This window comes from Ideonella sp. A 288, from assembly GCF_002198735.1.
GTDB lineage: Bacteria > Pseudomonadota > Gammaproteobacteria > Burkholderiales > Burkholderiaceae_C > Pseudaquabacterium.
This window is the reverse complement of the sequence record NZ_MWLO01000155.1, coordinates 101,288-158,958: the sequence shown is the minus strand read 5'-3', so window position 1 is coordinate 158,958 and position 57,671 is coordinate 101,288. Positions and strand designations below refer to the sequence as shown.

Annotated in this window: 44 protein-coding genes (1 of these 44 cut by a window edge); 16 read left to right on the top strand and 28 right to left on the bottom strand. The window is 71.7% G+C overall.

All coding sequences use genetic code 11. The features are described 5' to 3' along the window. The 7 genes from EOINJALH_RS27695 to EOINJALH_RS27665 all read right to left on the bottom strand — a co-directional run. Nucleotides 1–470, bottom strand: partial view of an MBL fold metallo-hydrolase gene (locus EOINJALH_RS27695; RefSeq protein ID WP_088286312.1) — the beginning only. It extends 493 nt beyond the left edge of the window; 470 of the gene's 963 nt are visible here — the first part of the coding sequence; its start codon is at nt 468–470; its stop codon lies off the left edge, out of view. Nucleotides 471–583: 113 nt separating this feature from the next. Then, on the bottom strand, nt 584–916 hold the full coding sequence (locus EOINJALH_RS27690) for a cytochrome c (RefSeq protein ID WP_088286310.1): 333 nt from the start codon (nt 914–916) through the stop codon (nt 584–586). Next, nucleotides 916–2,199: a sorbosone dehydrogenase family protein gene (locus EOINJALH_RS27685; protein ID WP_088286308.1), complete on the bottom strand. Its 1,284-nt coding sequence runs from the start codon at nt 2,197–2,199 to the stop codon at nt 916–918. Before EOINJALH_RS27685 ends, EOINJALH_RS27690 begins: the two co-directional genes overlap by 1 nt. Nucleotides 2,200–2,241: 42 nt before the next feature. After that, nucleotides 2,242–2,637, bottom strand: coding sequence for a VOC family protein (locus EOINJALH_RS27680; RefSeq protein ID WP_088286306.1), 396 nt, complete (start codon nt 2,635–2,637; stop codon nt 2,242–2,244). Nucleotides 2,638–2,672: 35 nt separating this feature from the next. Beyond that, entirely contained in the window at nt 2,673–3,065 is a 393-nt protein-coding gene (locus tag EOINJALH_RS27675; RefSeq protein WP_088286304.1) for a ribbon-helix-helix domain-containing protein, read from the bottom strand. An 11-nt stretch (nt 3,066–3,076) separates the two neighbouring features. Then, complete coding sequence (locus EOINJALH_RS27670) at nt 3,077–4,645, bottom strand: GMC family oxidoreductase (RefSeq protein WP_088286302.1); 1,569 nt, start codon at nt 4,643–4,645, stop codon at nt 3,077–3,079. Nucleotides 4,646–4,667: 22 nt separating this feature from the next. Further along, on the bottom strand, nt 4,668–5,297 hold the full coding sequence (locus EOINJALH_RS27665) for a tat (twin-arginine translocation) pathway signal sequence (RefSeq protein ID WP_234414074.1): 630 nt from the start codon (nt 5,295–5,297) through the stop codon (nt 4,668–4,670). A 480-nt stretch (nt 5,298–5,777) separates the two neighbouring features. Between EOINJALH_RS27665 and EOINJALH_RS27660 the strand changes: the two genes are divergently transcribed. After that, nucleotides 5,778–10,751, top strand: coding sequence for a PAS domain S-box protein (locus EOINJALH_RS27660; RefSeq protein WP_158219923.1), 4,974 nt, complete (start codon nt 5,778–5,780; stop codon nt 10,749–10,751). Between the two features lie 88 nt (nt 10,752–10,839). On the opposite strand, the gene EOINJALH_RS27655 is transcribed toward EOINJALH_RS27660, so the two are convergent. From EOINJALH_RS27655 to hutU, 6 genes are all read right to left on the bottom strand, one after another. Continuing rightward, complete coding sequence (locus EOINJALH_RS27655; RefSeq protein ID WP_088286298.1) at nt 10,840–11,616, bottom strand: ABC transporter ATP-binding protein; 777 nt, start codon at nt 11,614–11,616, stop codon at nt 10,840–10,842. 2 nt (nt 11,617–11,618) lie between these two features. After that, nucleotides 11,619–12,464, bottom strand: coding sequence for an SPFH domain-containing protein (locus EOINJALH_RS27650; RefSeq protein ID WP_158219922.1), 846 nt, complete (start codon nt 12,462–12,464; stop codon nt 11,619–11,621). Nucleotides 12,465–12,514: 50 nt separating this feature from the next. Beyond that, nucleotides 12,515–13,294 (bottom strand): ABC transporter permease, encoded by a 780-nt coding sequence (locus EOINJALH_RS27645; protein ID WP_088286294.1) that lies wholly within the window; start codon nt 13,292–13,294, stop codon nt 12,515–12,517. 91 nt (nt 13,295–13,385) lie between these two features. Further along, the gene (locus tag EOINJALH_RS27640; RefSeq protein WP_088286292.1) at nt 13,386–14,342 is read right to left on the bottom strand and encodes an ABC transporter substrate-binding protein; all 957 of its coding nucleotides are present in this window, start codon (nt 14,340–14,342) and stop codon (nt 13,386–13,388) included. Nucleotides 14,343–14,419: 77 nt separating this feature from the next. Beyond that, a complete protein-coding gene (gene hutH, locus EOINJALH_RS27635; RefSeq protein WP_088286290.1) occupies nt 14,420–15,958 on the bottom strand; it encodes a histidine ammonia-lyase in 1,539 nt (512 codons plus the stop codon). A 75-nt stretch (nt 15,959–16,033) separates the two neighbouring features. Then, nucleotides 16,034–17,821 (bottom strand): urocanate hydratase, encoded by a 1,788-nt coding sequence (hutU, locus tag EOINJALH_RS27630; protein WP_088286288.1) that lies wholly within the window; start codon nt 17,819–17,821, stop codon nt 16,034–16,036. Between the two features lie 82 nt (nt 17,822–17,903). Between hutU and hutC the strand changes: the two genes are divergently transcribed. The 6 genes from hutC to EOINJALH_RS27600 are packed head-to-tail and all read left to right on the top strand — an operon-like array spanning nt 17,904 to nt 23,507. Then, nucleotides 17,904–18,644 carry a histidine utilization repressor gene (gene hutC / locus EOINJALH_RS27625; RefSeq protein ID WP_088286286.1) on the top strand — a complete coding sequence of 247 codons (741 nt, stop codon included), beginning with the start codon at nt 17,904–17,906 and terminating at the stop codon, nt 18,642–18,644. Then, complete coding sequence (locus EOINJALH_RS27620) at nt 18,641–19,462, top strand: phytanoyl-CoA dioxygenase family protein (RefSeq protein ID WP_088286284.1); 822 nt, start codon at nt 18,641–18,643, stop codon at nt 19,460–19,462. Before hutC ends, EOINJALH_RS27620 begins: the two co-directional genes overlap by 4 nt. Then, complete coding sequence (locus tag EOINJALH_RS27615; RefSeq protein ID WP_144290202.1) at nt 19,459–20,046, top strand: HutD family protein; 588 nt, start codon at nt 19,459–19,461, stop codon at nt 20,044–20,046. Before EOINJALH_RS27620 ends, EOINJALH_RS27615 begins: the two co-directional genes overlap by 4 nt. Next, entirely contained in the window at nt 20,043–21,278 is a 1,236-nt protein-coding gene (gene hutI, locus EOINJALH_RS27610; protein WP_088286280.1) for an imidazolonepropionase, read from the top strand. Before EOINJALH_RS27615 ends, hutI begins: the two co-directional genes overlap by 4 nt. Beyond that, the gene (gene hutG / locus EOINJALH_RS27605) at nt 21,275–22,069 is read left to right on the top strand and encodes an N-formylglutamate deformylase (protein WP_088286278.1); all 795 of its coding nucleotides are present in this window, start codon (nt 21,275–21,277) and stop codon (nt 22,067–22,069) included. Before hutI ends, hutG begins: the two co-directional genes overlap by 4 nt. Nucleotides 22,070–22,121: 52 nt before the next feature. Next, a complete protein-coding gene (locus EOINJALH_RS27600) occupies nt 22,122–23,507 on the top strand; it encodes a formimidoylglutamate deiminase (RefSeq protein WP_088286276.1) in 1,386 nt (461 codons plus the stop codon). Between the two features lie 90 nt (nt 23,508–23,597). Here the strand turns inward: EOINJALH_RS27600 and EOINJALH_RS27595 are convergent, their stop codons facing one another. Both EOINJALH_RS27595 and EOINJALH_RS27590 read right to left on the bottom strand, forming a co-directional pair. Next, nucleotides 23,598–24,215: a thioredoxin family protein gene (locus tag EOINJALH_RS27595; protein ID WP_088286274.1), complete on the bottom strand. Its 618-nt coding sequence runs from the start codon at nt 24,213–24,215 to the stop codon at nt 23,598–23,600. Between the two features lie 34 nt (nt 24,216–24,249). Further along, a complete protein-coding gene (locus EOINJALH_RS27590; RefSeq protein ID WP_199873489.1) occupies nt 24,250–26,505 on the bottom strand; it encodes a protein-disulfide reductase DsbD in 2,256 nt (751 codons plus the stop codon). A 131-nt stretch (nt 26,506–26,636) separates the two neighbouring features. Between EOINJALH_RS27590 and EOINJALH_RS27585 the strand changes: the two genes are divergently transcribed. Next, nucleotides 26,637–27,320 (top strand): dienelactone hydrolase family protein, encoded by a 684-nt coding sequence (locus tag EOINJALH_RS27585; RefSeq protein WP_088286434.1) that lies wholly within the window; start codon nt 26,637–26,639, stop codon nt 27,318–27,320. A gap of 72 nt (nt 27,321–27,392) precedes the next feature. On the opposite strand, the gene EOINJALH_RS27580 is transcribed toward EOINJALH_RS27585, so the two are convergent. The 5 genes from EOINJALH_RS27580 to EOINJALH_RS27555 form a co-directional block, all read right to left on the bottom strand. Continuing rightward, complete coding sequence (locus EOINJALH_RS27580; protein ID WP_088286272.1) at nt 27,393–28,103, bottom strand: response regulator transcription factor; 711 nt, start codon at nt 28,101–28,103, stop codon at nt 27,393–27,395. Further along, nucleotides 28,103–29,113 carry a hypothetical protein gene (locus EOINJALH_RS27575; protein ID WP_088286270.1) on the bottom strand — a complete coding sequence of 337 codons (1,011 nt, stop codon included), beginning with the start codon at nt 29,111–29,113 and terminating at the stop codon, nt 28,103–28,105. The genes EOINJALH_RS27580 and EOINJALH_RS27575 overlap by 1 nt, the downstream gene beginning before the upstream one ends. Nucleotides 29,114–29,218: 105 nt before the next feature. Continuing rightward, on the bottom strand, nt 29,219–31,627 hold the full coding sequence (locus EOINJALH_RS27570; protein WP_158219921.1) for a CHASE2 domain-containing protein: 2,409 nt from the start codon (nt 31,625–31,627) through the stop codon (nt 29,219–29,221). Next, nucleotides 31,624–33,345, bottom strand: coding sequence for a FecR domain-containing protein (locus tag EOINJALH_RS31470; protein WP_144290201.1), 1,722 nt, complete (start codon nt 33,343–33,345; stop codon nt 31,624–31,626). Before EOINJALH_RS31470 ends, EOINJALH_RS27570 begins: the two co-directional genes overlap by 4 nt. A gap of 55 nt (nt 33,346–33,400) precedes the next feature. Next, nucleotides 33,401–34,045, bottom strand: coding sequence for a response regulator transcription factor (locus EOINJALH_RS27555; RefSeq protein WP_088286266.1), 645 nt, complete (start codon nt 34,043–34,045; stop codon nt 33,401–33,403). A gap of 302 nt (nt 34,046–34,347) precedes the next feature. Here EOINJALH_RS27555 and EOINJALH_RS27550 point away from each other — a divergent pair, with 302 nt between their 5' ends. After that, a complete protein-coding gene (locus tag EOINJALH_RS27550; RefSeq protein ID WP_158219920.1) occupies nt 34,348–35,874 on the top strand; it encodes a sensor histidine kinase KdpD in 1,527 nt (508 codons plus the stop codon). On the opposite strand, the gene EOINJALH_RS27545 is transcribed toward EOINJALH_RS27550, so the two are convergent. Next, complete coding sequence (locus EOINJALH_RS27545) at nt 35,841–36,542, bottom strand: response regulator transcription factor (protein ID WP_088286262.1); 702 nt, start codon at nt 36,540–36,542, stop codon at nt 35,841–35,843. The genes EOINJALH_RS27550 and EOINJALH_RS27545 overlap by 34 nt on opposite strands. Nucleotides 36,543–36,750: 208 nt before the next feature. Between EOINJALH_RS27545 and EOINJALH_RS27540 the strand changes: the two genes are divergently transcribed. Next, nucleotides 36,751–38,637: a hypothetical protein gene (locus EOINJALH_RS27540; RefSeq protein WP_088286260.1), complete on the top strand. Its 1,887-nt coding sequence runs from the start codon at nt 36,751–36,753 to the stop codon at nt 38,635–38,637. A gap of 49 nt (nt 38,638–38,686) precedes the next feature. On the opposite strand, the gene EOINJALH_RS27535 is transcribed toward EOINJALH_RS27540, so the two are convergent. Genes EOINJALH_RS27535 through EOINJALH_RS27525 form a run of 3 tightly spaced genes read right to left on the bottom strand, consistent with a single transcriptional unit; the run spans nt 38,687 to nt 43,894 of the window. Beyond that, nucleotides 38,687–40,795, bottom strand: coding sequence for a S8 family serine peptidase (locus EOINJALH_RS27535; RefSeq protein WP_144290200.1), 2,109 nt, complete (start codon nt 40,793–40,795; stop codon nt 38,687–38,689). Next, a complete protein-coding gene (locus tag EOINJALH_RS27530) occupies nt 40,792–41,799 on the bottom strand; it encodes a hypothetical protein (RefSeq protein WP_088286256.1) in 1,008 nt (335 codons plus the stop codon). Before EOINJALH_RS27530 ends, EOINJALH_RS27535 begins: the two co-directional genes overlap by 4 nt. A 16-nt stretch (nt 41,800–41,815) precedes the next feature. Continuing rightward, nucleotides 41,816–43,894: a winged helix-turn-helix domain-containing tetratricopeptide repeat protein gene (locus EOINJALH_RS27525; RefSeq protein ID WP_158219919.1), complete on the bottom strand. Its 2,079-nt coding sequence runs from the start codon at nt 43,892–43,894 to the stop codon at nt 41,816–41,818. Between the two features lie 317 nt (nt 43,895–44,211). Between EOINJALH_RS27525 and EOINJALH_RS27520 the strand changes: the two genes are divergently transcribed. The 4 genes from EOINJALH_RS27520 (at nt 44,212) to EOINJALH_RS27505 (ending at nt 49,617) form a co-directional block, all read left to right on the top strand. After that, nucleotides 44,212–45,042 (top strand): helix-turn-helix transcriptional regulator, encoded by an 831-nt coding sequence (locus EOINJALH_RS27520; RefSeq protein WP_088286252.1) that lies wholly within the window; start codon nt 44,212–44,214, stop codon nt 45,040–45,042. Between the two features lie 106 nt (nt 45,043–45,148). Next, on the top strand, nt 45,149–45,784 hold the full coding sequence (locus EOINJALH_RS27515) for an OmpA family protein (RefSeq protein ID WP_088286250.1): 636 nt from the start codon (nt 45,149–45,151) through the stop codon (nt 45,782–45,784). Nucleotides 45,785–45,873: 89 nt separating this feature from the next. Further along, nucleotides 45,874–48,294, top strand: a complete 2,421-nt coding sequence (locus EOINJALH_RS27510) for a heavy metal translocating P-type ATPase (RefSeq protein WP_088286248.1) — start codon at nt 45,874–45,876, stop codon at nt 48,292–48,294. Nucleotides 48,295–48,465: 171 nt separating this feature from the next. Further along, on the top strand, nt 48,466–49,617 hold the full coding sequence (locus EOINJALH_RS27505; protein WP_088286246.1) for a tetratricopeptide repeat protein: 1,152 nt from the start codon (nt 48,466–48,468) through the stop codon (nt 49,615–49,617). A gap of 15 nt (nt 49,618–49,632) precedes the next feature. On the opposite strand, the gene EOINJALH_RS27500 is transcribed toward EOINJALH_RS27505, so the two are convergent. Further along, on the bottom strand, nt 49,633–52,062 hold the full coding sequence (locus tag EOINJALH_RS27500; protein ID WP_088286244.1) for an FAD-dependent oxidoreductase: 2,430 nt from the start codon (nt 52,060–52,062) through the stop codon (nt 49,633–49,635). A gap of 55 nt (nt 52,063–52,117) precedes the next feature. Between EOINJALH_RS27500 and EOINJALH_RS27495 the strand changes: the two genes are divergently transcribed. Further along, on the top strand, nt 52,118–52,561 hold the full coding sequence (locus EOINJALH_RS27495; RefSeq protein ID WP_088286242.1) for a GNAT family N-acetyltransferase: 444 nt from the start codon (nt 52,118–52,120) through the stop codon (nt 52,559–52,561). Between the two features lie 69 nt (nt 52,562–52,630). After that, nucleotides 52,631–53,830, top strand: coding sequence for an amidohydrolase family protein (locus tag EOINJALH_RS27490; RefSeq protein ID WP_088286240.1), 1,200 nt, complete (start codon nt 52,631–52,633; stop codon nt 53,828–53,830). Nucleotides 53,831–53,888: 58 nt separating this feature from the next. Here EOINJALH_RS27490 and EOINJALH_RS27485 read toward each other — a convergent pair whose 3' ends face one another. The 3 genes from EOINJALH_RS27485 to EOINJALH_RS27475 form a co-directional block, all read right to left on the bottom strand. Next, nucleotides 53,889–55,367, bottom strand: coding sequence for a sigma-54 dependent transcriptional regulator (locus EOINJALH_RS27485; RefSeq protein WP_234414072.1), 1,479 nt, complete (start codon nt 55,365–55,367; stop codon nt 53,889–53,891). 180 nt (nt 55,368–55,547) lie between these two features. Further along, on the bottom strand, nt 55,548–56,930 hold the full coding sequence (locus tag EOINJALH_RS27480) for a sensor histidine kinase (RefSeq protein ID WP_088286236.1): 1,383 nt from the start codon (nt 56,928–56,930) through the stop codon (nt 55,548–55,550). A 114-nt stretch (nt 56,931–57,044) separates the two neighbouring features. After that, the gene (locus EOINJALH_RS27475; RefSeq protein ID WP_088286234.1) at nt 57,045–57,410 is read right to left on the bottom strand and encodes a response regulator; all 366 of its coding nucleotides are present in this window, start codon (nt 57,408–57,410) and stop codon (nt 57,045–57,047) included. Between the last annotated feature and the right edge of the window lie 261 nt (nt 57,411–57,671).

Sequence of the window (57,671 nt, the reverse complement as noted above, 5' to 3'; positions counted from 1 at the left end):
ACCTTGGCGCCTTCGGGCGTGACGGCGCCATGCAGGTGGTCGCCATGCATGTGGGTGATGTAGACCTCGTCGACCTGCCCCGGGTCGATGCCCAGTTGCGCCAGCGCCTGCGGCATGCGACCGGCGGTGGGGCCGAGCATCTTGGCGCCGCCGCAATCGATCATCACCAGCCTGGCGCCGGTGTTGACGAGGAAGCAGTTGACGGCGGTGCGGATGGGGCCGCCGGCCAGGCCGCCAGCCTTCATCGTGCGCTCGAGCAGCGCCGGGTCGCCCTGCAGCACGGTGGGCGGCAGTTCGATGAAGCCGTCGAGCACGGAGGTCACCTCAAAGGCACCCAGCTTCATGCGATGCACGCTGAGCGCGGTGCCGCCGGCCATCGGCGCCGCGGCGAACAGCGGCGTGGCCGAGGCCAGGCCGGCGGCCGCCAGCGTGTGTTGGAGGAAGCGACGGCGGGGTTCGATCGACTTCATGGGGGATGTCTCCGGGCCAGAGGCGACGGACCGTGCCCCTGGCACGGCCCCGCCGCGCGCGAGTGTAGGCGGGGTCGGGCGCGCTGCAAACCGCGCGCCCTCCCGCAGCGAGCTCAGGGTGCGCGCACCTCGATCTTGACGCGGCTGTACCACTCGGCCAGTGCCGCAATGTCCTCGTCGGACAGCGAGCGCGCGATCACGTTCATCACCTCATGCTTGCGCGCGCCGCTGCGGAAGGCCTTGAGCTGCGCCACGAGGTAGATCTCGGGCTGGGCCGCGATGTGCGGCGTGTCGGGCGCCGCACCCATGCCCAGCTGGCCGTGGCAGGTGACGCACACCGCCGTGCGAGGCGGCGGCTGCGCCGCGGGCGCCGCCTGGGCACAGGCCACCCCGACGCTGCCCGCCAGCAGCAGCGTCGCACCCAGCCGTCGGGGCAGCGCGAGCATCACGGCGCGTAGGTGATGCGATAGATCGCACCTGCGTAGTCGTCGCTCACCAGCAGCGAGCCGTCCTTCATCACCGCCACGTCCACCGGCCGGCCGCGGTAGATGCCCGTGGCGTCATCGAGCCAGCCTTCGGCGAAGACCTCGCTCTTGTCGGCCGAGCCGTCGGCCTTCAACGAGACGAAGTTGATGAGGGCGCCGCTGGCCTTGACCCGGTTCCACGACCCGTGCGCCGCCACGAAGATGCCGCCCTGGTACTTGGCCGGGAACTGCTTGCCGGTGTAGAAGGTCATGCCCAGCTGCGCCTGGTGGGCCGGGAACTCGATCTGCGGCTTGGTCCAGGCCGAGGGAGGCGCCATGCCCTTGAGGTCGGGCGCCGCGGCAGTGCCGGCAATCTGCACGTTGTTGCCGTGGATGAACGGGTAGCCGAAGTGCTCGCCGCCGCCCTTGGTGATGCGGTTCAGCTCGCCCGGCGGCGTGTCGTCGCCCATGCCATCGGTCTGGTTGTCGGTGAACCAGGCGGTGCCGTCCTTCGGGTTGATGTCCATGCCCACCGAGTTGCGCACGCCGCGCGCCACCACCTCGCGCTTGGAGCCGTCGAAGGCGTTCAGCTTGATCATGCCGCCGATGCCCAGCCGCTCGTACAGCGCCACCTTGTCCTTGGGCTGCACGTTGTGCGGCTGGCCCAGCGTGACGTGGAGCATGCCGTTGTTGTCCACCCGGCAGGTGCGCGCGCCGTGGTTGTAGCTTTCCTCGTCTTCCGGGATCAGCTTGCCCTGCGGCACCACCTCGATCACCGCGACATCGGGGCCTTCGTAGAAGAACTCGGCCGCCGGGAAGTTGAGCACGCGGTTGTGTTCGGCGACGATGAGGAAGCCGTCCTTCGTCCAGCACACGCCGTTGGGGTTGCTGAACTTCAGGCTGGGCGCAAAGCTCTTCACCTCGTCGGCCACGCCGTCCGAATTGCGGTCGGTCACGGCCCACACGGTGGTCTTGCGGGTGCCCACGAACAGCATGTTGGTGCTGGGCGCCACGGCCATGTGGCGCGCATCGGGCACCACGGCGAACAGGTCGATCTTGAAGCCCGGGGGCATCTTGATGCGCTTGAGGTTCTCGCGCAGCGCGTTGGCGTTGCGGCCCTCCTGCGGCACGACGGGGATGTTCAGGTCGGTGGTGGCCACCTTCATCTGCTTGAGCTTCTCGATGTTCTGCTGGGCCTGCGCAGCGCTGGCAAGCCAGAGCGCAGAGGCCACGACGGTCATCGCGAATGCAGTGCGTTTCTTCATCTCTATCTCCTCGTTGTAGGGCGTCCGGTGTGGACACCAGGGTCACTGGTAATGGCCGTGCCGTTCCAGCATTTCGATCTTGTAGCCGTCCGGATCCTGGATGAAGAAGAAGCGCGCCAGCAACTCGTCGCCGCGCTTGAACTCCTTCACCGGGGCCGGGTCGTGGCCCTTGGCCACCAGGGCCTCGCGGGCCGCCGCCGCGTCGGGCACCACCACGGCGATGTGGCCGTAGCCGGTGCCGTGGGTGTAGGGCTCGGCGCGGCCCTTGTTGAGCGTGAGTTCCAGTTCGAAATCGTTCTCGTCGTTGCGCAGGTAGACGAGCGCGAAGTCGGGGAAGTCGAGCCGGTGCGCCTCGGACAGATTGAGCACGTCGGCGTAGAACCGGATCGACTTGTCCAGGTCGAGCACCCGGATCATGGTGTGGATGATTTTGGCCATGTGGATACGCCGGCGCGGCAGCGCCGGCATCAGGTTCAGGTGCGCCGGCCCATGGCGACGACCCGGGCCGATGGCAGCCCCTCGGTCGTCTGCGCCACCTGGGCCGGCGAGACGGCGTTTGGGCGCACGAGCGCCCCTTCACGGTCGACCGCGCGCTCGGCCTGCGTGAGCTTGCGTCGCAGGTAGCGCATGCAGGTCACCCGCAGGAAGGACGCGAAGTTGGGCACCTCGCCGCGGTGCGCCAGGATCTCGTCGTGGAACTGCACGATCAGGTTGTTGGTGGTGCGCCCCTCTTCCTCGGCCATCTCGGCCAGGGTGTCCCACACCATGTTCTCGAGGCGGATGCTGGTGAGCACGCCGTGGATGCGGATGGTGCGCGACCGCTGCTCGAACTGGATCGGATCGGCCTTGACGAAGTACTCGCACATGGGGTGTCTCCTCAGAGTTCGCGTCGGCTCATGCGCGCGGCGATGTGGTCGGCCTGGCGGATGGCCAGCGCCACGATCGTGAGCGTGGGGTTCTCGGCGCCGCCGGTGGTGAACTGGCTGCCGTCCGAGATGAACAGGTTGGGCACGTCGTGGGTCTGGCCGAAGCCGTTGCACACGCTGTCGGCGGCCGAGGCGCCCATGCGGCAGGTGCCCAGGTTGTGGGTGGACGGATAGGGTGGGGTGCGGAAGGTCTTGATGGCACCGGCGGCCTTGTACACCTTCTCGCCCTGGGCAAAAGCGTGGTTGCGCATGGCCACGTCGTTGTCGTGGTCGTCGAAGTGCACGTTGGGGGCGGGATTGCCCCACTGGTCTTTCACGTTGCTGTTCAGCGTGATGCGGTTGGTGGCGCGCGGCATGTCCTCGCCCACCAGCCACATGCCGGCGGTGTGGGTGTAGTGGTCCATCCACCAGGCGAAGTCGGCGCCCCAGTCGCCCGGGTTCAGGAAGGCGGCCATGAAGGGCACGCCCAGCGACAGCGTCTCCATCTCGTAGCCGCCGGCAAAGCCGCGGCGGGTGTCGTGGCGGGATTCGTCCTGGATGATGCCGGCCATGGTGGTACCGCGGTACATGTGCACCGGCTGCTTGAAGGCGGCGTAGACCGAGCCGGTCATGTGGCGCATGTAGTTGCGCCCCACCTGGCCCGACGAATTGGCCAGGCCATCGGGGTGCTTGGACGAGGCCGACAACAGCAGCAGCCGCGGTGTCTCGATCGAGTTGCCGGCCACGCACACCACGCGCGCCTTCTGGCGCTGCTCGGCCCCGGCGGCGTCGCGGTAGACCACGGCATTGGCCTTGCCGGCCTCGTCGTGCTCGATGCGCACCACGTGCGCCTGCGGCCGCAGGTCGAGGTGGCCGGTGGCCTCGGCCTTGGGGATCTCGGTGTACAGCGTCGACCACTTGGCGCCGCTCTTGCAGCCCTGGAAGCAGAAGCCCAGCTGCATGCAGCGCCCGCGGCCGTCGCGCGGCTGGCTGTTGATGGCCATGCGGCCGGTGTGCACCTCCTTGTAGCCCAGGCGAGTGGCGCCGGCGTGCATCACCTTGAAGTTGTTGTTGCCGGGCAGGCCGGGGATGCCGTTGGTGCGGGTGACGCCCATCTTGTCCTCGGCGCGGGCATACCAGGGCTCCATGTCGGCCAGCGTCACCGGCCAGTCCATCAGGCTGGCGCCGGCGATATCGCCGTAGGTGCTGCGCGCGCGGAACTCATGCGGCTGGAAGCGCAGCGAGGCGCCGGCCCAGTGGGTGGTGCTGCCGCCCACGGTCTTGCAGATCCAGGCCGGCAGGCCCGAGAAATCCTTCGCCACCCGCCAGTTGCCCGAGGTGGTGCGCGCATCCAGCCAGGCCAGTTGCCCGAAGGACTTCCACTCGTCGTTGATGAAGCTGTCCGGGCTCTGCCGGGCGCCCGCCTCGAGCACCACGACCTTCACGCCCTTCTGGCACAACTCGTTGGCCAGCGTGCCGCCGCCCGCGCCCGAGCCGATGATGACGACCGCGGTGTCGTCGCTGAGTTCGATCTTTGCCATGTGCTGTCTCCTCGACCGGGGGTCAGCCCATGTAGGGCTTGGGGCTGGCCGCTGCGCCGGGTTCGGGCAGCCACTTCAGGTCCTGGAAGCCACGGGTGATGTAGCCGCCCTTCTCCCAGGCCGAGCCTGGGTAGCCGAAGACCTTGTAGGCCATGTCGTTGTCGTACAGCGAGGTGATGCACTTGCCGCGCACCGCCGCGAAGAACGGGCTGCCCTCGATGGCCTTCACCGCAGCCAGCCGCCGGGCATCGCTGGCCTTGGCGAAGCTGCCGCCCACGGCCTGGTTCAGTCCGGCCACGCCGTCGCGCAGCAACTGCGCGGTCTTGGCGTCGGCGGTGGCCGCGGCGTCCATGTCCTTGGACAGCAGCGCATACACCGCATCGGGCAGGCGCTTGTGCGGAAACAGCGTGCGGCCCATCTTGAGGATGGCCTCGCCTTCGGACTGGGTGAGCGTCTTCAGCTCCACCGCCCACACGCGCGACGGCGCCAAGGCGAGCAGCGGACTGGTCAGCGCCAGGCGCCCGACCAGCACCCCGGTGCCCTTGAGGAACTCGCGCCGCACCAGCGGCAGGTTCAGCCGGGGCACCTCGCCCGACGGCTCGTCGCAGCCACCCGCCGATGCGGCGGCCCGGCGGATCTCGATCACGCGCATGGTTTGTCTCCTGTCGCTCGCGGTGGCTATTGGATTGCCCCGTCTCGGTCCAGTATTTCACCCCGTCCGTCATGCAAGGTGATAGGTGGCTACCTACGTGCGATCGGACGGTCGAACGACGGGCCCGTGCCGGGTACGGGCCAGGCAGGCGACCGACGCCGTGCCGCATGTCGCATGTCGCCCCAGGAACGTGATCACACATGACAACCGTCAAGCCAACGCACCCCGGGCCTGCCCGACACTTGCGCAGTTCTGCGCCCGTGCCGGCGCACACGGCCGGGACCACGGTCCATTGATCACGTGACAGATCCCCACGACCCCCTCACTGCCCCGTCCACCGCCCTGTCCAAAGACGACCCGCCGGCGCCGACGGCGGCATCGGAAGACGTCGGCCGATCGGCCACATCGGACGACGCCGCCCGGCAGGCGACGTGGCCGTGGTCCCGGGGCCAGCGGACCCTGGCCGGCTTGGTGATGTTGGTGGCCTTCGCAACGGCGGCCATCAGCCACTGGGACCATCTCGACAGCGCCACACGCCTGGTGGGCGTGGTGGGCGAACTGCGGGCGCGCGAGATCGACACCCAGTTGCGCGAGCACATGGCCCAGGCCCAAGCCGCGGCCTCGCACCAGGCCACCCTGCAGGGGTTCCAGCGCGTGCTGCTCTACCGCGATGCAGCCACCGCCGCAGCGCTGCGCGAACAGCTGCGCGCCTTCGCGGCCACCGTGGGCGCCAGCAGCGTGCTGCTGCTCGACCCAGAGGGTCAGGTCGTCCTGACCACCGGCCCTTCGACAGCCGCCGCCGAGGCGCCCCCCGAGGCCCTGCGCCGCGCTGTGCAGGGTGCGCTGCAGGATGCCAAACCGCACTACGCCATGGTGGCCGGCGCGGCCGGCAATGGCTCGGCGCACGAACTGCAGGTGGCGGTGCCGCTGACCACACCCGGGGGCGGACCGCGAGGCGCCCTCGCCCTGCGCCTGAATGCCAAGGCACTGGCGATGCCGCACCTCGTGGGCGCCTCGCTGCCGCCAGGGGTGGCCACGAGCCAGCTGGTCTGGCGCGTCGGCGACGATCTGCTCGACGCCGATGGCCGCCGCCTTCCGCAGGGGCTGGCCAAGCCGGACCTCATCGCCGCGCAGGGCCTGCGCGGCGAGGTGGCCCCCGGGCAGGCGACACGCGGCGCCGACACGGAAGGCCTGGCCGTGCTGGGCGTGGTGCACCGGCTGGCGCTCGCCGACGCCGTGCTCGTCACCCAGACCACGCACCGCAGCGTGCTGGCCGGCACTGCCATCGACGCCGCCTGGATCGGCCTGACCGCCGCGCTGGCGCTCACCGCGCTGGTGGTGGCCTCGCGGCTGCGCCGCAAGGCGCTGGCGCTCGACGATGCCCTGCAGCGCCAACGCCAGCAGGCCGAGCAATTGCGCTCTGCCGCCCTGGTGCAGGCGCTGGTGAGCGCTTCGCCCGACGTCATCTTTGCCAAAGACCTGGCCGGCCGCTACACGCTGTTCAACGCCGGGGCCGAACGCGCCACGGGCCTGCCGGCCCTTCAGGTCATCGGCCGCACCGAGCAGGCCATGAAGTTCGCCGGCATCGCCACCGACCACCGGGCGATCGACCGGCAGGTGCTGACCGACGGCGTCGTCCAGCAACACCGAGAAGTGCTGCCCACCGTGGACGGCCCGCGCGAGTTCGACATGACGATGGGGCCGCTGCGCGACACCACGGGCACGGTCGTCGGCCTGTTTGGCGTGGCCCGTGACATCACGCCCCTGGCCGATGCACAGGCCGCGCTGAAGGCCAGCAACGCGCGGCTCGAGATGGCGCTGGACGGCGCCGGCCTGGGTCTGTGGGAGTGGCATGTCCCCAGCGGTCGGGTCGATTTCAACGAGCGCTGGGCCAGCATGCTCGGATTCGAGCTCAAGGACCTCGAACCCCATGTGGCCACCTGGTCCGACCGCGTGCACCCGGACGACCTGCCAGGGGTGCAGGCGGCGCTTCAGCCACACCTCGATGGCACGACGCCCGACTATCGTTGCGAGCACCGCGTGCGCCACCGCGACGGCCACTGGGTCTGGGTGCTCGATGCTGGCAGGGTGATCGAGCGCGACTCAGCCGGGCAGCCCGTGCGCGCTGCCGGCATCCACCTCGACATCAGCGAGCGCAAGCGCGCCGAAGCCGCCCTGGCAGAGCAACGCGACATGCTGGTGGCGATGAGCGAATCCGCCCGCATCGGCGCCTGGACGCTCGATGCGCAGACGCGCCAGGCGTCCTGGACCGCCGAGATCGCGCGCATCCACGGATTCGCACCCGACGCGCTCCAGCCGCCGCATTCGTACCTCGAATTCTTCGAGGGCACCGACCGCCAGCGCCTGCGCGAGGCACTGGCCGGCGCGTTGGAGCACGCCCGGCCCTTCGACATCGAAGTCGACCTGCAACCGGCCGGGCTTCCCACCCGCCGCATCCGCATCGTCGGCCGGGCGCGGCAGGAGGACGGCCGGGTGACGATGCTGCAGGGCTACCTGCAGGACATCACCGAACAGCACGAACTTCGGCAGGCCTTGCAGGACCGCGAGCGGCTGTATGCCGCCGTCGTCGAGCAGGCTGCCGACAGCATCGCGCTGATCGACATCGACACCGGCCGATTCGTCGAGTTCAACGAGTCCGCCCACCGCAACCTCGGCTACTCGCGCGAGGAGTTCGCGCAGATGGGGGTCGCCGACATCGACCACCGGTTCCCCCGCGAAGCCATCGCCTCGGGCCTGAAGGCCATGCAGTACCCGAACAGCATGGTGCTCGACACCATGCACCGGCACCGCGACGGGTCGTCGCGCCACGCGCAGGTCTCCGGGCGCATCGTGTCGGTCGGCAGGCAGCGCTACCTGGCGGTGATCTGGATCGACATCACGGCCCGCAAGGCCGCCGAGACCGCGCTGCGCGACGAACGCGGGCTGCTGCAGCGCGTCATCGAGACCATGACCGAGGGGATGCTGATGCTCGACGCCGGGCGCCGCTACTCGCTGGCCAACCCGGCGGCCGCGGCGATCCTGGGCGTTCCGCGCGAACAGGTGCTGGGCCGGCACTATCTCGACGTGCCCTGGCAACGCCTGCAGGCCGATGGCACCCCGATGCCGGACGAGCGGAGCCCCTGGCTGCGGGCGCTGCAGGACAGCGAAACCTTGCGCAATGTCGAGATGGCCATCGTCCGCCCCGACGGTTCCATATGCCAGCTGATCACCAGCGTCACGCCATTGCACGACGAGTCGGGCGTCGTCACCGGTGCGGTGGCGGTGATCAGCGACGTCACCGAGCGCCAGCAGGCCCTGAAGGAACTGCACAAGCTCTCGCTGGCCGTGTCGCAAAGCCCGGAGTCGATCGTCATCACCGATCGCGAAGCCCGCATCGAGTACGTCAACGAGGCCTTCGAGAAGGTGTCTGGCTACCGTGCCGCCGAGGTGCTGGGGCGGAACCCCAGGCTGCTGCAGTCCGGCCGCACGCCGCCCGAGGCCGTGGCCGCGCTGTGGGACACGCTGGCACAGGGGCGCACCTGGAAGGGCCAGTTCTGGAACCGGCGCAAGGACGGCACCGAGTACACCGAGTTCGCCATCGTCTCGCCGCTGCGCGATGAGTCCGGTCAGATCACGCATTATGTGGGCGTCAAGGAAGACGTGACCGAGAAGCAGCGCATCGGCGCCGAACTGGAACACCACCGGCACCACCTCGAAGAGCTGGTGTCGCTGCGCACCGCCGAACTGGCCGAGGCGCGCCAGCGCGCCGAGGCGGCCAGCCAGGCCAAGAGCCGGTTCCTGGCCAACATGAGCCATGAGATCCGCACGCCGATGAACGCCATCCTGGGCCTGGTGCAGCTGGCCCGCCGCGACGGCAACCTGGCCGCCGTCGACGCCCGGCTCGAGCGCATCGGCCAGGCCGGCAAGCACCTGATGTCCATCCTCAACGACATCCTCGACATGTCCAAGATCGAGGCCGGCCGCATGCAGGTGGCCAGCGAGGACTTTTCACTGGCCACGCTGCTGGGCCATGTGCGCTCGCTGGTGTCGGCCTCGGTGCAGGCCAAGCAGTTGCGGTTGGACGTCGAGACGGGCGGCGTGCCCGATGCCCTGCGCGGTGACCCGGCGCGCCTGCGGCAGGCCCTGCTCAACTATGTGGCCAACGCGGTGAAGTTCACCGACGCGGGCACGGTGACGGTGCGGGTGACGGCCGCCGACACGGGCGTGCCCGGCGAGCACCGCGGCGTGAGCCCGGGCGAGCCCCTCCACGAGGACACGCCGGCCGCTGCGCGCGGCTCGATCCTGCTGCGCTTCGAGGTGCAGGACACCGGCGTGGGCATTGCGCCGGCGGCCCTGGCGCAGCTCTTCAACGAGTTCGAACAGGCCGATGCATCCACCACCCGCCACCACGGCGGCACGGGGCTGGGCCTGGCCATCACCCGGCGCATGGCGGCGCTGATGGGTGGCGAGGCGGGGGCGCACAGCGAGCGGGGACGGGGCAGCACCTTCTGGTTCACCGCGCAGGTGGACCTGGCCATGGCGCCGGGCGAGATGGACCACGGGGCCGAAGCCGATGCCGGCCACGACGAGCAGCGGCTGCGCCAACACCACGCCGGCGCCCGCATCCTGGTGGTCGAGGACCACCCGGTGAACCGCGAGATCGCGGTGGACATGCTCGATGCGGTCGGCATGCACGTGGACGTGGCGGTGGACGGCATGGAGGCGCTGGAATGGCTGCAGCAGCACCCCTGCGACCTGGTGCTGATGGACATGCAGATGCCGCGCATGGACGGCCTGCAGGCCACCCGCGCGATCCGACGGCTGCCGGGCCTGCAGTCGCTGCCGGTGCTGGCCATGACGGCCAATGCCTTCGACGCCGACCGGCAGGCCTGCCGCGATGCCTGCATGAACGACTTCATCGCCAAGCCGGTCGATCCGGCGCAGTTGTATGGGGCGGTACAGCGCTGGCTGGCCCGATCGGGCCATGTCGGATTGCCGCCCGCCGACGATCCGGACGACGCGCCGGCAAGCTCCAGGCCACCGGCCCGAGAACCCTCTCCAGCCAGCCTGGCGGACGACCGCTGCTTCGAACGCCTGCTCGACATCACCGGGTTGGACGCCCCGGCCGGCTTGCAACGGCTGGACGGCAAGCTCTCGGCCTACCTGCGCGTGCTGGGCAGCTTCCTGCGCCTGCATGGCGGCGACGCCGCGCTGCTGCAGCAGGCCTGGCAAACAGGCGACCAGCAAACCCTGGCCTTCCTGGCCCACCGCCTGCGCGGCGCAGCCGCCAGCCTGTGCGCCACCGCGGTGGCCGACGCCGCCGCAGCGCTGGACGAGGCACTGAAGCGCGCCGACAGCGGGCGCGGGGCCTCGCCGGACACCCGCGTCACCCAGCTGATCGACGAGATCGAGCACCTGATGGCGGCGCTGCGGGCGGTCGAGCTGCCCGGGTGATCTGCACCGGGCCGCGGCCACCGCGGGCCGCAGCTCACCTCGGCCCGCAGTCTCCTCGGGCCGCGGTCACCTCGGCCCACCACTCGCCTCAGATCGCGGAAACGGCGCGCTGCGCGGCCAGCACCTCCACACGCACCGCCTCGGTCAGCTCTGCCTTCAACGCCGAGAAGCCCGGCGTGGTCTTCATCGCATAGTGCCGCGGGTGCGGCAGCGGCACCGCGCGGTCGAGCTTGATGCGGCCGGGCCGCGCGCTCATCACCATCACGCGGCTGCCCATGAACACCGCCTCGTCGATGTCGTGGGTGACGAACAGCACCGTTGTGCGGTCGGCCTCCCAGATGCCGAGCAGCAGTTCCTGCATCAGCTCGCGGGTCTGGTGGTCGAGCGCGCCGAAGGGCTCGTCCATCAACAGCATGCGCGGCCGGTTGGCCAGCGCGCGGGCCAGCGCGGTGCGCTGCTGCATGCCGCCCGACAGCTGCTTGGGGAAGTGGTGCTCGAAGCCCTTCAGCCCCACCTTGAGCAGGTAGCCGTCGGCCACGGACAGCTGCTCGGCGCGCGGCAGGCCGCGCTCGCGCAGGCCGAAGCAGACGTTGTCGCGCACCGTGAGCCAGGGGAACAGCGTGTAGCTCTGGAACACCATGCCGCGGTCGGCGCCCGGCCCGGTGATGCGCAGGCCGTCGAGCAGCACCTCGCCCGCCGTTTGTCGGTCGAGCCCGGCCACGATGCGCAGCAGCGTGCTCTTGCCGCAGCCGCTGGGGCCGAGGATGGTGATGAAGTCGTTCTCGGCCACGTCGAGGTCGGTGGCCTGCAGCGCCAGGGTGTTGTCGAAGCGGCGCTCGACGCCGCGCACCGAGAGGAGGGGCATCGCTACTTGCCGATGTTGATGAGCGGCGCCGTCTGCATGTTGGCCGGCACGACCACGGTGGTGGTGCCGCCCTTCTCGGCGAACTTGTGCAGCGCCAGGTTGGATTCGTGTTGCAGGTACTCGCGCGTCAGGCTCTGGTTGATGATGAGGTTGGCCTTGGCCACGCCTTCGGCGCGCTTGACCTCGACCTGCGCCTCGGCTTCGGCGATGGCGATGCGCTGCTTGGTGGTCTCGAGCTGCTTCTGCGCCGCCACCGACTCCTGGATCGCCTTCTCGATGGCGGGGTCGGTGGTGAGCGAGCGCACGACCACCCGCGTCACCGTGAAGATGCCCTTGTCGTTGGCATCGAGCTCGGCCTGCAGGCTCTTGCGCACGGCGGCAGCCAGTTCGTCGCGCTGCGTGTGCATGACCAGGCTGTCGATGCGCGAGGCCTGCTCGTAGACCGAATTGCGCGCCAGCCGCAGCAGCATCGCATAGGCCGGCAGCGTGACACGGCTGCCTTCGTCGCGCGTGTGCTGGCCGGCGTACTTGATGTAGAGGTCGGCGATCGAGCCGGCCGCCGCGCGGTAGTAGATGGTCACGTCCAGGTCGCGCAGCGACAGGTTGTCGCGTGCCTTGGGCGTCAGGTCATTCAGGTCCAGGCCGATCTCCTTGCCGGAGAACTCCTGTACACGGCTGATGCCCGGCAGCCCGACGAAGATGCCCGGCTCGATCTCCTCAGGGTTGACCTTGCCCAGCGTGGTGCGCACGCCGACATTGCCCGACTCGATGGTGCCGCAACTGGTGACGGCGCCGAGGATGCCGACCATCGCCGCGATGCCGATGGCCAGACGGATGCCGATGCTCATGTTCTTCGCTCCCTGTCGTTGGATGACGGAACGCATTGTCGGACGCAAACTCAACGCCCGAGCTGGGCCCACGGGAACAGCCGGCGGTTGGCCCACTTGAACAGCAAGTCGCTGGCCAGTCCGATCAGGCCGATCACGATGATGCCGAAGATGATCTGGTCGGTGGCCAGCAGCGCCTGGCTGTCGGTGATCATGTGGCCGATGCCGCTGGACGCGCCGATCAGCTCGGCCACGATGACGTAGGTCCAGGCCCAGCCCAGCACCATGCGCAGGGTTTCGGCGATCTCGGGCGCCGCACCGGGCAGCAGCACGCGGCGGATTAGGCCGTGGTCGCTCACGCCCAGCGTGTAGGCCGCCTCGACCAGGTCGCGGCGCGTGTTGCCCACGATCACCGCCACCATCAGCACCAGGTTGAAGAAGCTGCCGATGAAGATGACGGCCAGCTTCTGCGCCTCGCCGATGCCGGCCCACAGGATGAGCAGCGGGATGAAGGCCGAGGCCGGCAGGTAACGCGCAAACGACACGAACGGCTCGAAGAAGGCCTCGACCGGCTTGTAGGCGCCCATTGCCACGCCCAGCGGCAACGCCAGGACCGCGGCGATGACGAAGCCGCCGAGCACGCGCCACACCGTCATGCCGGTGTCGCCGATGAAGCCCATCTCGGCCAGCAGCGTGTAGCCGCTGCGCACCATGGTCAGCGGATCGGCGAGGAAGGTCTTGCTGACGAAGCCGCTGAAGGTGGCCGCCGCCCAGACGGCGACGAAGACGACGAAGAAGGCCACGCCGAGCACGATGCGCGTGCCCGGCGCCACTGCAACCAGCGGCTTCATGACCACCCCCCGCCCGACGAAGCCGTCGGTCGACCCCCCGAGGGGGTGCGGGCCGGCTTGGGGCGGCCCGGCGCTCGGCCCGCTGTCCTGGTCACTTCAGGAATCGCGTGTCGGCCAGCTTGCCCATGTCGGGCAGCGCCTTGATGATGCCCACCTCGAGCAGCAGGTCGGCCGCCTCCTTGCTGAACTGGGCGTGCTCGCCGGCGAAGAACTTCTGGTTCGCCTCGCGGTCCTGCCAGCGCAGGTAGGCCTGGCTCTTCTCGAAGGCCTCGGCCGTCTGCTTGACGTCGGCACCCATGATCTCGAAGCTCTTCTTGGGCTCGGCCTTGATCATCGCCACGGCGTCGAAGTAGCCGTCGGCCAACGCCTTGGCGGCCTTGGGGTTCTCGGCCAGGAACTTCGGCGTGCAGCCGAAGGTGTCCATCACCATCGGGTAGTCCAGCGTGGTGGCGATGATCTTGCCGGCCTCGGGCTTGGCGCGCACGGCGCCCAGGTAGGGCTCGTAGGTCATGGCCGCGTCGATGCCGTCGGTGCCGGCGATCATCGCGTTGGCGGCGGGCTGCGGGCCCATGTTGACGACCTTCACGTCCTTCACGCTCATGCCGTTCTTCTTCAGGATCCAGGCCAGGCCGAAATAGCCCGCCGTGCCCGGCGCGTCGGCCGCCACGGTCTTGCCCTTCAGGTCGGTGATCTTGGTGATGTGCGGCTTGACCACCATGCCGTCGGCGCCGTAGCTCTTGTCGAGCTGGAAGATTTGCGTGGTGGCCACGCCGTTGGCGTTCCACACCACCCAGGTCTCGACCGTGGTGGCGGCGCACTGGATGTCGCCGGAGGCGATGGCCAGGTGGCGGTCCTTCTGCGGGATCTTCTTGATCGACACGTCCAGGCCGTGCTTCTTGAACAAGCCCGCCTCCTTGGCCAGCGTGAGCGGCGCGAAGCCGGTCCAGCCCGAGATGCCGATGGCGACCTTGGTGTCCTGCGCCTGCGCGGCAGGCGACAAGAGGGCCGCGGCGGCGGCAAGGGCGGCTACGAGGGTCGACGACGTCATGCAAGCTCCTGACAGTGGATGGAAAGGAAAGAACCCCGGGCGAGTGGGCCGCGCCGGAAAGAACCGATGGTGGCGGATCAACCCACCACCCACAACGCGGGCAAGCCCGCGAGCGTGCGGAACACGCCCGACAGCGCCCCGCCGGTGACCAGCGCGGTGGCCCGTTCGATGTCGGGCGCCAGGTAGCGGTCGCGCACCACCGACGGGCACTGCGCACGCAGCAGCGCATGGGCCTGCTCCAGCGCGGGGCTGCTGGCCAGGGGCCGCAGGAAATCGATGCCCTGCCCCGACGCCAACAGTTCGATGCCCAGGATGTAGGCCGTGTTGCGGATCATCGCTTGCAAGCGCCGTGCCGCGAAGGTGGCCATCGAGACGTGGTCTTCCTGGTTGGCCGAGGTGGGCAGCGAATCGACGCTGGCCGGGTGCGCCAGCGACTTGTTCTCGCTGGCCAGCGACGCGGCGGTGACATGGGCGATCATGAAGCCCGAGTTCAGGCCCGCATCGGCGGTGAGGAAGGGCGGCAGGCGCGACACGCCCGCGTCGATCAGCATCGCGATGCGTCGCTCGGCGATGGCGCCCACCTCGGCGATGGCGCAGGCCATCGCATCGGCGGCCAGGGCCACGGGTTCGGCGTGGAAGTTGCCGCCGCTGATCATCATGCCGTCTTCGGCGAACACCAGCGGGTTGTCGGTGACGGCATTGGCCTCGCACAGCAGCACCCGCGCGGCGTGGCGCAGCGAATCGAGGCAGGCGCCCACCACCTGCGGCTGGCAGCGCAGGCAGTACGGGTCTTGCACGCGGTCGTCGCCGTCCTGGTGGGACGCCCGGATGGCGCTGCCCGCCAGCAGCGCGCGGTAGTACTGCGCCACGTCGATCTGCCCCGGCTGGCCGCGCAGCATGTGGATGCGCGGGTCGAACGGGCCGTCGCTGCCTCGCGCGGCGTCCACCGTGAGCGCGCCGATCACCAGCGCCGATTCGAGCACCGGCTCGAACGACAGCAGCGCGTGCAGCGCCAGCGCGGTGGAGGTCTGCGTGCCGTTGATCAGCGCCAGGCCTTCCTTGGCGGCCAACTCCAGCGGCGCGATGCCGGCCTGCTGCAACGCAGGCGCCGCCGGCACCGGCTTGCCATCGACGACGAAATGGCCTTCGCCCATCAGCGCCAGGGTCATGTGGGCCAACGGCGCCAGGTCGCCCGAGGCACCGACCGAGCCCTGGCTGGGCACCTGCGGCACCAGGCCGGCGTTGTGCACCGCCAGCAGGGTGTCGATCACCACCGGCCGCACGCCGCTGTAGCCCCGCGCCAGGCTGGCGGCCTTCAGCGCCAGCATCAACCGCACCACGGGGGCCGACAGCGGCTCGCCCACGCCCACGCTGTGCGATCGGATCAGGTTGAGCTGCAGCGTGGCCAGGTCGGCCTCGCTGATGCGGGTGCTGGCCAGCTTGCCGAAGCCGGTGTTGACGCCGTAGACGGGCGCATCGCCTTCGGCCGCGCGCCGCACCACGGCCGCGCTGGCCAGGATGCCGGGCAGCGCCGACGGGTCCATCATCAGCGGCTGCCCGCCGGCGTGGATGGCTTGCAGTTCATCGAGCGTGAGGAGTCCGGGGCGCAGCAGCATGTCAGTGCACCTCCGGCCGCCCGAAGGGCACTGACGCCCCCACGGGGGGCCGCGAACGAAGTGAGCTGGGGGCCGTCATGCTTTCACCATCGGCAGGTTCAGCCCCTGCGCCTGGGCGCAGGCGATGGCTTCGTCGTAGCCGGCGTCGGCATGGCGCATCACGCCGGTGCCGGGGTCGTTCCAGAGCACGCGTTCGATGCGCTTCGCCGCAGCGTCGGTACCGTCGCAGACGATCACCACGCCGCTGTGCTGCGAGTAGCCCATGCCGACGCCGCCGCCGTGGTGCAGGCTGACCCAGGTGGCACCGCCCGCGGTGTTGAGCAGCGCGTTGAGCAGCGGCCAGTCGCTGACGGCATCGCTGCCGTCCTTCATGGCCTCGGTCTCGCGGTTGGGCGAGGCCACCGAGCCGCTGTCCAGGTGGTCGCGGCCGATCACGATGGGCGCCTTCAGCTCGCCCGACTTCACCATCTCGTTGAAGGCCAGGCCGGCGCGGTGGCGCTCGCCCAGGCCGATCCAGCAGATGCGCGCGGGCAGGCCCTGGAAGGCGATGCGCTCGCCGGCCATGTCCAGCCAGCGGTGCAGGTGCGCGTCCTCGGGGAACAGCTCCTTCATCTTGGCGTCGGTCTTGCGGATGTCCTCCGGGTCGCCGCTCAGCGCCACCCAGCGGAACGGCCCCTTGCCGCGGCAGAACAGCGGCCGGATGTAGGCCGGCACGAAGCCCGGGAAGGCGAAGGCGTTCTTCACGCCGGTGTCGAAGGCCACCTGGCGGATGTTGTTGCCGTAGTCCACGGTGGGCACGCCCATGGCCTGGAAATCGAGCATGGCCTGCACGTGGATGGCGCAGCCCTGGGCCGCGGCGGCGCGCAGTTCGGCGTGCTGGCCGCTGTCGGCGGCGGCCAGCTTCCAGCGCTCCACACTCCAGCCCGGTGGCAGGTAGCCGTTGACCAGGTCGTGCGCCGAGGTCTGGTCGGTCACCAGGTCAGGCCGCAGGCCGCCGACGCGGGCTCGTCGCACCAGCTCGGGCAACACCTCGGCCGCATTGCCCAACAGGCCGATCGACACCGCCCGGCCGGCCTCGGTGTAGCGCGCCAGCCGGGCCAGCGCGTCGTCAAGGTCAGTGGCCTGCTCGTCGAGGTAGCGCGAACGCAGCCGGAAGTCGATGCGCGACTGCTGGCACTCGATGTTGAGCGAGCAGGCGCCGGCGAAGGTGGCCGCCAGCGGCTGGGCGCCGCCCATGCCGCCCAGGCCGGCGGTGAGGATCCATTTGCCAATCCAGTGGGCCCCTCGGTCGACGAGTACGTCGTCCGATCCCCCGAGGGGATCGCGCCCGGCTTGGGGCGGCCCGGCGCTCGGGCGCGAGCGACCGCCATAGTGCTGCCGCCCCGCCTCGACGAAGGTTTCGTAGGTGCCCTGCACGATGCCCTGGCTGCCGATGTAGATCCAGCTGCCGGCGGTCATCTGGCCGTACATCATCAGGCCCTTGCGGTCGAGCTCGTCGAAGTGCTCCCAGGTGGCCCACTTGGGCACCAGGTTCGAGTTGGCCAGCAGCACGCGCGGCGCGTCGGCGTGGGTGCGGAACACGCCCACCGGCTTGCCCGACTGGATGAGCAGGGTCTCGTCTTCCTTCAGCTCGCACAGCGACTGCAGGATCTGCTCGTAGCAGTCCCAGTTGCGGGCGGCCTTGCCGATGCCGCCATAGACCACCAGCGCATCGGGGTTTTCGGCCACGGCCGGGTCGAGGTTGTTCTGCAGCATGCGGTACGCCGCCTCGATCAGCCAGTTGCGGCAGTGCAGCGTGGTGCCGGTGGGCGCCTTCACGGGGTGCGGCTGGGCCACGCGGTGCAACGGGGACAGGTCGGTCATGGCGGGTCTCCGGGTAGTCACTGATCTCGATGGGGTCGGACTGTACTTGTCTAGACAAGTCGATGCAAGTAGCATCGATGCCATGGTTTCCACCAAGGTTTCGCCGCGAACGTCAGCCAGGTCCGCCGGTCCGCCCTATGCCCGCGTCAAGCAGCACCTGCGCGACGAACTGGCGCGCGGCCGCTGGGCCGCCGGCGAGCTGATGCCGTCGGAAGCCGAGTTGGTGGCGCAGTTCGGCGTCAGCCGCATGACGGTGAACCGGGCCCTGCGCGAGCTGCAGGCCGACGGCATGGTGACCCGGGTGCAGGGCGCGGGCACCTACGCCGCGCCGCTGCACAAGGTGTCGTCCACGTTGACCATCCACGATCTGCACGACGAGATCGAATCGCGCGGCCACCACCACCGGGCCGAGGTGCACCTGTGCCGCGCCGAGCAGGCCGCCGCCGCCCTGGCCGGGCAGCTGGGCCTGGCGCCGGGCGCCGAGGTCTTCCACACCCTGATCGTGCACCACGAGGACGGCCTGCCGCTGCAGTGCGAAGACCGCTATGTGAACCCGGCCTGCGCGCCCGGCTACCTGGGCGTCGACTTCACCCAGACCACGCCGACGCACTACCTGTTCCAGGTGACCGAGCTGTGGCGCGCGCAGTACTCGATCGAGGCTGCGCGGCCCACGGCGCAAGAGGCACAGCTGCTGGGCATCGGCGCCGACGAGCCCTGCCTCGTCATCGTGCGGCGCACCTTCAGCCGCAACGAACCCATCACGCTGGCGCGGCTGGTGCAGCCCGGCAGCCGCTACACCTTGCAGGGGGAGTTCTCGCCGTGAGCCAGGCTTCCACCCTGCGCGTGTCGCCCGACGACGTGGCCGACTACGCCCGCGACGGCGCCGTGTGCCTGCGGCAATTGCTGTCGCCGGCCGAGGTGGCGCGGCTGCGCGAGGGCATCGACGCCAACCTCGCCGCGCCCAGCCCGCGCGCCATCGTCGCCAGCCGGCCCGACGACCCCGGCTTCTTCATCGAGGATTTCTGCTGCTGGGCCGACAACCCGGCCTACCGCGACGTGATCTTCGGCTCCGCCCTGGCCGAGGCCGCCGCGGCGCTGATGGGCAGCACCACCGTGCGCCTGTACCACGACCACATGCTGACCAAGGAGCCCGGCACCCGGCAGGCCACACCCTGGCACCAGGACCAGCCCTACTACAACGTCGACGGCCGCCAGAACGTGAGCTTCTGGATCCCGGTCGACCCGGTGCGGCGGCATTCCACGCTGGAGTTCGTCGCCGGCTCGCACCGCGGCCCGTGGCTAATGCCGCGCACCTTCATGACGAACGAGGCGCGCTGGTTCCCCGAGGGCAGCCTGGCCGAACTGCCCGACCTCGAGCGCCAGCGCGACACGCTGCCCATCCTGGGCTGGGCACTGGAACCCGGCGACGTGGTGGCCTTCCACATGCTGGCGCTGCACGCCGCCGGCGGGGTGGACGGCGACCGTCGCCGCCGCGTGTTCTCGCTGCGCGTGCTGGGCGACGACATGCGGCATGCGCCGCGGCGCTGGAAGACCTCGCCCGACTTCCCGGGGCTCACCGACGAGTTGCCGGCCGGCGCCGCACTCGACCATCCACTCTTCCCGAGGCTGTGGCCACGATGACGAACGCACTGCAACTCATCGCCGTGTCGGCCGTGCCGCCACAGGCCTGGCGCAACGGCCTCGGCGCCACCCGCGAATTGCTGGCCTGGCCATCGACCGAGCACTGGCAATGCCGCATCAGCGTGGCCGACATCGCCGAGGACGGCCCGTTCTCGGCCTACCCCGGCGTGGACCGCTGGTTTGCCGTGGCCCAGGGCGCTGGGGTTGTGCTGCGCATCGGCCAAGAGCGCCACGTGCTCGACACCGACAGCCCACCGCTGCACTTCGACGGCGGCCAGGCCCCGGGCTGCAGCCTGCAGGGCGGGGCCACGCGCGATCTCAACCTGATGGCCCGGCGCGACGCCGGGCGGGCGACCCTGCAGCGCGTCCGGGCTATCGACGAGTGGTTCTCCACCGCACCGCTGCGCGCCCTGTTCACCACCGAGCCGCTGACGCTGCAGATCGACGACGCCGACGCCGCCCGCGTGCCCGCGTGGACGTTGGCCGTCAGCACCCATGGCGGCCGCCAGCGCTGGCGTGCCGTCGCCGACAGCGACACGCCACTGGCCTGGTGGATGGACTTCGCCCCGGGAGCGTCGGCATGACCAAGGCGCTGACGCTGTGGCGCGACGCACGCCTGGCCACGATGGACGGCGCTGCGGCCTGGGGCTGGATCGAGCGCGGCGCGATGCTGGTCCGCGGCGACACCCTGCAGTGGGTGGGCGACGAGGCCGACTTGCCCGCCGCGCTGGCCACCGAAAAGGCCCACGAAGCCGTGCACGAGCACTCGCTCGGCGGTGCGCTGGTCACCCCCGGGCTGATCGACTGCCACACCCACCTCGTCTACGGCGGCCACCGCGCCGGCGAGTTCGAGCAGCGGCTCGAAGGCGCCAGCTACGACCAGATCGCCCGCGCGGGCGGCGGCATCCGCTCCACCGTGGCCGCCACGCGGGCGGCCGACGAAGACACGCTGTTCGCGCTGGCCCGCCCACGGGCCCTGGCATTGCGCGCCGAGGGCGTGACCACGGTCGAAATCAAGTCCGGCTACGGCCTGGACGCCGACACCGAGGCACGCTGCCTGCGCGTGGCCCGCCGCCTGGGCCGCGAGCTGCCGATCGGCGTGCGCTGCACCAGCCTGGCTGCGCATGCGCTGCCACCCGAATTCAGCGGCCAGCCCGACGCCTACCTCGACGCCGCCTGCGCCTGGCTGCCGCGCCTGCACGCCGAAGGGCTGGTCGACGCGGTCGACGCCTTCTGCGACGAGATCGCCTTCACGCCGGCTCAAACCCGGCGCATGTTCGACGCCGCCCGCGCGCTGGGCCTGCCGGTCAAGCTGCACGCCGAGCAGTTGACCAACCAGCATGGCGCGGCGCTGGCCGCCGGCTACGGCGCGTTGTCGTGCGACCACCTCGAGCACCTCGACGACGAGGGCATCCGGGCGATGGCCGCGTCCGGCACGGTGGCGGTGCTGCTGCCCGGCGCCTACTACTTCCTGCGCGAGACGAAGCTGCCGCCCGTGGCCGCCTTGCGCGCGGCCGGCGTGCCCATCGCCATCGCCAGCGACCACAACCCCGGATCGTCGCCGGGGCTGTCGCTGCTGCTGATGCTCAACATGGCCTGCACGCTGTTCCGCCTGACGCCAGAGGAGGCGCTGCGCGGCGTCACCGTGCACGCCGCCCGCGCGCTGGGCCTGGCCGCCACGCACGGCCGCCTGGCCGCCGGCTGCCGTGCCGACTTTGCCGTGCACGACGTCGACCACCCGCGCGAACTGGCCTACTGGTTCGGCCGCAACCCCTGCCGGCGCGTGGTGCTCGGCGGGCAGGAGATCACCCCATGACCGACGCCGTGTTCACCCTGCACCGCGGCCGCACGCCGCTGCTGCTGAGTCTGCCGCATGTCGGCACCCACATCCCCGACGCGCTGCGCCCGCGCTATGTCGATCGGGCCCTGCAGGTGGAAGACACCGACTGGCACCTCGAGCGGCTCTACGCCTTCGCGCTCGACCTGGGCGTCAGCGTGCTGGTGCCCCAGATCAGCCGTTATGTGGTCGACCTGAACCGGCCGCCCGAGAACGCGCCGATGTACCCCGGCGCCAACAACACCGAGCTGTGCCCCAGCCGCTTCTTCACCGGCGAACCGCTGTACCGGCCGGGCCAGGGGCCAGACGACGCCGAGGTGGCCCGCCGTGTGCAGCAATGGTGGTGCCCGTACCACGACGCCCTGCAGGGCGAACTGCAGCGCCTGCGCGCCGAGCACGGCCACGCGGTGCTGTTCGATGGCCACAGCATCAAGAGCGAGCTGCCCTGGCTGTTCGAGGGCCAGTTGTGGGACCTGAACCTGGGCACGGTGGACGGGCGCAGTTGCGCACCGTCGCTGCGCGAGGCGCTGTCGCAGGTGCTGGCCGGCCAGCACCGGTACACCCACGTCGTCGATGGCCGCTTCAAGGGCGGGCACATCACCCGCCGATACGGCCGGCCGGACGAGGGCATCCACGCGGTGCAGCTCGAGATGTGCTGGCGCTGCTACATGCACGAGGCGCCGCCCTTCGACTGGGACGAGCCGCGCGCCAGTGCCGCGCAGCCGCTGCTGCGGCAGTTGGTGCAGGCCATGCTGGCCTTCCGCCCATGACGCCCGGCCGCCATGCCTGCGGTGGCCACGCCACCGGGCCGGGAACAGTGAAATGAGCCGGGCACGCCTGCTGTGGGCCGCCCGGGCCTGGCTGGCCGATGGCTGGCACGACGGCGTGCTGCTGCATGTCGGCGCCGATGGCCGCTTCGTGTCGGTGCAATCGGGTGTGCCCGCCCCGCCCGACGCCACGGTGTTGCCCGGCCCGGCGCTGCCGGCGATGGTGAACGCGCACAGCCATGCCTTCCAGCGCGCCTTTGCCGGCATGGCCGAACGGCGCGAGTCGGCGCAGGACGATTTCTGGGGTTGGCGCGACCGCATGTACGCGGTGGCGCTGCGCCTGTCGCCCGAGGCCCTGGAGGCCGTGGCCGCGCAGCTGTATGCCGAGCTGCTGCAGGGCGGCTTCACCCAGGTGTGCGAGTTCCACTACCTGCAGCATGCGCCCGACGGCCGGCCCTACGGCGACCGGCTGGCCATGTGCCGCGCCCTGGCGCGCGCCGCCCGGGCCACCGGCATCGGCCTGACGCTGCTGCCGGTGCTGTACGAGCGCGCCGGCTTCGGCCAACCCGCGCTGCGCGACGACCAGCGCCGCTTTGCCACCACGGCAGACGACGTGCTGGCGCTGCGCGACGGCGTGCGCGCGCTGGGCGAACCGCGGGTGGACGCGGGCGTGGCCATCCACTCGCTGCGCGCGGCCGCACCGGCCAGCATCGCACGGCTGGTGCAAGGGCTCGGCGACGACCCGGCGCCGATCCACGTCCACATCGCCGAGCAGACCGGCGAGGTCGACGACTGCCTGGCCGCCACCGGGCAGCGCCCGATCGAGTGGCTGGCCGCGCACGTGCCGCTGGATGCGCGCTGGCAGCTGGTGCATGCCACGCACGCCACGGCGGCGGAGATCGAGGCGGTCACCCGCGCCGGCGCGGGGGTGGTGATCTGCCCGTCGACCGAGGGCAACCTGGGCGACGGCCTGTGCGACCTGCCGGCCTGGCTGGCCCACGGTGCCGTCACCTCCATCGGCACCGACAGCCACGTGGCCCGCGCCTGGCCGGCCGAGCTGCGGCTGCTGGAATACGGCCAGCGCCTGGCCCTGCGCCAGCGCAACGTGGCCGCGGCGCCGCAGCATGGCCGGCCGGCCACCGCGCACCGGCTGTTCGACGGCTGCGTGTCGGGCGGCGCGGCCGCGGCCGGCTTCGGCACCTGGGGCCTGGTGGCCGGGGCGCGGGCCGACCTGCTGGTGCTCGACCCGCAGGCGCCCGGGCTGCTGGGCATGCCGGCCACGCACGCGCTGGATGCGCTGGTGTTCGCCACCGACGGGCCGGTCTTCGCTCAGGTGTGGGTGGCCGGCGAATGCCAGGTCAGCGACGGCCGCCATCGGGCCGCGCCGCGCATCGCCGAGGCCTATGCGGCGACGATGCGGGGGCTGTGGGCGCCGGCCTGAGGGTGGCACCGCCGACGGTCTGCCGAACGACGAGAAGCCGCGGGGCTGCCGCCCGCGCCTTGTGCCGGCATGCCGCCGGCGAATGAACGCTCACATCGAAGAATACTTCACGCTGCAGCCGTAGGCCTGCGTCACCGGCGTGGCCACGGCCTTGCCGGCCAGCGTGTCGGCCAGCGCCTGGGTGACGTGGTTGGTGGCCGTGGCGATGTCGGCCGCGCGCGCGGTGGGCTTGCTGTCGATGGCACCGACGTACACCAGCGTGCCCTTCGGGTCGATCACGTACATGTGCGGCGTGGTGCGCGCGCCGTAGGCCCGGCCGACCTTGCCGTCGGCGTCCATCAGCGTGGCGGTGGCGGCGGCGTTCTGCTCCTTCATCCACGCGGCCATCGCGGCGGGCCGCAGGTGGTCGCTGGCATCGGTCGCGGTGGAGTTGATGGCCAGCCACACCACGCCCTGGCCCACCGCCGCCTTCTGCGTGGCCTGCATGTTGCCAGCCGAGTAATGCTTGCGCACATAGGGGCAGCCAGGGTTCACCCATTCCAGCACAACGTGCCGGCCCTTGAAGTCGGCCAGCGACACGGCCTTGCCCGAGGTGTCGGTGGCGGTGAAGGGCGGTGCCGGCTGGCCCACCGATGCGGCGGCACGTGCCACGCCGGCGGACAGGGCCAGGCAGGCGATCAAGGCGGGGACGACATGGCGACGCTTCATCGGGGGCTCCTCGGGCAAGGGTGGGCGGACGGGCTCAGCGCAGCGAGGCCAGTGCCTCGCGGATCTCGCGCACGGACGGAATTTCGCTCAACAGCCGCGGCGATGTCGAACCAGGGGCATGCAGCGCGTACACCGGCACGCCGTTGCGGCCCAGGCGGGCCAGTTCGGCGGCGATGGCGGCGTCGCGGCGCGTCCAGTCGGCGCGCAGCAGCAGCACGCGCCCCGCCTGGAAGTCGGCCAGCACCTGGGCATCGGCCAGCACGGTGCGCTTGTTGACCTGGCAAGTGACGCACCATGCGGCGGTGAAGTCGACGAACACCGGCCGGCCTTGCGCCAGCGCGTCCTGCACCCGCCGAGCCGACCAGGCCTGCCAGCCGGCGGCAGCGTCGTCGGCCGCGTGGGCGGCGGCAGCCTGCAGCGCGCCATCGTCGGCCCGCGCACGGCGCCCGGTCTCCGGCTGCAGGGCCGGCAAGGCCCAGGCCAGCGTGGCCACGAACATCGCCACCGTCAGCACGCGCAGGGTGCCATGCGACCACACGCTCAGCCCGATGGTGCCGTTGGCCCAGGCCACGAACGTCATCGCCAGCAGCAGGCCCAGCACCGACACCATGCCGTCGACGCCCACCTGCTGGCCCAGCACCCACAGCAGCCAGACCACCGTGGCAAACATCGGGAAGGCCATCAGCGCCCTGAAGTGCAGCATCCAGGCCCCGGGTCGCGGCAGCGCCCGGGCCAGTGACGGCCATGCGCTGCAGGCCAGGAAGGGCGCCGCCATGCCCAGGCCGAGTGCTGCGAAGACGGCCAGCGCCTGCACGGCCGGCAGCGTGGCCGCCACGCCCAGCGAGGCCCCCATGAACGGCGCCGTGCAGGGCGAGGCCACCGCCACGGCCAGCACGCCGGTGAAGGCCGAATCGACCAGCGGGTGCCGGGCCCGCCACGACGCCAGCGAGCCCGGCAGCACCGCGCCGAACTCGAACAGCCCGGCCAGGTTCAACCCGATCACCGTGAACAGCACCGCCAGCGCCGCCACCACCCCCGGCGACTGCAGCTGGAAGCCCCAGCCCAGTTGCTCGCCACCCGCCCGCAGCGCGATCAGCAGGCCGGCCAGCGCCAGGAAGCTGGCGACCACGCCCGCGGTGTAGGCCAGCCCGCCGGCCAGCAGCAATCGCCGCTCCTGCGCGTGGGTCGCGAAGCCCAGCACCTTGAGCGACAGCACCGGGAACACGCAGGGCATCAGGTTGAGCAGCAGACCGCCGGCGAAGGCCAGCAGCCAGACCATGGGCCCGGCGGTGGTGGGTCGCGTCGCGGGCGTTGCGGCCGGCGCCGCGGGCACCTCTGGCGCTGCAGACGGGGCGAAGGCGGTCGCCCCCGGCGCTGGCCAGGGGCCATCGATCAGCACGCGCACCTGCCGACCGACCGGGTCGCCGTCCGCCACCAGCACCGCGGCCATCGCCGACGGGCCCTGGCTGCGCTGCGCCGACAGCGGCACCCGGGCCTGCCAACGTTCGCCCTGCCACGCCGCCGCCAGGGGCGCTGCATGGTCGATCACGCCCTGCAACTCGGGCAGGAAGGCCAGGGGGCGCCCCTGCCATGCGTCGGGCAAACCGGTCACCTGCAGCGCGAGCGTGCCGTCGCGCACGGTGGCGACTGCCGATGCGCCGGGCAGCACGGGCGGCACGGCCGCCAGCGCGGCCTCGAACAAGGCCGCCTGCGCCCGCTGCGGCGGGCCCATCGGCAGGCGCAGCGCGAAACGGCCGGTCTCGGGGATGCAGACCTCCTTGCAGACCAGCCAGTCGGCCTCGAGGCTGAGCTCGACGGCGCCGCCTTCGGCGGTCGACGGCACCGTCACCGGCACCGGCAGCAGCAGCGTGCCTTCGTACCCGAGGTTGACCAGCGGGCCGTAGGGCAGGCGCCGCGGCGTGGGCCAGGCGATGTCGCCCGCGACCCAGCCGGCCGGCAGGGCCCAGGCCATCGAGGTGGCCTGGCCGGAATCGCCCGGGTTCTTCCAGTAGGTGTGCCAGTGCGGCCGGTGCTCGATCTTCAAGCCCAGCCACAGCGGCCGGCCCGGGGCCACGCCCTCGGGCGCGTGGGCCAGCAGTTCTGCGCGCACCTGTTCGGTGGTGACCACCGACGACGCGGCCTGCACACCCGCGCCGCACAGCGCCAGCAGGGCCGGCAGCCACAGGGCAGGCCGCCAAAGGACCGACAGCCACCCGGCCGTCGACCTTGCGTCGGGCCGCAGGCAGGCGGGCAGCAGACAGGCGGTCAGTGCGATAAGGCGTGTGGTCATCGAGGCAGGGTCCGGGCTCAGGTGCCCGGCGCACCCGCCGCGAGGCTGCGCAGCGCCACCGATTGACGCTGCCCCCGCGGATGCACTCTACTGTGCCGCTTCACAGACTGCGAGGAGCACGCATGGGCACCATGATCACCTACCCCCGCCCCGATGGGCAGACCGTCTCGGGCTACCTGGCCGAGCCGGCGCAGGCCGCCGGCGCGCCGGCGGTGGTCGTGATCCAGGAGTGGTGGGGCCTGAACGACCAGATCCGCGGCGTGGCCGAGCGCCTGGCACGGGCGGGCTACCTGGCGCTGGTGCCCGACCTGTACCGCGGCAAGTCGGCCCTGGCGGCCGAAGAGGCGCACCACCTGATGAGCGGCCTGAACTTCGGCGACGCCGCCTCGCAGGACGTGCGCGGCGCGGTGCAATACCTGAAGGGCCGGGCCGCCAAGGTCGGCATCACCGGCTACTGCATGGGCGGCGCGCTGACGCTGCTGTCGCTGGCGCAATCGCCCGAGGCCGACGCCGGCGTGGTGTGGTACGGCTTCCCGCCGCTGGAGTACCTGGACGCGTCGAAGATCAAGGCGCCGGTGATGGCCCACTGGGCCGAGCAGGACAACCCGTTCCCGATCGCCACCGTGGACACGCTGGAAGAGAAGCTGAAGGCCGCCGACGTGCGCTACACCGGCCACCGCTACCTGGCCCACCACGCCTTTGCCAATGAAACCGCGCAGGGGCCCGGGCGCATCCCGATCACCCAGTACGACGCCGCCTGGGCGCAGGTGGCCTGGGACCGCACTTTCAGCTTCTTCGGCAGGCACCTGGCCTGACCGAACGGCCTGGCCACCCGGCGGTGGCCAGGCCGGTGCCCGGCGGAGCGGGCCGGGACACCATGCCGGCGCTCAGGGCGTCGGCACCAGCTTGTGGCGCAGCGCCACCAGCACCGCCGCCGTGCGGTTGTCGACGTGCAACTTGGCCAGGATGTTGGTGACGTGGAACTTCACCGTCGGCATCGCGATGGCCAGGCGCTCGGAGATCTCTCGGTTGGCCAGGCCGGACGCCATCAGTGCCAGCAGGCTGCGCTCGCGCGGCGTGAGGTCGGCCCCCAGGCCCCGGGAGCCGTCGGCCGGGGCCGAGGTGCCGGACAACGCCGGCGAATGCACCTGCAGCCCGCGGTGCACGGCATGGATGGCCGTGACCAGCTCCTGTGACGAGGCACTCTTGAGCAGCACGCACGACGCGCCGGCGGCCACCGCCCGGCGCACGTCGGGCGGATCGATGCGGGTGGTCAGCAGCACCAGCCGCGCGCTCGGCATGGCGCGGCGCATCGCCGCCACCGCGGCGATGCCGTCCATGCCGGGCATGTCCTGGTCGATCAGCACCACGTCGGGGTCCAGTGCCGGGGCCGCCCGCAGGGCTTCGGCGCCGTCGGCGGCCTCGCCCACCCACAGCAGGTCGCGCTCGGCGGCCAGCGTGGTGGCCAGGCCGCGCCGGAACATCGGATAGCTGTCGACGACGAATACACGCACGGCATCCACCTTGCACACACGCGACCAGCTCATGGTCGACACGATCGGCACCCCCGACCGGGGCTCGAGTTCAGTCATTGCCATCACATTGCTCCTAGATTCGAAGGGACGCGGACCCACTCCACCAGGTCCAGCAGCAGGCAGGCCTGGACCACGCTGCGCAACTGCAGCGGACTGACACGGGACAGGCGACGCAGCGCGGCCGGCGTCGCGGGCCCGCCCAGCAGTCGCCGGGCGATGTCCAGTTCGTGTGGCACCCGCGTGTAGCGCACCACCTGTTCGGCACCGGTGCCCCGGAGCAGCGCATGCCAGCCGTCGTCCGGCGCGCCGATCAGCGGCAGGCGGCCCGCGGCGATGCCCAGGTCCCACAGCGTGGCGTCGAGGTCGCGCACCACGGCCTGGGGGCCGGGCCGTGCGCCGTCGTTCACCTGCGGCAAGGCCTGCTGCAGGCGCAGCTGCACAAGGGCCTCGGGGTCGAGGACGACCTGGCGCCGTTGGAAGTCGACGCGCAGGTGCATGCCCGGCCTGTAGCTCACCGACAGCACCGGCGAGAACGGCGCGCGGGCACCGTGCATCAGCTTCAGCAGCAGCGGGGCGCCGTCGGACACGGAAGCCGCATCGGTCGACTGCGGCGCGTCGAGCCCGGTGTCGAACACCGAGTCGGCGCCGGTGTGCGGATCCATCCAGCGGCTGCCGCGCAGGTCGGCCGGGCGGTCCAGCTGCTGCCGCACCAGGGCCAGCGGCTCGATCTGCTGCCACAAGCTCATTTCCATCGCGTCGCTGCTGGCGACGGTCGTGTCGAGCACGACCAGCGGCCGGTCTTGGCGCACGGCGTCGATCAGTTCCTTCGACATGCGCCGGGCCAGGCTGCCACCGAGCAGGACGATGTCGCCGGCATCGTGGCGCACCTGGAAGCGAAGCCCCAGGCGTTCGCCCACCCGGTGCAGGGCCGACTCGGCGGCCGCGGCATCGCGCTCGGCGAGACCCAGGCGCTGGACGACCAGGCCACGCGGTGCGGCCATGCGGTGGCCCGCCACGGTCTCGATCGGGTGCCGCCGCGCGGTGCTGCCTTGCCAGATTGCCGAAGTGTCCATGTCGCGCCCTGTCCCATTCCTATGGACAGGAGCGTAGGGGCGGCGGCGGTCACGGACCATCCAGCGGGCCCTGAATCGGGCTCGCCGCTTTCCCCGAATCCCGGCTCAGGGATTCCCTGAGGAGTCCGGCGGCGGCACGGCGGTGGCGCCGCCGCTGACCGTCAAGGCCAGCGGCAGCGCCAGTTCGAACTGCGCCCCCCCGCCCCCCGGCGCCCGGCCGGCCCGCAGGCTGCCGGCATGCCGCCGGGCCACGCGCTGGACGAACAGCAGCCCCAGGCCGACGCCCTGCGGGTCGCGCACGGCCGCGCCCTCGTCGCCGCGGGCCAGCTGGGCCAGCTGCGAATCGCTGAGCCCCGGGCCCTCGTCGCGCAAGCACAGCACCCAGCGCCCGTCCTGGACCCGCATCGAGGCCTGGACACGACCACCGACCGGGCTGTGGCGGATGGCGTTGGCCAGCAGGTTGCCGATGGCCCGCAACATGAGCGGCCGGTCCATCATCAGCGCGATGTCGGGTCCGGCCGATTGCACGGACACGGCCACCTGCCCCGCCGCGGCCTGGGGCTGCAGGTCGGCCACCGCGGCGGACACCAGCGCGCCCGCCGACACCGGCTCGAAGGCCAGCGCCTGGGTCTGCGCCTGGGCGGCCCGCACGAAATCGTCCGACAGCGCCAGCGTGCGCGAGGCCAGCCGGCGCATCTCGCGCAGCAGGTCGTCCTGCGGCATGCACGCCTGGCCCTTCAGGTGCAGGTCGGCCAGCAGCACGATGGCGTTGGCCGGCGAGCGCAGGTCGTGCGAGACGAAGGCCAACGCCTCTTCGCGCTCGCGCTGGGCCTGCTTGACCGGCCGCAGGTCGGCCAGCGTGACGATGAGGCGGTGCAGCCCCTGCAGGTCGACCGCGGCGACGTGGACGACGTAGTCGCCCGCATCGCGCAGGTGGCCTTCCACCGCCAGGCCATCGGCCCCCGGCTTCAGGGCGGCAATGGCCGCCGGCCAGTCGAAGGGGGGCGTGCTCGTCAGTTCGCCCAGCAGGCGCACCAGGTCGAGGCCGTGCAGGTCTTCGGCCGATTCCACCTCGAACAGCACCGCGGCCTTCGGGTTGGCCAGCACCACGCGGGCCTGCTCGTCGCCCACCATCATGGCCGTGGGCATGGCGGCCAGCGAATCGGCCAGGAACTGCCGCGCCTGGCGCACCAGCGTGCCGGCGCGCTGCAGCGTCTGCAGTCGGGCCTCGATGACGTCGCCCTGCCCGTCCACGCGCGACACCACCGCCACCGCCGGGCGTTCACCCGGCAACAAGGCCTCGGCACCGAGGCGCTGGATCTCCTGGTCCAGGCCCGCCACCGCGCGCTCGAGGCGCCGCCAGCTCCACAGCGGATAGGCCAGCAGCGCGGCCAGCGCGTAGGGCACCGGGCTCCACCACAGCCCGGCGTTCAGCGACAACAGGCTGGCCAGCACGGCCAGCGGCACCGAGGCCACCGCCGTCGGCAGCGCCACCCGCGGTCCGAAGCGGCCGAAACTGAGGGTCAGCGCCAGCAGCGCCAGCGCCGAGCCGGCGGCCAGGGTGCGATCGTCCACCGGGCGCACCGCATCGCCCGAACGCAGCGTGTACAGCGTGTTGGCCAGCACCTCGATGCCGGGCATGGCCTGGTGCGAGGCATTCACCGGCGTGGCCAGCGTGTCGCCCAGGCCCTGCGCGGTCATGCCCACGAGCACGTAGCGGCCGGCCAGGCGCTCGGCCGGCACGGTGCCCTGCAGCACATCGACATAGGACACGCGATCGACGGTGCCGGGGGGGCCGACATAGCGGATCAGCAACTGGCCATCGCGCAGCCAGCCCGTCTCCGGGCCAACGTCGCGCTTCAGGGTGGTCACCCGCGGGTGGACGGATTCGCCTCCGGCCTCGAGCAGCGCCAATGCCAGGTGCGGGTACGGCGCCGCCGACGGACCGGCCTGCAGGAAGGCATGGCGCAGCACGCCATCGGCATCGACCGCCGACTCGGCCGTGCCCAGGCGCACCGACGGACGAAGCAGCGCGGCGGGCTCGAGCGGCACCGGCGGGCCCGACTCCCAGCGCAGGGCCGTGCGCGTGCGGTCGGCCGTCCACACCACCGGCACGATCACCGGCGCGGCGCGCACCAGCGCGCGGGCGAGCAGCACGTCCTGCACCGGGTCGGGGTCGGGCTCGCTCAGCACCAGGTCCAGCGCCACGGCCTTGGGCCGGGCCACTGCCAGCCGCTCCATCAGCGACGCGTGCACGGCACGCCGCCATGGCCAGCGGCCGATCGCCTCGACGCTGGCGTCGTCGATGGCCACGATGACGATGCCGGGCGGCGCCGGCCGCTGCCAGGCCGTGAGCCCGAAGTCGTAGACGACGCGGTCGAGCCGCCACGTCCAGCCACCCAGCGCCAGCACACTGGCCAGTGCCGCCAGCACGGCGGCGATCGCCAGTTCGTCGCGCCAGCGCGCCAGAAAACCGGGGCCCGCGGCGCCGGCGTGGCGCGCGGCTGGGCTCACGGCAGCAGGTTCAGCGTGGAGTCGGCCGCCCGGACGCACTGGCCGGCCGAGTCGCGCATGCAGTTCGGCACGTCGAAGTGCTGCGGCGTGGTGAACGGGCCGACGAAGCCGTCGGGGTCGCGGGCCCGCAGCCGCACGTAGAAGCGGCCCGTGCCCGGCAACGGCAGGTCGAGGGAGGGTTGATCGAGCTGCCGCACCAGCACCGGCTGCGCGAAGGTGGGCTCGCGCGCGACCTGGAACTCGAAGGTCTGCCCAGGCAGGCCTTCCCACGAGAAGTTGATCGACTGATCGCCGATGCGCGGCGGGCTGGGCGCGGCTGGCACCGGCCGGATGTCGAAGCTGCGCACCGCGCCCCACGGGCCCTGGTCGCCCTCGCCGCGCACACTGGCCAGTTGCCAGTGGTAGGTGCCGGGCACCAGGCCGCCCAGCTCGGCCTGCAGGCCGCGCACGTCCTTCAGGTCGCGCAGCACGGTCTTGAAGTCGGGCTCCTGCGACAGGCGCAGGCGGTAGTGCTGCGCCTCGGCGTTGGCGGCCCAGGCCAGCTCGACCCGGTCGCCGAACAGCACGGCCTTCGGCGCTGGTGCGGACGGCAGCGGCGCCTCGGGCCGGGCCTTCAGGCGGAAGCGGAAATCGGCGTCACGGCCCTCCAGGCCCTGGCCATCGATGGCGCGCACGCGCAGCAGGTAGTCGCCGTCGGGCAGCCCGGCAAAGCGCAGCTCGGGCGTCGCGGAGGTGAGGTCGGCCAGCACCCTCTCGAAGCCGGCGTCGAGCGCCACCTGCCCGCGGTAGGCCGCCGCCCCATCCATCGCCGTCAGCGGAAAGCGCACCAGCAGGCGCTCCTGCAGCGCCGGCAATACCGACACGTCGGGCATGCCGAGCAGGCGCACCGGCACGGCGACCTGGCCGGTGGCACCGATGAGCGTGCCCTGGCCGGCATCCAGCCGCACGGCACCGGGCCCGGCCTCCAGGCGCTGCAACGCGCCGTCGTGGCCCTGCACCGCCACCACGCCGCCAAGCACCTCGCCGCGCGTGACGCCTCGCTCGGTGTCGACCGCGACCCGGAACTCGGTGCCGCGCACGCCGAGCACGCCCTGCGGCGTGTGGATGCGGAAACCCGGGCGACCGGCGGGCGCAGGCGCGGCCTCGACCTCGACACGGCCGCGCTCGAGCCGGGCACCGGACTGCACCGCCGCGGCGTCGCGCAGCCTGCGCGATTCGCTCACCTGCAGCCGGCTGGCGGGCCGCAGGCGCAGCACGGTGCCGTCGACGAGGCGGATGGTGACGTGGCCATCGGCACCCGTGTTCACCTCGCCGCCCTCGGCCACCGGCTGGCCCGCCTGCATCGTGGCCTGGCCGGCGCCACGCACCTCGCCCACCACGCTGACCAGGGTGGCCGGCACAGGGTCGCTGCTCATCAGGCGATACGGGATGCGCAGCGTGGCACCGGTGGCGATGCGGTTGGGGTTGCGCAGGCCATTGACACGGGCCAGTTCGGGCCAGCGCACGGCATCGACGAGGTAGCGCCGGCCCAGGCCGATGAGCGTGTCGCCGCGCACCGTGGTGTGCACATGGGCCGGCTCGTCGGCCGCCACGGGATCGGCGGCGCTGGCCGCGAAGGACAGCACCGCACAGGCCGCGGCCACGGCCACGGCGCCGGCGCGCAGCGTCCGGGCCAGTGGCGGCTTCGGCAGCTCGTCGTCGAGCCGGCGCCGACTCATGGCTGCCGCTCCCGCGGCGGGCACACAAGAGCGGGCAATCCGCCGGACAGGCCGGTCATGCGGCATCTCCACACCAGGCCACGGCCAGGCGCACCAGCTTGGCGGGTGAATCGGCGCCCAGCTTGGCCTTCAACGACTGCTTGTGGGTCTCGATGGTCTTGACACTGCGGTTGAGCGCGTCGGCGATCTCGCGCGTCGAGCGGCCCTCGGCCACCAGGCGCAGCACCTCGATCTCGCGGGCCGACAGTTCCGGGCGCTCGGCGCCCTTGTCGCGCCCGGCCATGCGCCGCAGCACCGCCCCGCCGAGCCGCGGGCTCAGGTAGATCCCGCCGGCCATCACGGCATCGACGGCATCGAGGATGGCCTGGGTGGACGCTGACTTCATGACATAGCCGTCGGCACCGGCGCGCAGCGCGCGCTCGGCGTACAGGGTCTCGTCCATCGACGTGAGCACGACGATGCGCAGGGTGGGATGGGCCTCGCGCAGCGTGGGCAGCGCGGTCAGGCTGAAGTCGTCTCCCAAGCCCAGGTCGAGCATCAGCAGGTCGCAGCGATGCCCGGCCAGCCAGGCCCGCGCCTCGCGCAGCGACGAGGCCTCGGTGACCTGCGCGCGGCCGGACAGCAGGTGCCGCACGCCGAGGCGGAAGATGTCGTGGTCGTCGACGACCAGCGCCGTCGGCAAGGCCTGGTCGTCACCCATGCGCAGCACGCCCCGTCGACAACCTGGAGCAGACGGACGCCCATCGCGGTGAGCTTGCCCGGGCAGGGGGGCACGCAGTACTTCTCATGAACCGATCCCGGTGAAACCGACGGATCAGACCCGTCGCCGTTGTGGCCGCTTGACCATCACATATGATGCAAACGATCATAACCCCATCCCTGGGGTGCCTCGGGCGCGGCCCGTGGCCCAGGTGGGTACCCGCGGAGTCTGCCATGCCGACGGTCATGCCGCCGTGCCATGGCCCAATGGCGCCGCAGTGGCTCTTCGAGCAGGCAAGGTGCATGCCGACCGATTGGAACTTCGACTTCAGCACCGCGGCCCGCATGGGCGGCCTGATCTACCTGCTGATGCCGGCCACCGTGTGGGTGATCCTGCATGGCCGTCACGGGCAGGGCAGCCTGCTGGCCTGGTGCGTTGGGGCAAGCTTGTATGGCATGGGCTTCGTCCTGATCGGCCTGCGGGGCACAGCGCCTGACTGGCTGTCGATCTACATCGGCAATCTGCTGGCGTTCGCCAGCTTCCCCGTGGCGGTGGCCTCGCTGCGCATGGAGATGGCCCAACGCCCGCGCTGGGACATCGGCGCCATGGCGCTGGCGGGATCGATGCTGCTGTTCCTGCTGGCGGATGCGGTGTCGGTCGGCTGGCGCGTGCTCACGGTCAATGCCATCACGACCATTGGCACGCTGTGGCTCGGATGGACGGCCGCACAGGTCTGGCGCGCCACCGGCCTGCACGTGGCGCGCATGGTCGCCCTGGTCTACCTGGTGATGGCCGCGGTGCTCGTGGCGATGACCGCGGATGTCGGCCTCGGCGGCTGGGCCATGTTCGCCGCACCGCGCCCCGCTGGTTCGGTGACGATCGCCGTCGTCACGGCGTTCGTCGTCGCGCTGTACGCCAACCTCGGCTTCATGGGCCTGGCCATCGAACGGGCGCACCGCCATGAGCTGGAACAGACCCAGCAACTGGCCAGCGAGTCGGCCCAGCGCCTGGCCGCCGAGCAGCACGCCGGCCAGCTGCGCGCCTGGCTCGACGAACGCGACGAAATGCTGCGCCTGCTGGCCCATGAGGTGCGCCAGCCGCTGAACAACGCCACCGCAGCGCTTCAGGCCGCCCAGCGCGCGCTGGCCCCATCGGGCTCCGACTCGGCCGCGGCAGGCCAGCGGGTGCAGCGTGCCGAACTCGTGCTGGGCCAGATCATCGGCACGCTCGACAACACGCTGGCCGCCACCGCCCTGCTGGCCAGCCCCGACCGGGTGGAGCGGCGCGACAGCGATGTCGAAGCGCTGGTGGCCCTGTGCATCGGCGACCTCGATGCGTCACAGCGCCATCGCGTCGCCGTGCGCACACAGGCCGATGCCCGCACCGCGTCGATGGACGCCGGCCTGATGCGCCTGGCGCTGCGCAACCTGCTGAGCAATGCGCTCACCTATTCGCCGCCGGAGTCGCCCGTGGTGCTGCTGCTGACCGACAGCGACGACCCGCTGGCGCTGGTGTTCGAGGTGATCGACGAGGGACAGGGCGTCGACGAGGCACTCGCCGCACGGCTGTTCGAGCGCGGCGTCCGTGGCGACCATGGCAACCCCGGGCACGGCCTGGGCCTGCACGTGGTGCGCCGGGTGATGGACCTGCACGGCGGCAGCGTCGACCTGAGGCCGAATCCGGCCGGCGGCACGATCTTCCGCCTGACACTGCCGCAGGACCGGGCCGACGACGCGTCGCCGATCAGCCGCCCGCCGACCAGCCATCGCGCGCGCCACGGAACGCAGGGACAGGATCAGGCCGGTCTCAGCACTGCGCGGAACACGTAGCCGACCCGGGCCTGGGTGAGCAGCGGCACCGGCAGCGGCGTGGCGCGTTCGACGCGGCGCCGCAGCCGATACACCGTGGCGCTGAGGAGGTTCTCGCCTTCGGCCGTGGCCGGATGGCCCAGGCTGCGGCACAGCGTGTCGCGCGGCACCACGCTGCCCTCGGCGTCGAGAAAGCACTGCATCAACGCCATGTCGGCGTCGCTGAGGGCGATCTGCGCCCCGTCGGGCGCCACCAGGCGGCTGCTGCGCAGATCGAGCAGCCAGTCTTGCGACACCGGCGCGGCCACCCGCCGCTGGACGCCGCGGATGGCCACCACCACCTGGTCGAAGCTGACCGGCTTGGCCAGGTACATGTCGGCACCGGCATCGATGACCGACGCGAACACGTCCGGCGCCGCGCGACCCGACACCACCACCACGCCGACCTGCGTGCGACGGCGCAACAGGCCGATCAGGTCGACGCCGTCGACGCCGGGCAGCATGAGATCGACGATGTAGAAGCCGAAGCCGAACGGCGCAGCGCTGGTGAGCAGGTCGTTGCTGTCCGCGAAGCGGCTCACGTCGACGCCCAGTGACTGCAGGTGCTGCGCCAGGAACTCGCTGTACTCGGCGTCGTCGTCGACGAGCGCCAGGGTCCGCGGCAAGGTCGAGACGGTGTCGGCAGGCATCCGTTCCAGTCTATGCGAGCGCGCTCGCGCACGGCGCGTCGTCCCCCCCCAGTCGGGTGGGCCGCAGGCCGCGACCGTTGCACATTGCCGCTACATCTGGGTCGCAATCCTCACCGGCGGGCACGCTTGGGACGCGTCGCCCGGCCGCAGGCTGCCGCTATGCTCGCGCCTTCCCGGCGACCCCGCTGTCCTGCTCCCCCGACGTTCGATGATCGACACCCCCCGCCCCGGACCATCGCCCAGGCGCCTGCGCACGCCGCGGCGGTGGCTGGCCGCGGCGCTGTCCACGCTGGCTTTGATGGGGCCGGGCACCGCCGCACCGGCCCGCGGGGCCGACAGCGGCCCGTGCGACCTGCAATGGCAGGTGACACCGAGGCTCGACGCGTCGCCCAGGCACCTGGCGGTGACGCTGAGCTTCGACACCGGCTCGCGCACCCGCACCGAGCTGCGGCTGTCGACCCCAGCGGTTGGCGCCACCGACACACCGGCCTCGCCCGAGCCGTCCATCGACCTCGAGACCGAAGACCCCCAGCACCACCTCGAGACGCCGCCAGGCCCGCCCGGGGTACGCGTCGTGCGCCACCGGCCGGGCACGCGCGTGGTGCTGCGCTACCGCGTCGTATCGCCGCTGGCCGATGCCGACACCGCCAGCCCGGACGACCCGACCCAGCCGCTGTTCGGTGCCCGCTGGTTCCAGGTCGACGGCCTGGCGCTGCTGCCGGTGATGCCGGTGCTGCCCGAGACCGCCGACCGCGCGTCGCCGCGGCTGTGCCTCGACTTCGACGGCCTGCCCGAAGACAGCTGGTGGATCGGCAGCCACGGGGCCCGGCAGGGCGCCGCCGCACGCTGGCGCGTGGTCGGGCCCGTGGCACTGCTGCGCGACGCGGTCTACCTGGGTGGCGCGCTGCAGGTGCGCGAGCGCCAGGCGGCGGGCCGGTCGGTGTGGACCGCCATGCCGCTGCAGGTGCCCTGGGCGGTGCCCATCGACACGGTGGCCGACCGGGTGGCGCGCGTCGCCGAGGTGCCACGCCAGTTCTGGCGCGACACCACGCAGCCCCATCAACTGGTGGTGCTGCAGCCCAGCCGTCGACCCACCGGCACGGTCGGTGGCATGGCCTTGCACCAGGCGCTGGTGCTGCAGGTGCCGGACGACTTTGCGCTGCCCAGCGACGCGATGGATCGCCTGGTCATGCGGGCCCAGCTGCGGGCCTGGTTTCCCGACCGCTTCGGCCCAACGGCCTATGCCGGACGGCACGACGAGGCCCAGCGGCGCTGGTTCACCGAAGGCTTTGCCGACCATTACGCGCACCGCCTGCTGGTGCACGCCGGGCTGTGGACGCTGGACGACCTGGCCCGGGTGACGAACGCTCGCGTCGGCCGCCACGCCGGCGTCCCGCCCGCACGCAGCGATCGCGCCGGCACCGGGGCCTTGCACCTCAACGACGCGTCCACGCTGGAGGCATCGGCACTGCGCGGCGAATGGCTGGCCCTGCGCTGGCACGCCGCGCTGCGCGCCCAGGGCCACCCGGGGCTGGACGCGGTGATGGCCCAGATGATGCTGCCCGCGGCGCTGGCGCAGCGCGAAGGCCCGCTGAGCAAGCCGCTGGTGACGCACCGCCTGCTGGCGGCGCTGCGCCCCTGGCTGGGCGAAACGCCGCTGCGCGACCTGAGCACCCACATCGACCAGGGCCGCCCGCTCGACTTCGGTGATTCCACCCTGGGCCCGTGCTTCGCCTTCGACCCTGCGGGGCCGGCGCGCTACCGGGCCCGTCCCGACGCGCTGGCCCAGGCACCCTGCAAGGCCTGGATGGGCATCGGCCTGGACGCCGGCGAGGCGCTCGCGGCGGTGGGTCGGCCGGGCCACCTGGCCACATTGGCCGCGGCCGGCGACGACGCAGCGGCGCCGCGCGCGATCACCTCGAAGGCACGCAAGGGCGCCAAGGCCACCCGATCGGGCCCATCCGGCAAGACCGCCAAGGCCACGAAATCGACCAAGGCGTCGAAGGCCAAGGCGGCCGGCGGTGCGTCGAAGGCCAAGGCCGCCAAGGGCCCGAAGACCCGGCCGAAACCGGCGGCGCTGCGCACGGCGCGGTGACGCACGCGCCGGCGGGCGAGTCCGTCTGCGTGACCGGCGACGCCTGGTGCTACCGACCGCCCGGTGGCGCGATCCACTCGGCCCCGGCCGGCACGCGACCGGGGTCTCGGGCGACCGGCCGCGGCGACGTCACCGGGCTGCTCTCACCCGGCGGCCCCTCGGCCTGTCGCCGCGCCACCTGGGGCGCGGCGGCGCTGGTGCCGCCCAGCGTCGACCGCGTGCCGCTGAAGAAGCCGGGCACCCGCAGGCCGCGCAGCGTCGGCGTGCGGTCACTCGGGGCGAACCACTGGGGGCGATCGATCTCGGACTCTCCGCGGCGCGGCCCGTTGCCGGAATAGCTCGCCACCTCGTCGCGCGACACGACATAGCCGCCCGCCACCAGCACGCCAGCGCCGTTGGCCAGGTTGGACAGCGTGAAGCGGTCGTCGATGTAGCTGGTGTCGTTGACGTCCGTGCCCTCGTGCTCGAAGCGGGTGCGCTGGGGTCGGCGCGCGCCGACGATGATGTCGTCGCGCTCGACCCAGGCGTGCACCACGGCAGCCGCCGTGTGCGTCGATCGCACCTCGATGGTCCAGAAGCCAGGCCGTCCCGGCGTGCGCGGGATTTGCCGTGACCGGGCCGTCGACACCATGGCCACCAGCACCAGGTGCCCGCGCAGGCCCTGGGCCACCTGGCGCGCGAACACCACGCCGGCCTGCAGCGTGCCATCGGCATCGCGCAGCGCGACCGCCTGGCCCACGCCCACCGGCGCGGCCGTGGCCACGCCGTCCGGGCCGGTCACCGTGACCGAGAAGCCGTCGGGCCCCATCTGCGCCGAGGTCGGCAGCCACAGTTCGACGAAACTGTCGTGCCCGCAATCGGGCGGCACGCCCACCAGGAAGCGCCCGGGCTGGCCGGCATGCACCGAGCGGCAGGCGTGGATGCGCTGCGTGTCCGCCGTCTCGACGGCCGGTATCAACTCGATCCGCCGCACCACAGGATCGGCCGCCGCTGTGGCGCCGCCCTTGACCGGCCCAGGGCCTTGCACCCGACGCCCACGCGCCACCGTGCGCCGCCGCGGGTCGCCGGTGTTGCCGGCCGCGGCCACGATCGTCACGCGCCCTTTCCAGTGCACCACCAGTTCGGCCAGCGCGCGTTCGGCCATCGAGGTGCCGTCGTGCGGGCCGGCGATGCTGCCCAGGCTGATGTTGATGACCGTCCGCCAGTCGGTGACGCCGGCCAGCTCGGCCGCCGCCCGGGTGCGCTGGACGATGTACCGGGCCCCGTCGACCACGTGCATGCCCAGCGAGTCGCCCGAGGTGTCGCCCACCGTCTGGTCGGGCAATTGCACGAAGACGATCGGCATGCTGGCGGCGTCGCGCTCACGCCGTTCGGTGGCGGCCAGCGGCCCGGCCATCAGGTGCAGCACGCGGGCGCCATGGGTGCGGTCGGGCTGGCCCCACTCCGCGCGGCCCAGTGCCTGGTAGACCAGTCGCTCGCCGCGTTCGCCGAGCCGGCGGCAGCCAGGTTGGCGCAGCACCGCCTCGATGTCGGATCGGGACAGTTCGCTGCCATAGCCGCAGGGCAGGCCGCGCGGGCCAACGCCGTAACGCATCCAGGGGCCGGGCACCAGGGGCGCGGGCTCCTGGTCCCAGACGGCCAGGAAGCGGCTGGCTCCGGTGGGGCTGCGGTAATCCTGATGGGCGAGGCAGCAGCCGTCGTCGATGACGCCCAGCGTGACCGTCTGTCCGGCAGGCAAGGCATCGGTCCACGGCACGGCCCCGTCGTTGCGATCGACCTGCTTGCAAGGCGCGCCCAACTGAAAGCGCTGGAGCGTCCCGTCGGCCACACCGGCCAGCAGGTGGGGCAGCAGGCTCCGGTGCAGGAGGGCGGTGTGGAGGCGCGAGTAGGGCGCGCGATCGACCGAGGCGGCGAAGCCGGCCCGCAGCAAGGGGCCGTCGACCGGATGGCTGCGCTCGACCCTGGCGGCCCAGGCGGCCATCGCATCGGCGGCGTTGGCCGCCTCGAACTCGACCATCACCGGCAGGTGCCGCGGCCGCTCGTCGCCGCCATGGCGGGCATGGCCGCTGAGAACATCCCACGCAAGGTAAGCGTCCACGCAGCGCTCGCCGCCAAGCTGGAGGTCGTCCAGCGTGGTGTCTGCCGGCGGCGAGATCACGGCGCCCCCCATTCCTTGGCCGCCTGCGCCCACAACCAGGCGAAGGGGCTGGGCGGCTGGGGTGACATGGTCGTCGTCGCCCCCTCGGCCCCGGCGGCCCGATTCGCTGTCTGGGCCAGGGGCACCAGGTGGGCCCTGACCAGGAAGTCAGCCAGTTCGCGACCATCCTTGCTGTCGACCGGAAAATGCAGGCCGGCCACCTCGCGGTTCTCGCCGATGCGATGGGCCAGGTCGCCCAGCATCGGTTCGATGGCCTTGAGCCAGGCGTCGGCGGCAGCCGACAGTGCGCCGGTCTTCGGGTCGACCTTGTGCGCGGTCTGGGTGCTCTTCACCAGATGGAACAGCACCCGGCTGACCAGTTGCGACTCGGTGGCGTGGCCGCTCGGGTAGGTGGAGAAGCCGGGCGTGGGCACCATCGGGTGGATGCGCGGCGACAACTCGTGCGGCCGCGGCAGGTTCAGCATGACCTTGGCCCGCTGGACGACGAACGAGCCGTACGACACGACCACCCGCATCAGCTCGAGCGTGCGTGGCGTGCGCCGGCCGCTGAGCGGCAGGATGTTGGCCCAGAACGCCGGGTTGAAGGTGAGTTGGGCCTGGATCTCGGCCGCGCGTTCGGCGCGCAGGTCTGCCGCCAGTTCAACCTGCGCCAGTTCATCGCGAAACGCCTCGGCGGCTGGCGCCGTCAGCGGATGAGACGCGCCGCTGTCGTTGACCACCACGTTGAGTGCGGTGGCCGACCTGGGCACCAGCGAGAGGCCCTGGATCAGGTCCATCACGATCACCTGCTGTCGCGGGTTGGCCGCCAGGCCCGCCAGCGCGTCGTCGGCGCGTGTGCCCGGCCAGCCGTCCGGGCGGTCGAGTGCCGCCAGTGCGGTGTCCGTCGGGATCCCGATCACCAGGGCTTCGCGGGTGCGCTCGGTGGCCAGGGCCGTGCCGCCACCGCGGCCGGCGTTGCCGCCATCCCAGCCGTCCCAGCCATCCCAGCCGTCTTGCGTGCTCATGTCGTTCCCCTGTGGTTCATTGCAGTTCGATCGGACCCAGCGGCAGCCCGGCATCGTGCAAGGCCTTGCCGAAGGTTTCGGCCAGCCCATACCGGGCGCCCGGCGAGCGGGCGATGAATTCGGCCACCGTGAGGCGCGGCTCCAGGCGCAGCACGTGCCGCACGCTCTGCCGCGCCTCGTCCAGCCGGCCGGCCATGGCCAGCGCGATGGCCAGCACGCGGTGGGTGGACACGTGCTCGTGGTTGAGCCGCAGCGAGGTCTGCGCCGAGTCGATGGCCCGTGACCAGTGGCCCGCGGACAGCGCCGCACTGGCCTGGATGCTGAGGTAGAAGTGGCGCGACGGGTCGAGCGGCGACAGGCTCACGGCGCGATCCACGTGCTCGAGCGCCCCGGCGCCGTCGCCGCGGAAGCTGCGCGCATTGCCCTTTTGCAGCCAGGCCAGCGATTCGTTGGGGTTGATCGACAAGGCCTGGTCGTAGTACGTCTCGGCCAGGTCGAGGTCCTTGACGAAGCTGGTGTGCACGTTGCCCAGCATGGTCAGCGCGAGCGACGAGTCGGGGTCGAGATCGATGGCGCGGTGGGCGCAATCGAGCGCCTGGCGACCATCGGCCTCGCGGTCGTCCGTCCAGCCCTGCACCACGCGGAACAGGTGCCAGCGCGCCAGCCAGGCCAACGGGCCGGCGTGGCGCGGCGCGCGCTCGTGCAGGGTTTCGAGCGCTTGGCGGGCCAGGTCGAAATCGCGCGGCGCCAGCCGGTACAGCAGGCTGATCGCGGCCAGCAGCAGCGTGTGGCTCTCCAGGTTGGGCAGGGCCATGCTGCGCACGCTGCGCACCTCGTGCGCAAACACCGCACGCGAGATGCCCGCCACCAGTTCGAGCACGAGCTGGCTGTCGGGGTGCAGCACGGCCAGTTCCTGGTCGGCCACGGTGTGCGTCCACAGCACGCGGCTGGACGCCGCGTCGGCCAGTTCGGCGTGCACCTGCACCCGCCCGCCCGCCACCCAGTAGCGGCCGGAGACGACGAAATGCGCCCCCAGCAGCCGGGCGATCTGCGCCACCGGCGCGTCGCGGTCGCGGAAGCCGAGGGTGGACAGGCGGGAGATGACATTGATCGAATCGCTCCTGGACAGCACGCCGATGACCTGGTCGGCGATGACATCGCCGAGCACCATCCCGTCTGGCTCCTTCGCATAGGCCGCGAACGGGATCACCGCCACCGTGGGCCGGAGGTTGTCGGGGCCGCGCGGACCGGACATGAGGTCGCCATCGGCACCGACGGGTGTCAGGCGATGGATGCGGATGGGGGTGGGCACACCGTCCAGATGTTGTTCGCCCAGGTCGTGCAGGTCACCATCCAACGAGGGGATGAGTTGCCCGGCCAGTGCCGCCGAGACGAGGGTCTCGCCGTCGCGGGCCAGCGTGGCCAGTCGTTCGGCGGCTGTCAGGTCGAGCGAGGCCGAGGCCTCGGCGCCGACGATGCCGACGCCCAGGCTCAGCTCGGCCAGCGGGCGTTGCGCCAGCTGGTGCAGGCGGCCCGCGCAGGCCGCGGCCGCCCGCGCCTCCGGCAGTTCGGCCGTCAGCAGGCGCTCGGCACGCGACAGCCAGCGGCCGCCGCGGTCGGCGAGGAAGGCGGCGGCGTCGGTGGCGAACTGCGCCATCGACGCGGCATCGACCGCCTCACCGACCCGCGCGCACAGCAGCACGCGGTCGCGCCGCAGCACCAGCGCCAGCAGATCGGTGGTGGCCTGCACCGGATCGGCCACCGGCGGCAGCGGCAGCGGCGCAGCCGCCAGCGGCTGCGCCTCGACCACCTGGGCAAACTGGTAGCCGCGCGAGGGGATCGTCGCGATGGCCTGGGCGCCCAGCACGCGACGCAGCGCCGAGATCTGCACCGACAGGTTGTTCTCCTCGACGACGAGCCCGGGCCAGGCCATGTCGAGCAGTTCGGCCTTGCCGACGACGCGGTCTCGGTGCTCGATCAGTGCGAGCAGCACGTCGAACGCACGGGCGCCGAGCATCGCAGGGCGTCCGTCGATCAGCACCACGCGTTCGTCGGGGCGGACTTCGCAGCGGCCGAAGCGCAGGCGGGTGGGCACGTGAGTGATTCCTTCTCCAGTGAGTGACGCGTCCGGGACGCGCTTCCGAGCGCCCCAAGGACGCCGCCTTGCGGCGCCCGTCCCCCGCGGGAACCCAGGAAAGTGGGAGAGCCGCATTGCGGTGTGAGAAGACGACGGGCCGCCCCCGAGTCTTCTCATCGCCGCGATGGACGCACGACAGTCGTCCGCATTGGGGGCGCACTGACTCGGACGCGAATTTACCTGCGCCACGGACATTTAGGAACGCTTAGCAGCGCCAAAGGACGCCGACCACCATCCCAAAGGACAGTGCATCCACGAAATGAAGGAGGACCACCATGGTCGAATCGATGATCTCAACGAGCCTGGCCCGGCTGGAACGTGAACTGGCGGGGCTGGGGGCCGGCAGGCCCGCCAGCGCGCCGATGCCCGCGTCGGCCTACGCCGAACGGGGCAGCGCCTCGGCACCGTCGGGCAGCCACCTGGCCGACGTGCTGGACGAGTTGGACACCGGCGTGGTGGTGTGCGACGCCATGGGCCGCGTGCAGTTGGTGAATGAGGCGGCCCGCCGCGAACTGGCCGGCGGCGGCGTGCTCCAGCTCGACGTCGACGGCGGCCTGTCGGTCGACGGCAGCCCCAGCGTGGCACTGCAGCGGGCGATGCACAACGCAGCGGTCAACGGGCTGCGGCAACTCGTGCCCCTGGGCACCGGCTCGCGCCGCCTGATGGTGGCGGTGCAACCGACGCGCGGCACGCCAGGGTCGAGCGCTGGATCGGTGCTGCTGCTGGGCCGTCGCAAGCTGTGCCCGGACCTGGCCGTGCAGATGCTGGGGCGGCTGGTCGACCTCACTTCGGCCGAGCAGTCCGTCCTGGCCAGCCTGCTGGCCGGCGAGCGGGTGACGGCGCTGGCCAAGAACAGGGGCGTGGCGGTGTCCACCGTGCGCACCCAGGTGGCGGCGCTGCGCTCCAAGTTCGGCGTGCGCCGCATCGAGGACATCACCCGCCTGGTGGCCGAGCTGCCGCCGATGATGGGCGCGCTGCGCAGTCCGCTGCCGTTCCACGCGCCGGCCCCGCTGCGCCGGCCGCCGGTGGCGCTGGAGGGATCGACCCCGTCGATGGCGCACCTGGCACGGCCGCCCGAGGCCGCGCGCACGGCGCTGCACGGCTGAGAGGCTGAGAGCCGCCTGCTGGCGGCTGCGTCCTATTGCCGTCAGGTCCGGCAAGGGACCGCCACCTAGAATTCCGGGTTGTTCTGTCAACAACCCTGGAAACGACATGTTCGACAAGGAAGACGAAGGCGCTGGCATCGGCCTGTGGGTGGTGATCGGCGTGATCACCCTGCTGCTGTTTGGCCTGATCGCCGGTCTGGCGATTCGACAGGCGCACGGCAAGGCGGCGCCCGTGGCCAAGGTGGCCGTCGCAGCCAGTGCGGCCGACATCGTGATCATCCCGCCGGATGCCGCCTCGGCGGTGCCGGCCGAGCCGCCCACCGCCGCCTCGGCCGCGGCCCAGGCGGCCTCGGTCGTCGCGGCGCGCATGTCGGCCGAGGTGCTGGCACCGGCCCAGGACGGCCTGCTCGACGGCCCCAATGCCGGCGCGCTGGCCGGGGTGCTGTACTTCGGCGTCGGGGGTGCCGAGCTGCCCGCCGATGCGCAGACCGAACTGGCCAAGGTGCTGCAGACGCTCACCGCCCTGCCCGACACGCGCGTGGTGCTGTCGGGCTTCCACGACGCCAGTGGCGACCCCGCCAAGAACGCCGAGCTGGCCAAGGCGCGAGCCAAGGCGGTGCGCGCGGCGCTCGAGGCCGCCGGCGTGGACCCGATCCGCATCGCACTGCGCCGGCCCGAAGCCACCGTCGGTGGCGGCAGCCCGCAGGATGCCCGCCGCGTCGAGATGCGATTGGTCAAGTGATCCGTTGATTGGCCCGACCGTGCCATGATGGCGCGGTCCACCGTCCTCCGCTGACCTTGCCGTTCCGGTCGGCGCCGCACTGGCGCCCCATGACCTCCCCCACAGCCACCACCGCCCCGCCCACGCTCAGCACCCTGCCGATCGAGGGCATGACCTGCGCGTCCTGCGTGGCCCGCGTCGAGCGCGCGCTGTCCAGGGTGCCGGGCGTCCAGCGGGCCAGCGTCAACCTGGCCACCGAGATCGCCAGCGTCGAAGCCTCGGCCGACGTCACCGTGCCGGTGCTGGTGGCGGCCGTGCAGAAGGCCGGCTATGCCGTCGGCGAGCGCACCGTGGCGCTGTCGATCGACGACATGACCTGTGCGTCCTGCGTGGCGCGGGTGGAGCGCGCGCTGCAGCGCGTGCCCGGCGTGCTCGAGGCCACGGTGAACCTGGCCACCGAAACCGCCTCGGCCCGTGTGCTGGGCGACGTGGACCCGGCCGCGCTGGTGGCCGCGGTGACGCGCGCAGGCTACGGTGCGCACACGCGCAGCGATGCCGACGCCGCGCCGGCCAGCGCCCCGCCGGGCCCCCCGCTGTGGCCGGTGCTGGTGGCCGCGCTGCTGTCGCTGCCATTGGTGCTGCCGATGCTGGCGATGCCCTTCGGCATCGACCTGATGGCCCCCGGCTGGGTGCAATGGCTGCTGGCCACGCCGGTGCAGTTCGTCCTGGGGGCGCGCTTCTACCGCGCCGGCTGGCACGCGCTGCGCGCCGGCAGCGGCAACATGGACCTGCTGGTGGCGCTGGGCACCTCGGCCGGCTACGGCCTCAGCGTCTACCTGCTACTCGCCCACGGCGGACACGAGGGCATGGCGCCGCACCTTTACTTCGAATCGTCGGCGGTGGTCATCACGCTGGTGCTGCTGGGCAAGTGGCTGGAGGCGCGCGCTAAGCGGCAGACCACCCAGGCCATCCGCGCACTGCAGGCGCTGCGCCCCGACACGGCCCGGGTGCTGCGCGACGGCAGCGAGCACGAGGTGCCGCTGGCCGAGGTGCGCGTCGGCGACCTGGTGCGGGTGCGGCCCGGCGAACGCGTGTCGGTCGACGGGGTGGTGACCGAAGGCGCCAGCCATGTCGACGAATCGCTGATCACCGGCGAAAGCCTGCCGGTGGCGCGGCGCGTGGGCGACAGCGTCACCGGCGGCGCCGTCAACGGTGAAGGCCTGCTGCTGGTGCGCACCAGCGCGGTGGGCGCGGAATCGACGCTGTCGCGCATCGTCCGGCTGGTGGAGTCGGCCCAGGGGCAGAAGGCGCCGATCCAGCGCCTGGTGGACCGCGTCAGCGCCGTCTTCGTGCCGGTGGTGATGGGCATCGCGCTGCTCACGCTGCTGGGTTGGGGCCTGGGCACCGGGCTGTGGGCCGAGGCGGTGATCCATGCGGTGTCGGTGCTGGTGATCGCCTGCCCCTGCGCGCTGGGGCTGGCCACGCCCGCGGCCATCATGGCCGGCACCGGCGTGGCCGCGCGCCACGGCATCCTGATCAAGGACGCGCAGGCCCTCGAGGTGGCGCATGCGCTGCGGGTGGTGGCCTTCGACAAGACCGGCACGCTCACCGAGGGCCGGCCGCAGCTCGTCGGCGCCCGGGCGGTCGACGGCGACGAGACCGCCCTGCTGGCCGCCGCGGCGTCGCTGCAGGCCGGCAGCGAGCACCCGCTGGCCAAGGCCGTGCTGGCCGCGGCACAGGCCCGCGGCATCGCGGTGCAGCCGGCCGGGCAGATCACGGCGGTGGCCGGCCGCGGGGTGTCGGGCCTGTCGGTCGATGGTCCCACCCCGGGCCGCGCGCTGCGCCTGGGCAGCGGCGGCTGGATGGCCGAGCTGGGCGTCGACCTTGGCCCGCTGGCCGAGGCATCGGCGGCGCTGCAGGCCGAAGGACGCACGGTGTCGTGGCTGGCCGAGCTGGGCCCGTTGCCGCGGCTGCTGGGCCTGCTGGCCTTCGGCGACGCGCTCAAGCCGGGCGCCGCCCGCGCCATCGCTGCGCTGAAGGCGCAGGGCATCCGCACGGTGCTGATCAGCGGCGACAACCGCGGCGCCGCCGAGCGCGTCGGCCGCGAACTGGGCATCGACCAGGTCGAAGCCGAGGTGCTGCCCGCGCGCAAGGCCGAGCTGATGGCCTCGCTGCGCCGGCCCGGCGCGCCGGTGGCGATGGTCGGCGACGGCATCAACGACGCGCCCGCCCTGGCCGCTGCCGACGTGGGCATCGCCATGTCCACCGGCACCGACGTGGCCATGCACGCCGCCGGCATCACGCTGATGCGCGGCGATCCGGCCCTGGTGGCCGATGCCATCGACATCTCGCGCCAGACCTGGCGCAAGATCCGGCAGAACCTGTTCTGGGCCTTCGCCTACAACGCGGTGGGCATCCCGCTGGCCGCCTTCGGCTGGCTCAGCCCGGTGGTGGCCGGCGCGGCGATGGCGCTGTCGAGCGTGAGCGTGATCTCCAACGCCCTGCTGCTGACGCGCTGGCGGCCACGCTGAGCCCGCGCCGGCAGGCGCCCGGGGTCATTGACGCGGCGCACGGCCGGCGCGATATTGGCGCGGCGGTTCATGCCGGTCGAAATGAGTGCCCCGAGGACGCCTTGCGGCGCCCGTCCCCGCGGGACCCATGACGGTGCCTGAGCTGCGTTTCCTCGAAAGGGCCAACCCACCATGCTGCGTCTGCTCCTGCTGTGCTGCCTGTGGCTGACCGGCTGTGCCACGGCGCCGCCGACCGATCGATCGATCGACCACCTGTTCGATGACGCCGCCGTGGCGCCACCCACGGTGCCGATCGATCCCGCCGCCGTGCTGGCGCCGAGCCCGCGCATGAAGGCCTACCTGCGCGAGGTGATCGAGCCGCGGGTGGGCCGCCTCGCGTCGCACCAGCGGGTCATCGAGGCGCTTTACGACGACAAGAACCTCAAGCTCCTCTACGACACCGAACTCACCCGCAATGCGGCGGAGGCTTTCGACGCCCGCCGCGGCAACTGCCTGTCGCTGGTGCTGATGACCGCGGCGCTGGCCCGCGAGCTGGGCCTGTCGGTGCGCTTCCAGTCGGTGGAGGTCGAGGAAACCTGGGGCCGCGACGGCGATCTGGTGCTGTTCGTCGGCCATGTCAACCTCGCACTCGGCCGCAGCCTGCCGGGCAAGCGCGTGCTCGATGGCCCTGGCGACTGGCTGACCATCGACTTCCTGCCCAATGCCGACCTCTCGCGGCAGCGCAGCACCGAGATCGACCAGGCCCGCATCCTGGCCATGTACATGAACAACAAGGCCGTCGAGGCGCTGGCCAGCGGCCAGGTCGACGAGGCCTACTGGTGGGCCCGCGAGGCCCTGCGACAGGACCGCAGCTTCGTCAGCGCCGTCAACACGCTCGGCGTCGTGCACCAGCGCCGGGGCCGCCCTGCCCTGGCCGAAGCGGCGCTGCGCCACGTGCTGTCGCTGGAACCGACCAATTCACATGCCCTGGGCAACCTGCAACACGCGCTGCTGCAGCAAGGCCGCACCGCCGAGGCCGAGGTCGTGTCCCGGCAACTGGCGCTCCTGCAGCCGACCACGCCCTTTGCCCTGCTCGACCACGGTCGGCAGGCCATGGACCGGGGCGACTACGCTCTGGCGCGGCGCCGCTTCGAGCAGGCCTTGCGCCGCGGCGGCGACTATCACGAGTTCCACTTCTGGCTGGCCCAGGCGCTGGCCAAGCTGGGGGATGTGGCGGGCGCGGCGAAACAGCTCGAACTGGCGAAGGAGGGCAGCAGCACCCAACGCCTGCAGGCGATGTACGCCGGCAAGCTGCAGCGCCTGCGCGAGCAATGGGTGCATTGATCGCAGCGGCGCGCCTCACGCCCAGCGGTCCCAGGCCCTGGCCCCCACGGGCTGGCCCCACAGGTCGATCTGCACCGGCGTTCCCACGTGGGTGTGCCGGGCGGCCTCGCCGCGCACGTAGCCCATGCCGATGCAGGCGCCGGCCTTCAGGCTCCAGCCCACGGACGACAACTCGCCCACCGCCTGGCCGTCGACGAGCAGGCTCTCGCCGCCCCACACCCAGTGCGCCGGGTCGTCGAGCACGACGGTGAGCAGCTTCTTCGCGGGCGGCTGATCGCGCCTGGCCAACAGGGCCTCTCGGCCGATGAAGGACGACGCCTTGTCGAGCCGGACGCCCGCCCACAGCCCAGCCTCCACTGGCGATTCGTCCGGGCCCAGTTCGGCGCCCCAGGCGCGGCGGCCAGCCTCGATGCGCAGCGCGTCGAGCGCGAAGTAGCCGGCGTCGACAAGACCCAGGTCCTCGCCGGCCTCGCGCAGCGCAATGTCCACGTGCCGCGCCACTTCCACCGGCACGTACAGCTCGTAGCCCGGCCCGCCCACGTAGGCCATGCGCGCCGCGCGCACGCGCGCCAGGCCGAGGTCGATCTCACGGCTGTGCGAGAACTTCAGCGTGCCCAGGTCGTCGGGCGTCAGCCGCTGCAGCAGTTCGCGCGAGCGCGGGCCCATCACCGACAGCAGGCTCCACAGCGGGCTGACGTCGGTGAGCACCGCCTGCTGCTGCGCGCCGATGTGGCGGCCGATCCAGTCGGCATCGCGCGTGGGCTGGGCCGAGCCGGTGACGACGAGGAAGCGATCTTCGGCCAGGCGGATCACCGTGCAGTCGCTCTCGAAGCCGCCGCGCTCGTTGAGCATCGCGGTGTAGACCATGCGGTCCACCGGCACGTCCATCTCGTTGGCGCACAGGCGCTGCAGCACGGCCAGCGCGTCGCGGCCCTGCAGCAGCAGCTTGCCGAAGGAGCTCTGGTCGTACATCGCCACGGCCTCGCGGGTGGCACGCATCTCGGCGCACACCCAGGGCAGCCAGCCCGGCGTGCCCAGGCCGTGCGGCGGCGCCGCCTGGCCGGCCGGGCGGAAGTAGTTGGCCCGCTCCCAGCCGAACCTGGAGCCGAATTCGGCGCCCCGAGCCGCCAGCCGGTCGTACAGCGGCGAGGTGCGCAGCGGCCGCGCACTGGCCAGCTCCTGCCGCGGCCAGCGCATCGCATAGTGCAGGCCCAGGGTCTCGCCGGTGCGCTGCGACAGCAGGCGCCGGTTGGCCATGAAGGGGCCAAAGCGGCGAAGGTCCACGTCCCACAGGTCGGACGGCGCCTCGCCGCCGGCGATCCATTCGGCGATCAGCCGGCCGGCGCCGCCCGAGTTGGCGATGCCGGCCGAATTGAAGCCGGCACAGACGAAATAGTGGCTCAGCCCCGGGGCCTCGCCGAGGATGAAGTTGCCATCGGGCGTGAAGCTCTCGGGCCCGTTGAGCAGCATCTTGATCTCGGCCGTCTCCAGGCACGGCGTGCGGTGCATCGCGGTCTTCATCAGCGGCTCGAACTGGTCCCAGTCCTCGTCGAGCAACTGGAACTGGAAGCTGGCCGGGATCGGGTCCACCGTCCAGGGCTTGGCCACCGGCTCGAAGCCGCCCATCAGCAGGCCACCCACCTCTTCCTTGTAGTAGATGAAGCCGTCGGGGTCGCGCATCACCGGCAGCATGGGGTGCACGCCCTCGATGCGGCCGGTGACGATGTAGAAGTGCTCGGCCGAATACAGCGGCACGTTCACGCCGGCCAGCGCGCCGAACTGCCGCGCCCACTGGCCGGCGCAGTTGACGAGCACCTCGCAGGCGATCTCTGCCTCTTCGCCGTCGCCCTCGGTCGGCCGCACGCGCACGCCCCGCACGCGCCGGCCGTCGGCGCCCTGCTCGTCCAGCACGGCGGTCACCTCGATGCCCTCCAACAGCCGGGCACCGCGTTGGCGCGCCCCCTTGGCCAGCGACATGCACAGGTCGGCCGGGTTGGCCTTGCCGTCGCCGGGGATCCAGATCGCGCCCTGCAGGTCATCGGTGCGCATCACGGGGTACAGGTCGCCGGCCTCGCGCGGCGTGAGCACCTGCACCTCGATGCCGAAGCTGCGCGCCAGCGCGGCCTGCTTGTGCAGCACCTGCATGCGCTCGGGCGTGCTCGCCACGTTGAGGCTGCCGCAGGCCTTCCAGCCGGTAGCCAGTCCCGTCTCCGCCTCGAGCGACGCGTACAGGCCGATGCCGTAGGTGCTCATCCGGGTCATGTTGCGGTTGGGGCGCATCTGCCCCACCAGCCCGGCGGCGTGCCAGGTGGTGCCGCTGGTGAGCTTGCCCTGTTCGAGCAGCAGCACGTCGGTGATGCCGAGCTTGGCCAGGTGGTAGGCCGTGGAACAACCGGCGATGCCGCCGCCAACGATGACCACGCGGGCCTGGGTGGGAAGTGCCATGTCGATTGCTGCGCCGGCTCTGGCGCCCCACGGCGCCTGCACGCAGAATAACGCGATGGACGACAGCGCCCGCCTGACTTGGCACGAGCACGAGGACAGCGTGCCGGCCGAGCCTGGCCTCGTCGTGGACCAGGGCCTCGGCGATGCGAACGAGGCCGCCGCGCCGCTGCACGAGGTGCGGCCGATGTCCTGCTTCGTGCACAAGGCCGATGGCCATGTCATCGGTGGCGCGGTGGGCCGGCGCTGGGGCCGCTGCGGCGAACTGCAGCAACTTTGGGTGGACGCCTCGCAACGCCGGCAGGGCCTGGGCGCGCAGTTGGTTCGGCGTTTCGAAGACCTGGCCCGCCGGCACGGCTGCACGCAGGTCTACCTCGAGACCTTCAGTTTCCAGGCACCGCGCTTCTACCGGGCGCTGGGCTACCGCGAACTGGCCGCCATCGACGGCTTCGCACCCGGCATCGTCAAGTTCACGATGCTGCATCCGCTGAACGACGCGTGACCGACGCGCGACCGCTCGGCATCGCGAGCCTGCTCGCGCCCCACAACCGCATTCCACAGGAGTGATCCCATGGCCGAAGTGGCAGCCGGCGGCAAGTCCGGCAAGGTCGTCATCCGCAACATCGGGCTGCTGCTCTCGGGCGACATCGACCGGCCGGTGCTCGACGCCGACACCATCGTCGTCGTCGACGGCCTCATCACCGCGGTGGGCCGCGAGAAGGATTGCGACACCGCGCAGCCGACCACCCTGATCGACGCCCGCCAGACCTGTGTCGCACCCGGGCTGATCGACAGCCACGTGCACCCGGTGTTTGGCGACTGGACGCCACGGCAGAACCAGCTCGGCTGGATCGAGAGCACGATGAACGGCGGCGTCACCACCATGATCTCGGCCGGCGAGGTGCACCTGCCCGGCCGCCCGAAGGACATCGTCGGCCTGAAGGCACTGGCCATCACCGCGCAGCGCGCCTTCGACAACTTCCGCCCCGGCGGCGTCAAGGTGCTGGCCGGCGCGCCCATCATCGAGAAGGGCATGACCGAGCAGGACTTTGCCGAGCTGGCCGCGGCCGGCGTCACCCTGCTGGGCGAAGTGGGCCTGGGCTCGGTGAAGGCCGGCTACGAGGCGCAGCAGATGGTGGCCTGGGCCCGCAAGCACGGCATCCAGAGCACCATCCACACCGGCGGGCCCAGCATCCCCGGCTCGGGCCTGATCGACAAGGACGTGGTGCTCGAGGCCGATGCCGACGTCATCGGCCACATCAACGGCGGCCACACCGCCCTGCCCGAAGCGCATGTGTGCGAGCTGTGCGAGAAGAGCAGCCGCGCCATCGAGATCGTGCACAACGGCAACGAGAAGGTGGCCATCGCCGCCGCGCAGGCCGCGATGCAGCTGAAGTGCCCGCACCGGGTGATCCTGGGCACCGACGGCCCCGCCGGCTCGGGCGTTCAGCCGCTGGGCATGCTGCGCATGGTGGCGCTGCTGTCGTCGCTGGGCGGCATCCCGGCCGAACTGGTGTTCTGCTTTGCCACCGGCAACACCGCGCGGCTGCGCCGGCTGAACTGCGGCCTGATCGAGCCCGGCCGCGACGCCGACTTCGTCTTCATGGACCGGGCACAACACTCTGCGGGCCGCACGCTGCTGGAGAGCGTGCAACTGGGGGACATCCCCGGCGTGGGCATGGTGATGATCGACGGCCTGGTGCGCTGCGGGCGCAGCCGCAACACGCCACCAGCCACCGAGGTGCCGGTGGTGCTGTCAGGAGGCCATTGAAGGCCCGAGGCGTTGGCGGCGAACCCGGCACCGAGTGGCCCGCGGGCCACTCAGGCGATCACCGGCCGGCTTCGCCGTTGACGCGCAAGGACAGCCGCTCGAGGCGGTAGCGCAAGGTGTCGCGCGACACGCCCAGCAGGCGCGCCGCCTGGGTCACGTTGTCGTTGGTGCGGGACAGGGCCTGCTGGATCAGCCGGCGCTCGGTGCGCTCGAGGTTGAGGTCGCCGCCGTCGTCGTCGGGCACCACGGCCGATTCGGCATCCGGGGTGGCGGCCCACAGGAAGCCGAGCTCGCGCAGGCCCACCTGGGTGCCCTGGCACAGCAGCACGGCTTGCTCCATCGCGTTGCGAAGCTCGCGCACGTTGCCGGGCCAGCGGTGCGACATCATGGCCGACTCGGCTTCCGGCGCCAGCGAGATATCGCCCTTGCGATAGCGCTGGCCGTGCCACTTCAGGAAATGGTTGGCCAGGCGCAGGATGTCGGTGCCACGCTCGCGCAGCGGCGGCACCTTCAGTTCGATGATGCGCAGCCGGTAGTAGAGATCGGCCCGGAACTGTCCGGCCTTGACCATCTGGTCGAGTGGTCGGTGTGTGGCGCTGACGATGCGCACGTTGACCGACTGGTCACGCAGGCCGCCCAGGCGGCGGAAGCGCCGGTCTTCCAGCAGCTTGAGCAGCTTGACCTGCGTGGACGGCTCGGCCTCGCCAATCTCGTCGAGGAAGAGCGTGCCACCTTCGGCCGTCTCGACGAGGCCGGCCTTGCGCTGGCGTGCGTCGGTGAAGGCACCGCGCTCATAGCCGAACAATTCGGCCTCGACCAGTTGCGCCGGCAACGCGCCGACGTTGAGCTCGACGAAGGGCAGCGCCGCGCGCGCGCCGCCAAAGTGCAGCGCCTTGGCGACGAGCTCCTTGCCTGTGCCGGTCTCGCCCTGGATCAGCACGACCGGGGCCTCGCCGTCGTCGAGCTGCTGCTCGGACTCCAGCAGCAGCCGGACCTGCTGGCGCAGGGCTTCGATCGACGGCGACTCGCCGAGGATGCGGTCGACGCCGCTGGCCTCGGCATCGCGCCGGTTGTAGTAGCTGACGGCCGTCTCGAGCCGGTTGCGGCTCATCAGCCGCTCGAGCAGGAGCTTGAGTTCGCTCAGCGCCAGGGGCTTGGCCAGGTAGTCGGCCGCACCGGCCTTCATGGCGCTGACCGCCAACTCGGCACCACCGAAGCCGGTCATCATGACGACCTGCGCCTGCGGGTCGCCGCTGCGCATGCGCTCTAGCGCCTGCAGGCCATTCATGCCGGGCAGGTTGTGGTCAAGCAGCACGACGTCGGGCTTGAACTCGGTGTACATCGCCAGGCCCTGCTCGGCAGAACCGGCGAGTTGAACCTCGTAGCCCATCCGCCCCAGGTAGACGGCCAGGTTTCGGGCCAGTGTCTCTTCGTCGTCGATGATCAGGACGGCTCGTCCCATGTGCAAACTTGCCTTCGCCAGGCGGGGGCCGGCGTTGCGGGCAATTATCGGTGACGGCGTAGCGAGTTCGGCCATTGGGTCTGCTGGTTGGGTGAGCGCACCCTCCAAACCGAGGGCTGTGTCCACCCGTACGCGAAACTTGTGCCAGCCCGTGCGGCAGGCCGCCGCACCCGCAAGGCAGGCATGGGCCTTGGTGTTCGGGGGATTTCCCCCGGGTCGCGGCAGGGGGAAATCCCCCGAGCTGCACGCGGCGGATCACCCGCCGTGAATCGGAAGGCGCAGCTGCACCTGTGTGCCGCGGCCGGGTTCGCTGGTCAGCTCGACCTCGCCGCCGATGCGCTGCACGAAACGCCTCACGAGGGCCAGTCCCAGACCCAGGCCTCGCGGCTTGCCGGTTTGGAAGGGCTTGAAGGCCTCCCCCAGGCGCTCAGGCTCGATGCCGACGCCCGTGTCGCCCACCGTCACATGCACCCTCGCCCCCAGCCTCTCTGCCTTGAGGGTGACCGTGTCGCCCGAGCGGGTGGCCTCGACGGCGTTGGCCAGCAGCGAGTTCAGGACCTGCGCCAACAGCACCGGATCGGCGGCCACGGCTCCGAGAGACTGACCCAGCTCGACGCGGAACGGCTTGGATTGGGCCTGCAGCTCGGGCCCGAATCGGGCCGCCGCATCGGCCAGCGCGGTGTTGAGGTCGGCGCTGCCCAGGCGCTCGGCGGGATCGCGCACCCAGGTCAACAGTGTGCGCACCAAGTGCTCGACGCGGTCGACGTTGCGCACGATGTCGGCGTAGGCCGTGTCGGAATCGCCGAGGATCTCGTGCTGCAACTCGGCTGTGCTGCGGATGGACCCCAGCGGATTGCGGATGCTGTGGGCCACGGCGGCGGAGATCTCGCCGACCATCGCCAGTGCGTCGGCCTCGATCAACTGGGTGCGCTGTTCGCGCAATTGCTGTTCGGCACGGCGAACGAACCAGATCAGCGTGGCGAACAGGCACAGCCCACCCAGGGCAGATCCGGTCCAGACCAGCCGCCGACCCGACCGGATGGCATCGAACAACGCCGCCGGCTCGCGATACAGCTCGACCACCCCCACGAGCTCATTGCGCGCCTCGTCGTACACCGGCACGTAGTTCTCCACGTACCGCTTGTCCCGCGACGGCAGCAACACGTGCTCTGCCTTGTCCTGCTTTTCGGGGCCGGCCTCGGTGTGGATGACGAGCCTGCCCTGCAGGGCCTCGTCGAGCTCTTCGTTGGCGCCGAACTGCTGGCCGATGATCTCGGGACGACTCGACCACAACACACGCCGATCGGTGGAATAGACGTTGACGCGCTGCACATCGGGCATCGCCGACAAGTGAGTGCAGAACTCGACGAAGTTCGAACTGTCGAGGTTGCCACGTGTCCGCATGGATTGCGCCACGCGCTGGGTGTTGCTGACGCTCTGCACGAAGTCGCGGCTCAGCGCTGCATCGCGTTCGAGCATGCGCGCTTCGATGAAGCGGCTGAGCAGCAGCGCCATCACCAGACTGAAGGCGCCGATCGCGACCGCCCCGGCGATCGAGAACAGACGCATCAGGCGAAAGCCTCCGCCGGGCGTGGCCTGCCATGCGTTCGCGGTGCGCCTGCGCTTGAAGAATTGCATGGTCGGTGGTCCTGGAGAGGATGCGTCGGGCTCTGCCCGACGCAATATGCGTTCCTGCGGCGGCCCGTTCGCCGCCCACCCCCGGCACCGACGTCGCGGAGCGCCTGGGACGGCTCAGGCGGGTTGCGCGGCCGGCACCAGCGCCGCCGACACCAGCGCCACCAACCGGTCCTCGGGGTAGGGTTTGCCGAGCAGCACGCTGACCCCGGCGGCGGCGGCCGCGGCAGCATGGCGGTCGTCGGCCGAGGTGATCATGATGACGGTGATGTCTGCCGTGGGCCGATGCTGTCGGACGTGCCGGGTCAGTTCGAATCCATCGACCTCGGGCATCTCGACATCGGTGACCAGCACGTGAGGCGCTTCGATGGCGATCTTCCGCATCGCATCGGCCCCATCCTCCGCCAACACGACTCGGAAGCCGTGCTGGGCCAGGAGCCGATTGGTCTTCACCCGCACGACCTTCGAGTCGTCGGCCACCATCACCAGCAGTTCGGCTGGCGATGTTGGCGCGCGGGCTGCCTGGGCTTCCGCAGCCTCGCGGGCCGCCTGCGCTTCTGCAGCTTCGCGGGCGGCCTGGGCTTCTGCAACCTCGCGGGCGGCCTGGGCTTCTGCGGCCTCGCGGGCTGCCTGGGCTTCTGCAGCCTCGCGAGCGGCCTGGGCTTCTGCAGCCTCGCGAGCCGCCTGCGCTTCTGCAGCCTCGCGGGCGGCCTGCGCTTCTGCAGCCTCGCGGGCGGCCTGCGC

What these genes read in the sequence shown, in the direction of transcription:
- EOINJALH_RS27500 (WP_088286244.1), bottom strand. Translation starts at nt 52,062, where the DNA reads ATGGCACTTCCCACCCAGGCCCGCGTGGTCATCGTTGGCGGCGGCATC.
- EOINJALH_RS27510 (WP_088286248.1), top strand. Translation starts at nt 45,874, where the DNA reads ATGACCTCCCCCACAGCCACCACCGCCCCGCCCACGCTCAGCACCCTG.
- EOINJALH_RS27505 (WP_088286246.1), top strand. Translation starts at nt 48,466, where the DNA reads ATGCTGCGTCTGCTCCTGCTGTGCTGCCTGTGGCTGACCGGCTGTGCC.
- EOINJALH_RS27545 (WP_088286262.1), bottom strand. Translation starts at nt 36,542, where the DNA reads ATGCCTGCCGACACCGTCTCGACCTTGCCGCGGACCCTGGCGCTCGTC.
- EOINJALH_RS27685 (WP_088286308.1), bottom strand. Translation starts at nt 2,199, where the DNA reads ATGAAGAAACGCACTGCATTCGCGATGACCGTCGTGGCCTCTGCGCTC.
- EOINJALH_RS27590 (WP_199873489.1), bottom strand. Translation starts at nt 26,505, where the DNA reads ATGACCACACGCCTTATCGCACTGACCGCCTGTCTGCTGCCCGCCTGC.
- EOINJALH_RS27640 (WP_088286292.1), bottom strand. Translation starts at nt 14,342, where the DNA reads ATGACGTCGTCGACCCTCGTAGCCGCCCTTGCCGCCGCCGCGGCCCTC.
- EOINJALH_RS27520 (WP_088286252.1), top strand. Translation starts at nt 44,212, where the DNA reads ATGGTCGAATCGATGATCTCAACGAGCCTGGCCCGGCTGGAACGTGAA.
- EOINJALH_RS27680 (WP_088286306.1), bottom strand. Translation starts at nt 2,637, where the DNA reads ATGGCCAAAATCATCCACACCATGATCCGGGTGCTCGACCTGGACAAG.
- EOINJALH_RS27670 (WP_088286302.1), bottom strand. Translation starts at nt 4,645, where the DNA reads ATGGCAAAGATCGAACTCAGCGACGACACCGCGGTCGTCATCATCGGC.
- hutU (WP_088286288.1), bottom strand. Translation starts at nt 17,821, where the DNA reads ATGACCGACCTGTCCCCGTTGCACCGCGTGGCCCAGCCGCACCCCGTG.
- EOINJALH_RS27475 (WP_088286234.1), bottom strand. Translation starts at nt 57,410, where the DNA reads ATGGTGGCCGACGACTCGAAGGTCGTGCGGGTGAAGACCAATCGGCTC.
- EOINJALH_RS27490 (WP_088286240.1), top strand. Translation starts at nt 52,631, where the DNA reads ATGGCCGAAGTGGCAGCCGGCGGCAAGTCCGGCAAGGTCGTCATCCGC.
- hutC (WP_088286286.1), top strand. Translation starts at nt 17,904, where the DNA reads ATGGTTTCCACCAAGGTTTCGCCGCGAACGTCAGCCAGGTCCGCCGGT.
- EOINJALH_RS27650 (WP_158219922.1), bottom strand. Translation starts at nt 12,464, where the DNA reads ATGAGCATCGGCATCCGTCTGGCCATCGGCATCGCGGCGATGGTCGGC.
- EOINJALH_RS27675 (WP_088286304.1), bottom strand. Translation starts at nt 3,065, where the DNA reads ATGTGCGAGTACTTCGTCAAGGCCGATCCGATCCAGTTCGAGCAGCGG.
- EOINJALH_RS27495 (WP_088286242.1), top strand. Translation starts at nt 52,118, where the DNA reads ATGGACGACAGCGCCCGCCTGACTTGGCACGAGCACGAGGACAGCGTG.
- EOINJALH_RS27530 (WP_088286256.1), bottom strand. Translation starts at nt 41,799, where the DNA reads ATGAGCACGCAAGACGGCTGGGATGGCTGGGACGGCTGGGATGGCGGC.
- hutH (WP_088286290.1), bottom strand. Translation starts at nt 15,958, where the DNA reads ATGCTGCTGCGCCCCGGACTCCTCACGCTCGATGAACTGCAAGCCATC.
- EOINJALH_RS27690 (WP_088286310.1), bottom strand. Translation starts at nt 916, where the DNA reads ATGCTCGCGCTGCCCCGACGGCTGGGTGCGACGCTGCTGCTGGCGGGC.
- hutG (WP_088286278.1), top strand. Translation starts at nt 21,275, where the DNA reads ATGACCGACGCCGTGTTCACCCTGCACCGCGGCCGCACGCCGCTGCTG.
- EOINJALH_RS27615 (WP_144290202.1), top strand. Translation starts at nt 19,459, where the DNA reads ATGACGAACGCACTGCAACTCATCGCCGTGTCGGCCGTGCCGCCACAG.
- EOINJALH_RS27585 (WP_088286434.1), top strand. Translation starts at nt 26,637, where the DNA reads ATGATCACCTACCCCCGCCCCGATGGGCAGACCGTCTCGGGCTACCTG.
- EOINJALH_RS27550 (WP_158219920.1), top strand. Translation starts at nt 34,348, where the DNA reads ATGCCGACCGATTGGAACTTCGACTTCAGCACCGCGGCCCGCATGGGC.
- EOINJALH_RS27555 (WP_088286266.1), bottom strand. Translation starts at nt 34,045, where the DNA reads ATGGGTGACGACCAGGCCTTGCCGACGGCGCTGGTCGTCGACGACCAC.
- EOINJALH_RS27480 (WP_088286236.1), bottom strand. Translation starts at nt 56,930, where the DNA reads ATGCAATTCTTCAAGCGCAGGCGCACCGCGAACGCATGGCAGGCCACG.
- EOINJALH_RS31470 (WP_144290201.1), bottom strand. Translation starts at nt 33,345, where the DNA reads ATGAGTCGGCGCCGGCTCGACGACGAGCTGCCGAAGCCGCCACTGGCC.
- hutI (WP_088286280.1), top strand. Translation starts at nt 20,043, where the DNA reads ATGACCAAGGCGCTGACGCTGTGGCGCGACGCACGCCTGGCCACGATG.
- EOINJALH_RS27485 (WP_234414072.1), bottom strand. Translation starts at nt 55,367, where the DNA reads ATGGCCGAACTCGCTACGCCGTCACCGATAATTGCCCGCAACGCCGGC.
- EOINJALH_RS27540 (WP_088286260.1), top strand. Translation starts at nt 36,751, where the DNA reads ATGATCGACACCCCCCGCCCCGGACCATCGCCCAGGCGCCTGCGCACG.
- EOINJALH_RS27655 (WP_088286298.1), bottom strand. Translation starts at nt 11,616, where the DNA reads ATGCCCCTCCTCTCGGTGCGCGGCGTCGAGCGCCGCTTCGACAACACC.
- EOINJALH_RS27665 (WP_234414074.1), bottom strand. Translation starts at nt 5,297, where the DNA reads ATGCGCGTGATCGAGATCCGCCGGGCCGCCGCATCGGCGGGTGGCTGC.
- EOINJALH_RS27515 (WP_088286250.1), top strand. Translation starts at nt 45,149, where the DNA reads ATGTTCGACAAGGAAGACGAAGGCGCTGGCATCGGCCTGTGGGTGGTG.
- EOINJALH_RS27575 (WP_088286270.1), bottom strand. Translation starts at nt 29,113, where the DNA reads ATGGACACTTCGGCAATCTGGCAAGGCAGCACCGCGCGGCGGCACCCG.
- EOINJALH_RS27580 (WP_088286272.1), bottom strand. Translation starts at nt 28,103, where the DNA reads ATGGCAATGACTGAACTCGAGCCCCGGTCGGGGGTGCCGATCGTGTCG.
- EOINJALH_RS27645 (WP_088286294.1), bottom strand. Translation starts at nt 13,294, where the DNA reads ATGAAGCCGCTGGTTGCAGTGGCGCCGGGCACGCGCATCGTGCTCGGC.
- EOINJALH_RS27595 (WP_088286274.1), bottom strand. Translation starts at nt 24,215, where the DNA reads ATGAAGCGTCGCCATGTCGTCCCCGCCTTGATCGCCTGCCTGGCCCTG.
- EOINJALH_RS27600 (WP_088286276.1), top strand. Translation starts at nt 22,122, where the DNA reads ATGAGCCGGGCACGCCTGCTGTGGGCCGCCCGGGCCTGGCTGGCCGAT.